Origin of the sequence: Rhodococcus sp. H29-C3 (assembly GCF_030063405.1) — a bacterium.
Taxonomy (GTDB): Bacteria; Actinomycetota; Actinomycetes; order Mycobacteriales; family Mycobacteriaceae; genus Rhodococcoides.
Genome location: NZ_JASITC010000002.1, coordinates 1 through 57671 on the forward strand (window position 1 = coordinate 1; position 57671 = coordinate 57671).

The window sequence follows — 57671 nt, forward strand, 5'->3', positions numbered from 1 at the left end:
TACTCACCGGAATGGTGCCTCTCGAACTCGCTGGATTGTTACCTTCGCAAGTTCAATCTTCCCAGTTCAGGGCACCATTCCTCTGAACTGACACTCGGTCGAGCTCAATTCGCGTGAAAGCCCGAGGCTAGATTGCGACGCGCCTGGCCTGCCTACTGGTCAGCCAGGCGCCTCGAATCAGCATGAGAACCACCAAAATATCCATTCCGGTAGTCGTAGTTCGCGGGAATAGATCGGCCGGGGTTCAGGGTGCTGCCCCCGCCCCCCATCGCTTCAACGGTCCACTCATACGATCAGATAGCTTCAGGGCGCCATTCAAGCGATCACGGGCGACCGCAGTGCCATCAGCCGGCCGCGCGAAGCCGGTCAGCTCTTCGGGTACTTGTACAGGCCCTCTCCGGTAGAGATGCCCAGCTTTCCCTTGTCGATGTAGTTCTCCTTCAGGAAAGCAGCCAACCGCCGCTGGTCTTCGTTGCCCTGAGAGGCGATGTTGTACGGCGTAGTGAGGCCGATGATGTCGTAGATCTGGCATGGGCCGAGTGGAGCGCCGGTCGCGATGCGCCACGTCTTGTCGATCATCTCCGGGTCGGCGATTCCGTCGACGAGGAGGAGTCCGGCTGCGTCGAGGAACGGTACGAGGAGTGAATTGAGTACGTAGCCGGGCTGTTCCTTCTTCAACTCGATCGGAACCATACCGATTGCGGATGCGAAGTCGACGACTGTCCGATACACAGCGGGGTCGGTCTTGGACGTGCCCATCACCTCGGCGGTGTTACGGACCCAGATCTGGTTGGCGAAGTGCAGGGCGAGGAACTTCTCCGGACGGCCGGTGGAGTCCATGAAGTCGCTGGGAAGCAGCGTCGAAGAGTTCGTCGCGAAGATCGTGTGCGCGGGGGCGAAACCGCCGATCTTGGTGTAAGTATCGCGCTTGATGTCGAGATTCTCGGGAACAGCCTCGATGACCAGGTCCGCAGCCTGTACAGCTTCCTTCAGGTTCGACGACAGAGTGATCCGCTCGAGCGCGGCCTCAGCCTTGCCGTCGGCCGCACCTTCGACTTGCTGCGTGTAAACCTTCACCAGCTTGCCGAACTGAACCTTCGCCTTGTCCAGCGCCGCATCGTCGATGTCGTATGCGACTACCGAAAAGCCATGATATGCAGCCTGATACGCGATCTGTGAACCGAGAACGCCTGTCCCCAATACCGTCACGTTGGTAATACCAGTCATTTTATGGTCCCCTCTGCAGCTTGTCGCCCCTCTCGAGGTACGCCGGATTCTCGATTCTCGGCCCAGCATCCACGGATCGAAACCCTCTTCGGAGAGGTAGGTATCGATGCAAAATCGTTGGCCGGCAACGTCATTGGCCGATCGTTGGACTGAGCGGCCAGAGAGTGGGGCCACTCGAGTGTCAGGACATGATCGGGGACACATCGCGACCGGGCCCCACGAGATGCCTCCCTGGGCGGTGGCCCGGTCCGAAAAACACGCAGTTGCGTTCTACAGAGTGGTAGCGAACCCGGGTGGTGCGGGGCGAAGGCACCGAAACGGTTCGTCACCACTGCATCGAAAACGACCTATCCACTTGCCCGAGAGAGACACGTCGGGTGTCGGTGCCCGCTGCCGCTGCCGGACGACGGATTGCAATCAGTGAGGACCGCGCCCGAGCGCAATCCTCTCGAACTGACTTGATAGTAGTCGGCAGGGGTTCAGCCAGGATGAAAACTGTCTCGATAGTCCTATTCGTGCTGAGTTCTGGTCGATGCAATGGCAGAATGTAGTGCGCGAAGTTCACGAGGGGTATTTCTGGCAGGGCGCCAAACGCTCTGAAGTGTCAGGGAGGCGGCTGGACATGAACACCATCGATTCGGAGCACGCCGGATACCGATTCGCGTCGTTGGCCTGGGACCTGGCGCAACAGCCCGGAGCAGGCCCGACGGCGCAACGCGTCGTCGACCTCGCGGTCACGACCATGGGTTGCGGCGGCGCCGCGGTCACCACCCTTCGCGACAACGGTCGGATACGGATCGTTGCGGCCAGCGATCAACGAACGATTGCCGCGGCCGCCAAGATCGCCGATCACACGGGCCAGTCCGCCACCAAAGCCGTACTCGCCACCAAAGGCACCATCGTGAACAACGATGTGGAGAACGATCCGCGGTGGGTGCACTATCGAAAGCTGATGACCGAGCAGACGTCGATCCGGTCGACGGCGAGCTTCTATCTGATCCTCGGCGGCGTCGAGCTGGGTGTCATGGGCTTCTACAGTGCCCATAAGGACTTCTTCACCGCCGAGACCCTCTACGACTGCTCCATCTACGCCGACCACGCCGCAGTGGCTCTGAAAAATGCCGGCGCCGACGACCGCAACGATCAACTGTCGATGGCGGTGGACACCAACCGCGAAATCGGCATCGCCGTCGGGATAGTCATGAGCCGGTACAAGCTCACCCGGGACGCCGCGTTCGACATGCTGGTCGTGGCCTCCTCTCACACCAACCGCAAGCTACGGGACGTCGCGGCCGAGATTGCCTCCACCGGGAACGTCCCGGCTTGGCGGTCGAAGGCCCCCGCCTGATAGATGCTGCTGCGCAGCAGCAGCTATGAAGCGAGGCGCGGCGCGGGGCTCCTGATGACGGCGGTATAGATTCCCACCGCCAATGCTGCGATCGCTGCAGTCCATCCGACGCTGGCATCGATGAGGTCGCCAGCGAGCCGGCCCTGTGCAATCCACATCAATCCCCAGACGATCCCGATTGCCGGTGCGACCGCGCCCGAAGAGTACGTGGCCAACCCGACTGCCACCAGGGCTGCAACGACCAGGACGGCGCAGGCCCAAAATGTCGCTCCGCCGGTGACGCCGAGGTCGACGAGCCAGGCCGTGATATTCGCGATGGTCGCCACGCACACCCAGCCGAGGTAGAGGCCCATCGTTCCGTCCGTGATCACCGCGTCCAGCCGGTTCTCGGGGCGCTGCTGTTGGAGGAGGACGAACACGCGGGCGAGGACCGCGAGCAGCGCTGCGATGACGAACACGCTCAGCCACAGCAATCCCATCTGAATGGTCAGGATCCATGCGGCGTTGAGCAGCATGGACACCGCAATCGGCAGTCGGAGGGGAAGGTGGCGCTCACTTCGTCCGGGCAGTGCCTGCCACACCGCGTATGCGAAGAATCCGAAGTAGATGACCGTCCAGATCGAAAATGCACTCCCGGCGGGTGCGACGAGCGTCGACGTGGCGCTCAGTGCACCGCCGGCGGCCTTCGCGATGGGAGTGCCGATCCACGCACCGGAGCCGATGAACGAGCCGATGACCGCCGCAATGGCGCTGACTATTACCCCGACCTTCATAACGGGTAGATGCCCGGATCGACCGTTCACAAACGGGAGGGTGGCCCGGAACGACATTTCTGCTGGTGATGACGCTTGCGCGGTCGGGGAGGTACCGCCCGGCCGCGCAAGTTTTCACATCACGCCAGTTGAACGGTGGCCGTCGCCCGGTGCCCGAAGATGCGCTTGCCCTCGAAGGTTGCGCCCAGCGAGATCACTGCTGTTCGACTGTCCGCGTCGAGCGATTTGATCTTGCCCGTGAACAGGATTTCGGCGGCGCGATGTGGATCGACGGGAATCGGTGCGGTGAAGCGGACCGTGTAATCCTTGACTGCGCCCGGATCGCCCAACCATGACGTGATGTAGCCGCCACCGAGCCCCATCGTCAACATCCCATGTGCCAGAACATTTTTCAGATCGACGAGCTTGGCGAACCCATCGCTCCAGTGGATCGGGTTGGCATCTCCCGCGACACCCGCGTAGTTCACGAGATCGCCACGAGTGAGGCGAAAGACCTTTTCCGGCAACACATCTCCGACGGTGACGTCCTCGAACTTCACCGAAGGTACAGAGCGATGGTCGACCAGCGCGAGCGGTGGATGCTCCACCTGCTCCTCTTCCTCATGCGTGGTGGCGTTCTCGCGAGCAGTCGACGGCGTAGCGCCGTGCATCACCAGATTTTCCGCTGCCTCGACGATTCCGGAGTCGATATCTCCGTCGCGGCCGATCAGTAGCGTCGTGTACGTGGTCTGTACCAGCTCGTTGCGCTGATTGGACACGATGTTCTTGGTGACCATCATGTCTTTGCCCATGACCTCCTTGTAGGAGTCGAGGGAGACGTCGCAGTACAGCTGATCGCCCGCGACGATCGGCTGGTGGAATTCGAGGACCTGATCGGTTTGCAGCATCTGCCCCAGGTCGAATCCGACCGCGATCTTCTCGAGCAACCGACGCTGCGCAAGGGTGCCGACCAGGGAGATGAAGGTCAGTGGCGCCGCCAAGCCGCTGTAGCCGAGAGCTTTGGCTGCGTCGGAGTCCCAGTGCACCTGGTTGAAATCCTGAACTGCGCGAGCGTACTCACGAACCTTCTCGCGTCCGACCTCGTAGAAGTCGTTCGTCCGGTAATGCAGGCCCACCATTGCACGGACGTGCTCCGCTGGATCGAAATTCTCAGAAGTTTTTCCAGTCATTTCTCGCAACATACCGGGCCGAGCGCCGCTAGTACACGTAGGACCGTGTCCTTGTGGCAGTTCACAGCCGGCTTCAGGCAGTGCGATGCCGGGGAACGACGTCGTATCTGTCCGGTTCGAACGGCGTGACCGGGGGGATCCGCGTCACTGCCGTCAGTGGACGTCGAGAGCGTGCCCGCGATGCGTCGGCGGCCAGCAACGCCGCCCCGTGTGCGGTCAGCGATTCGGGCATATCTGGCACGAGTACCGGCAAGCGCAGGTCACGCCTGAAGACGCGGCGAAGCGAGGGGATATGCGCGCAACCACCGACCATGACCAGTGCGTTGACCGATTTCGGTGCGTCGACGATGGCACTGGCGGTCCAGTCCTCGATCGATCTGACCGAGCGGTCGACGATGTCATCGAAAGAGCTGCGCCACAATCGAACCGGACCGCCGACGAACGGTCCGGTCACCTCCGCCACGCGCAGGCTCGACAACTGCTCGCGAGCGAACCGAATGGCGACGCCGAGGCTGTCCAGTGCCGAGGCGGACACCAGTTCGTCGGCACCGTAGGTGGCGAGTAGATAGTTGCGCACTGCCTCGTCGCACACCGATCCACCGAATCGAGTTGTGCGCTCCGAGCTGAAAACTTGACCGGTGGCAGGATCGGCGATCGACACGGTGGTCCCCGAAGCACCGACGTCGCAGAGTGCGACCGTGCGCAGGCCCTCGAGTTGTCCGCTGCCGCGCAGGAACCTCAGCTGAGCGCCGAGTTCGGAGACGACCATGAACCGATCTGCCTTGTGCATCGAGTACGCCGAGGTCAGGGGCCTGCTCGCTGGATCGTCCGGGACCGCGAGTACGGTATCCGCGGCGTCCACATCCTGCACCTTCGCCATGGAGTCCAACAGGCCGAGAGCAGCGGCGACGTGCTCGGACGCCTCGAACAACCTCGCAACGTTGACCGAGCGCACCGAATCGTCCGCTGTATCGAGAGCTGTAGCCCGGGCTGCCGACGAGCCCACTGACACCCCAAGCACCGTTTTCATGGCTTCCTCGACTCCACTATGACCGAACAGATGTAGAGACCATAGCTGTGAAATCAGTCCGTGGGTAGGCTTCGATACCTTAGAAGATTCTTAGAGTATGTTTCGGGCGACCTCGCTGCTACTCCGGAGTCGTTTCGGGCTCTTCCGTCGTCGTCGATGTGGGCGCGTCCGTGGTGGTCGTGGGCTCCGTGGTGGGCTCGACCGACGTCTCCACCGGCGGCTGTTCCACGTCCGTGGGTTCGACGCCACCCCCGGGCGATGTCGGCGTGATCGTAGGCGCGAGAGTGGGGGCGATCGTTGCGGCCGGCGGACGATACGGTTGCGGGCGCTCGGCCCCTGCGGCCGAGGGTCGTGAAACACCGACGGGCGGGACGAATTCGGGCCTGACATCGGAATTCACCACGGGATCCGGGTCTTCCAACGGCACCGCCGCCGGAGGAACCGAATCATCTGCCGCCGGAATCGACGTCGCGTACGGCGTATCGACCGAGTCTGCGGGGACGACCGTTCTGGTGTCCACCGCAGGATCCACCGTCATCGCCAACGCGCTGACTCCCCCGAGCGCCGCCAACACGAAGGCTCCGACCGCAGCGACCTGCCAGATCCCGCGACGAGGACCGAACGACGACACGGTGCGCCCGGCCGGACTCACCGGATCCACTACGCCGACCAGCAGTGCTGCAGCGACATCGGGTGGTAGCCCGTCGGCGAGGTGGGAATCGAAGATGTCGACGACGATCAACGGATGCGCCTCGGACGCAGCGACCGCGTCGATGACGACCTCGCACTGCATCGCGTTCTCGCAGACGACAGCAGCACCGGTGACCGTGAGACCGCTCTGCAGGGCTTGAATCCTGGTCGACTCCAGCGCTGTGGCTACGGCCTGGCCGATACCGTCGGGTACCGCTTCCACCGACACGACGCGGGTAACTACCGGGCCGAGCTCAGGAAGATCGGCGTCGACCAAGGAAGCCGTCACTTCGAAGGTACTGACATGCACGCCGAGAGCGATACGCACGACCGACTTCCCCCCTTCCCGTTTACGCCGAAATTTCTATTACTCGAAAGGTTTTGACGCTAAGAATACAGTCGCCTTCCGACTTTTCGTTAGTCGTTCACACGTTCAGTTTCGACACGTCGGCCCGAGCAGCCTCGGCCGCCGCGACCTCTTGGGCATAGAGCACACCGAAGGTGAAGCCGTTCTCCCCCGGAGTCACCCCGGCCTTCCGTCCGAGGTCGACCAGCTTCTGTGCAGCGACTACGGCGTCCTGATGCTCGCCGAGCACTTCCTGGACCGCCTTGTATCGCTCGATTCGAGCCGTCGCTTCCTTCTTCCCGACGATCGAAACGGTCAACTCGGCGGCATACCTGGCACGTTTTCCTGCCTTGCGGGCCCGGTGCAGTTCCGCGTCGTCGCCCCCGGCTACTGCTGCCGCGACGCGTCTACGGACCTTACGGCCGGCCTTGCGCGCAAGTCGATCGAGTTCATCGGCGTCGACGTCCTCGGCCCCGGCTGCTGCCGGGAATGCGCGCGAGAGGTTGCCGAGACTCGTCAGTAGGGCCCGGTAACGCTCTCCGTCCAGCTCCGCCGCGATGATGCCTCGGTGGCGAATCTGTTCGGCCAACAGATCGTTCTCGATGCGCGCGGCAACCGGGCCGAGTACCAGCTTCGGCGGCAGGTTGTGCACCGCGTCGGACAATCGGGCACGCAGCACTTGCCTGTCCCTGACCTCACCGAGAAGTCCTGCATACCAGGCCAACTCGAAATCCATAATCGAAGCCACGTCCTCGTCGAACAGGGCACCGAACACACGCAGTGTGCTCCGGTAGCGTCGGATCGCGACGCGCGTGGAATGGATCGGGTCGAGTCCCCGACGCAGGTATACATCGCCTGCGAAGATGGCCTGCGCCTGCTCGTCGAGGTATGCCGCCAGGACCCCGAGCTCCGGCATCTGAGTCTTCTCCAAGTTCACAGCCAACGCGCGATGCAGCTTCGACGGGTGCGCACCGCGCTGAGCTCCGGCGGTGAGCAGCGCTTTACCGAAACGCTTCAGCGTCGCTTCCGACCCCGCTGCACCCAACTCGACTTCCAGCTCGCGCCATCGGTGGTCGGGGACACCTTCTGCTTGGACGTCGACCGAATCGTCGGCGAGTTCGGCTAGCACGGATCCGTCCGAGGCAGTGAACACATGCCGTCGACGCTTCGAGGTCAGGGTAGCAACGGGAACCAACGGTTTTCCCAGGGCGACGCCGGCGAGCACGCTCGCGAGCTCTTCCGGGACCTGCGCGTCTTCACCGGTACCGAGCGGCAGCCGGATCTCGGTGCGTGCCTTGTCAGCGGGGACTTTCACGTGCCAGCCCGTGTCGGTGTCTCCGCGCCGCCGTCGCAACGTGATACCGCGCCGGAGCAGATCGAGATCGGGTGTGTCGAAGTAGCTACTGATCAGCTCCACCTCCGATACGTCGATCGCTCCGCCCTTCGGAATCAGTTCGGTGAGCGAGGGAAGTACGAAGTCCGAGGTCGCGTCGTATTTGTCCTCGCGCTCGGTCTGTATCGAAGCCATGTCCGCCAGTGTGCCGGACACGTCGGATCAGTCGACCGGTGACTGGACGAAGTTCAGGTACGCCTTCGACGGTGTCGGGCCTCGTTGCCCCTGGTACTTCGAACCGGTCGTCGCGCTGCCGTACGGATGCTCGGCCGGGCTGGACAACCGGAACAAACACAGCTGGCCGATTTTCATGCCGGGCCAGAGCGTGATCGGGAGGTTCGCCACGTTGGACAGCTCCAGGGTGATGTGGCCGCTGAAACCCGGGTCGATGAATCCGGCCGTCGAGTGCGTCAGCAAGCCGAGGCGACCGAGCGAGCTCTTGCCTTCGAGTCGCCCCGCCAGGTAGTCGGGAAAGGTCGTCAGCTCGAGTGTCGAGCCGAGGACGAATTCTCCGGGATGCAATACGAACGGCTCACCTTCGGCGGGTTCGACCAATGTGGTCAGCTCGTCCTGCTGCTTCGACGGATCGATATGGGTGTATCGAGTGTTGTTGAACACGCGGAAGAGCTTGTCGAGACGTACATCGACACTTGACGGCTGGACCATCGAGTCGTCGAACGGCTCGATCCCCAAGTTGCCGGTGGACACTTCGGTACGGATATCGCGGTCGGAGAGCAGCACACCCCGCAGGCTATCGCGGCCACCGCCGGGGTTCGGCGGTGGCCGTACGTCGAGCACCCCGCTTTGCGCTCTTTATCTTGCTGAACAACGGTAGTTACCCCCGATAATGAGCAAGATCAACTTCAGATGAGTTCAAACAAGACTTCGACACAAGGATGCGGATGGAATCGACTTTCGTTCTCGATCCTGAGATCAGCGAGCAGAAGCAACACTGCACACCCCTGACCACCGATTCGAGCTATTTCGACACCCAGCTGAACTGCACGGTGCTGGCAACGACGCCGCGAGCACGGCCAGAGCTGTGGCGCGCCTTCATCGAGGGAGCGCTGGCGAGCTACTCGCACTTCGGCGTCGAGAAGGCCCTCGAGTACGACGAGATCGTCGACGGCGCCTCGACCACCATGTTTCTTGCCGCCGTCGACGATTCCGGTCGTCTTCACGGCGGACTCCGTGTGCAAGGGCCGTACACCCAGCCCACTCACACGCACGCCGAACGAGAGTGGGCCGACTGCTCGACCGGCCGCACCGCGCTCCGCAGGATGGTCGCCGACCGCCTACCCCACGGAGTCGTCGAGATGAAAAGCGTGTGGACCGCCCAAGACGCTCCCCGTCAGGGCACCTCGGGATACCTCGGGGCGATCGGCGCAACACTGGCCGCAGTCGCTCTCGGGAGCCGCTTCACCTTGGCCACGAGTGCGGAACATGCAATGGGCCCCTACCTGGACTCTGGTGCGGTGATGGCGGCCCACATCGACGCCGTTCCCTACCCGGATGCCCGCTACCGGACACGAGTCCTCTGGTGGGACCAACACATGATTCCGCGGCACACGACCTCGAACCTCTATCAGCACATCGCGCGTGCAGTAGCGCAACTACTCCCCAGCCACCATATTTCGACGGAAGCAGCAACATCATGACCACATCCTGGCAAGCCGTCATTCTCGACGAGACTCGACACGAGGACCGCGCACTGTTGGACCGACTGCGGTCGGACCCGAGCATCGAGGTCCTCGATCGACTCACCGAACAACGCGCCGGGCTGGCACGGTTGACGCCGAGGCCGACGGCCGAGCTCGTCGAGGAACCGATGCGATGGATCTACTACCCGTGGCGCCGAACCGTCGTCGCCACGCTGGGGCCGGCCGGCTTCCGCCGACTTCGACTGGACCGCAACCGCAACAAGATCACCGCTGAAGAACAGGAACGATTGGCAACGCTGACGATCGGGATCGTGGGCCTGAGCGTCGGGCACGCCATCGCGTACTCGCTCGCGCTCGACGGGGTCTGCGGGGCACTGCGGCTGGCAGATTTCGACGAGCTCGAACTCTCCAACCTCAACCGAATCCCGGCCACGCTGCTCGACCTGGGCCTCGCCAAGCCGGTCGTCGCAGCCAGACGCATCGCCGAACTCGACCCGTATCTCCCGGTGAGCATCGACGATCGCGGCGTGACGGCAGAGTCGGCCGACAGCTTCCTCGACGGGCTGGACCTACTTATCGAGGAGTGCGATTCACTCGACGTGAAGGTCCTCGTTCGGGAGAAGGCGCGTGAGCATCGAGTCCCCGTCATCATGGAAACGAGCGACCGCGGACTGCTCGATGTCGAAAGATTCGATCTCGAGCCCGACCGGCCACTTTTCCACGGTCTTCTCGGCGACATCGATTCGAGATCCCTCGAGAACCTCTCCACGCACGACAAGGTGCCGTACGTCCTCGCCATTCTCGGCGCCGGGGACCTGTCGGCGCGGATGGCGGCGTCGATGATCGAGGTCGACCGCACGACGACTACCTGGCCGCAGTTGGGGAGCGAGGTTGCTCTCGGCGGAGCCACCGTCGCCGGGGCGGTACGTCGGTTCGGATTGGGTCAACGACTCGAATCCGGACGGGTGCGAATCCACATCGACGACCATCTCGATGCGCTCGTCACCCCCACCGGTGCCGCGCATTTCGGTGTCGCCACCTCGTCCAAGGAACTTCCCGATCTGCATGCGGCCGAGTTGCACACGCCCAGCGAGGCGATCGCGCACTCGGCCACCCGCGCCCCGTCCGGCGGAAATGTCCAGCCCTGGACCATCACCACCACGTCGGACTCCGTTCGGCTGACACTCGATCGGTCCCGCACGAGTGGGCTCGATGTTGCCTACCGGGGCAGCCATGTCGCCATCGGTGCAGCGTTGTACAACGCACGCGTCGCGGCCGCGCACTTCGGCGTACTGGGCGAGAGCACGGTTCTACCGACCGGAGACACCGTCGAGGTCGCTCTCGAATTAACTTCGAGCGCAACCGAAAACGAGCTGGCCGCGCACTATGACGCCATGTTGGCCCGAACCACCAACCGGCATCTGGGAATCCCCGCCGACGTCGACGCGGCCACCGTCGGAGCTCTCGATGCCGCCGCCGAAGCGGAAGGAGTTCGCTTGGAGGTGATCACCGACCGTGCCGCCATCACCGAGATCGCCGGGATCATCGCCGAATCCGATCGAATCCGATATCTCACCGCCGAACTCCACACCGAGATGATCTCCGAACTGCGGTGGCCGGGCCAGGATGATCCGGATACCGGAATCGACGTCGCCGCACTGGCTCTCGATGCAACCGACCTGGTGAAGCTCGATGTATCTCGAAGATCCGATGTCATGGCGCTGCTGGGTGATTGGGACAGCGGCGTCGCGCTGGGCGAGGACAGCCACGACCGCATCGAATCCAGTTCCGCACTCGCGGTCACCGTGGTGTCCGGCCACGCCCCCGCCGACTTCGTCCGTGGCGGCTCCGGCACCCAGAGCGTGTGGATCACGGCGCAGGCTCACGGACTGGCGGTACATCCGGCGTCACCGGTCTTCATCTACGCGCACACCGATGCGGAGTTCGACACTCTGTCCCCGCGCCACGCCGACGCACTGTCGCGGTTGCGAACGCGATTCCACCGGGTGGTCGGCATCGAAAACGGTGAATCGATTGCGTTGGTGCTGCGCCTGTCCCACACCGACGGGCACGCCGTTCCCAGTAGAAGGCGAACGTCGACCCCGGTGGTGCAGTAGGCGGTACAGTCCACTCTGGCCTGTCCAGGATGGATTTCGAGACCTGATTTCGAGGTCAGGGAGGGAATGGGAATGCGCGACATACGAAGTCTCGATGCGCTCGTCACCGACGTCGCCTCGGACCTCATCGGTGTCGATGCGTCTTCGGTATCGACCGCATACACCCGGGTGCTACGCACACTCGTCGAGTTCTTCGATCTCCACGCCGGTTACCTTCGCCACACCGACTACGGGGATCGATCGACGGTGATGGTCGCCGAATGGCCTCCGAGACCTGATGCGCCCGAGCCCGATCCACTCGGCATCGTCTATTTCGCCGACGCCGACCCGGTATTCGCCGCATGCGAGCATCTGGTGCACCCCAAGGTGTTCCGCCCTACGGTCGGCAACGAAGACTACCGCCAACGGATCGAGGCGGCTTCCGGATATCCCGTCACCTCCATGGCGGTAGTACCCCTTGTCCAGGAGAAGTCGATCGGATGGGTCGGCCTCATCAAAAGCGGCGACCGAGCGTGGTCCGAGGGCGAAACCAACGCCCTCGTTGCGATCGCGTCGATGTTCACGCAGGTTCACGCCCGCATCCTGGCCGAGGAATCGCTGCGTCTCGCCGCCGAAAGCGACGCGCTGACCGGACTGGCGAATCGCAGAGGGTTCACCGATGATCTACTCCGTCGCCTTTCCTCCGACGCTGGACCTGTCGCCGTACTGTTCCTCGATCTGGATCGGCTCAAAGCACTCAACGATTTCTACGGACACTCGGCAGGCGACGAGTATCTCCGCGCGCTGGCCGACACACTCCGAGCGGTCCTCCCGCCGGAAGCCACCATCGCCCGCTGGGGTGGAGACGAGTTCGTCGTCGTCATGCAACCCTCGGTGCTCGACGACGAACCGACGTCGCCGTACAACGTCGCGCGACGAGTCCTCGACGCAGTGGCCACTACGCGGGTAACGATCGCCGGTGACGACATCACCCGCACCGCCAGTATCGGCGTCACCACAGCAATGCCTGGAGTGGAACGCGTCGACGACATCATCGCCAACGCCGATCAGGCTGCGCTGGTAGCGAAGCACCGTGGCGGAAACAGTGTCGTACTGTTCGATTCGGCCATCCGCGCGCATACCGAACTGCGGAACGACGTCGAACTGCATCTCCGCGATGCCATTTCGAACGGCGATCTCGTGCTGCACTTCCAACCCGAGGTCGATCTCAGAACCGGGGACATCACCGCCGTCGAGGCGCTCGTGCGTTGGCAACACCCCACCAGAGGTCTCCTTCCCCCGAGCGACTTCATCGATATCGCGGAATCCTCGGAACTCGCAACCGAACTGGGCCGATGGGTGCTCGTGGATGCCATGCGCGCCCACTCCGACTGGGCATCTCGCATCCCCGGGCTCGACATCGTGATGCGCGTGAACGTCTCACCCGCGCAGCTCCTCGCCACCGAATTCGTCGACATCGTCGAGCAGGCACTCGACAACGATTCCGTTCCGCCGACCGTACTGTGCCTGGAGGTCACCGAAAACGCTGTCGTGCAAGATACTGGCCAGACTGCCAAGATTCTGACCATGCTCCGCGAGCTGGGTGTCGGTATCGCGATCGACGACTTCGGCACCGGATTCAGCTCCCTGGCACACCTGAAGGTACTGCCGCTGGATGCCCTCAAAATAGACGGCGAGTTCGTCAAAAATCTCGATTGCGACGCCAACGACCAGGTGATCGTCGGAGCCATAGCCACCCTTGCCGCAGCCTTCGGGCTCGAACTGCTCGCCGAGGGTGTCGAGACCGAGGCAGCGAAATCAGCGTTGATGGTCGTGGGGTGCGATCGGGCGCAGGGCTATCTGTTCTCGCGGCCGGTACCCGAAGCGAAAATGCTCGAGATGCTGGCACGCGGAGCCATCCACTGACCATTCCAGACTCGATCGACCACAGTGGGTTAAGGTCTCGTTAACCGGGGGGCCGGAGGCAGGAGAGGGCACTGAATCGACGTCGAGATCTCGATGTCGTCGTAACCGATGTCGCGACGACCCTCATGCGCGTGGATGCCGAATCGGCCCACAAGACATACCCCTCGATCCTCCGCGACTTGGCCTGCGAACTGGACCTCGACTTCGCGTTTCTACGCCTGACCGATATCGCTACCCGGACAAGCATTCTCGTCGCAGAATGGCCGCCGCGAGTCGGAATCACGTACCCGGACCCGTCGACGCTCGCGCACCGGGACGACCCCGACCCGATCCTCGCTCTCGCCGCAACGATGAACAACGTCACCGTAGTGTCCTCGACGGGGGACATTGCCGAACAACTCGACGGGAGTGCACCAGAGGGGGTTCCGCTTGTGGTGATCCCACTGATCGCCGGAGGCGTCGACGTGGGGGGCCTCGGATTCGCCAAGCCTGCCGGGCACACCTGGACCGACGACGAATTGAGCTCTCTGCGATCGGTTGCTGCGTTGATGACGCAACTGCAAGCACGTGTGGACGCGGAGAACCGTTCCCGCTTCGCAGCCACGCACGACGATCTCACCGGGATGTCGAATCGCAGAGCACTGTTGGACCACCTGAACGCGCGCCTGGAGGAACCCGGGTGCGGCCCGGTGGCAGTGCTGTTTCTCGACCTCGATCAGCTCAAGTCGTTGAACGACTTCCTCGGCCATCTGACCGGCGACGAATACATCCGCGACGTCGCCGATATCGTGCGTGAAGAACTCGGATCCGAGGACGTGATCGCCCGGTTGGGGGGCGACGAATTCGTCGTTGTACTCGCAGGCCCGACAGACGAATGCGCCGCCAGCGCGGCCGCCGAGACGATTCTGAAGGCAATCGACGTTATCGACATGCCCCTCGCCGATCTACGTCAGCGCGCCCGGATCGGCATCATGATGGCCCAACCCGGTCGCATCACGGCCGAACGTGCCCTACGGTGCGCGGACCAGGCTGCCCTCATCGCGAAGATCGGCAGTACCGACAACATCGAGCACTTCACCGAATCGGTGCGAGCACAGAGCGAGTTGCGAAGCGACGTCGAAGTGCATTTGCGTGACGCGATCGAAGGCGACGACCTCGTCCTGTACTACCAACCCGAGGTCGATCTCGGCAGCGGAAAGATCACCGCGGTAGAAGCTCTCGTCCGATGGCGACACCCGGTGCGCGGACTCCTACCACCGGGTGCTTTCATCCCCGTCGCAGAAGCAACCAACCTCGCACCGGAGTTGGGGAGGTGGGTACTGGACACAGCATGCCGCACCTTGTCCGAATGGCAGTCGACATTGCCGTCCCTCGAGATCTCCATGCGCGTCAACGTCTCCCCGGCCCAGCTCGTCGAACATGACTTCGCCGAAACCGTCGAGGCAGTCCTTCGGAGCTATGGGGTCGATGGCCCACAATTGTGCCTGGAGATTACCGAGGTCGCCGTCGTCAAGGACGTGGACCGCACTCGAAAGACGCTCCACGGCCTGCACCAACTCGGCGTTCGCATCGCCATCGACGACTTCGGTACCGGTTACAGCGCACTGTCACAGCTGAAGGAGCTCGAAGTCGATGCGCTGAAGATCGACCGCTCTTTCGTCACCGACCTCGGAGCAGGCGACGCCAACGACCTCGCCATCGTCGAATCCGTCGTCGGGCTCGCCGACGCCTTCGGACTCGATGTCATCGCAGAAGGCGTCGAGACCGCCGCGGCGGTCGATGTCCTCCTCGCGCTCGGATGCACACGGGCGCAGGGATACCTCATCTCCCGGCCCGTTCCCGCGGCCGAGACGCTCGAACTCCTCCGCGCCGGGACCATCGAGTTCTGACTGCCCACGGCGGCTGATAGAGTGTGTCCGCGTGGCCTCAGGGCTGCCAAGCCGGTGTAGTTCATTGGTAGAATGCGACCTTCCCAAGGTTGAGAGGCGGGTTCGATTCCCGTCACCGGCTCATATGCGACGACACCCAAACAGGATAAAACCTGATTTCGGTGCGATAAACATGATTTCCGTCCGAAAGATCTACGGACGATATCCCCTGAATCACGTATTTATTCTTTTTTCCCATTCACCTCGTTGATATCGAGTCCTTCGTGCTAAACCTTCTGACGTGCTTGTTGTTTCCCCCGACAATTGCCATGACAGGAATAGAGCATGAACTGGATTGCATTGTTGTTGTCCGCCCTGATGTGGACACCCGGGGCGCCCCCTGCCCCCACTCCCACCCCGACTCCCACCCCGACTGCACCGGTTCCGACCACGACCACTCCCCCTCCCGCACCACCCACACAAGGCGGCGTGCTGTGGGAAGACACATTCAACGGAACCGGAGCCGTGGACAGCAGCAAGTGGACGTTCCAAACCGGCAGGTGGGGTGCAAGTTCCGGCGAGCAGCAGTACTACACCAACTCGACGTCCAACGCGTCGATGAGCAACGGAGCTCTACAGATCACCGCTCGGCGCGAAAATCCACCGGACGGGGTGCGTGCACCCGACAACATCACGAGCGCACGCGTCGTGAGCTTCGGGAAACAATCCGTAACCCCGCCGGTCCGCATAGAAGCATCCATAAAGATGCCAAGGTCCGCTGGATTACTTCCGGCATTTTGGTTACTGGGGCTGGAACCGGGACATGAATACGATTGGCCGCGTCAGGGCGAAATCGACATAGTGGAAATTCCGGGTACCAATGGCCCGTCTTTCAACCTTCACGGTCCCTCGCGCAGCAATTCTTCGACGGATATCAAAGCCGGCGGCGACACCGCCCCGCTGTCCGACGCGTTTCACACCTACCGCGTCGACTGGCTGACCGACAGGATCACCTGGTTCATCGACGGGGCGGCCAAGTACTCGCTGACCAAGGCCCAATACGAAGCGAAGGGCGGCAACTGGACTCCGTTCTCGGGTGCATTCCCGCACTACGTGCTTCTCAACGTGGCAGTCGGCAACAACTGGGTCGGCAAGGTCCCGGCCTCGACACCGTTCCCACAGACGATGAGTGTGGACTGGATCAAAGCGAGCCGAATTTCCTGACCAAGGTTACGGTTGTGAATCATCCCACCAACTAACTCCTCCCATTGGGACATAACACGCAATTGGGCATAGCATCCAGGAGGGGAGTAACCAAAGTCGAGGTGTGGCATGAAATTTCGTCTCGCGCTGAGCTTCAGCGCTGCATGTGTTGCCTGCTCCGTAGTGGGAATGGGAGTCGCGTCGGCTGCGCCGGTGATCCCGATGACACCGGGACCAGGGCAATCCAATCACGCTGATGCGATCAGATACTCCGCGGAGAATCCCGAAGCTGCCCCACCGGGGGTCAACGATCCCGAATGTGTTCCTACGCAGGAACACTCGGAACCGGTAATCCTGGTCCACGGAACCGACGCCACGGTGTACGCCGACTGGGCCGGCCTCAGCCCGGTACTGAAAGCGGCGGGATACTGCGCGTACGCGTTGAACTACGGCGCCTCGCCGGACGGAACGAGCTACGGCTTCAGCGACATCGCCGCGAGCGCAGAACAATTGAAAGAGTTCACCGAGTCGGTACTCGCCTCGACAGGCGCAAGTTCGGTGAACCTCGTCGGCTACTCCCAGGGCGCCGCGGTCACCCGCTACTACACCAACCGCCTAGGCGGGGACGCCGTGGTGGACAAGTGGATCGGCATCGCCTCACCTACCTACGGCGGCACCGTGTACGGCACCTCCCCTGTACTGCAAGCAGTTCCGGGTGGAACGACACTCGTCGCCGGTGAGTTCGGGCCGGCACTCGTCGAGCTACTACAGGGCTCGGACTTTCTGAACCAACTCAATGCAGGCGGCGACACCGTCCCCGGCGTCGAATACACCAACATCGCCACCCGAGTCGACGAGACGATCCAGCCCTATACCAATGCGCTGCTTCGTGACCCCGATGCCACCAACATCGTGATCCAGGACGTCTGCCCGCAGGACAACGTCGCGCACTTCACCTTCACCTACGATCCGACCGCCATAGGGCTCGTCCTCGCCGCCCTCGACCCATCCGCCGGGATCGTCCCACCCTGCGGTCCGGTCCCACTCGGTGCCGGAATTCTCGACGTCGTCATCGCGAGCAACCAGCAACTCACGGAACACCGCTGAGATTCGCGGCCGACAACTGATAGGCACGCAGACCTACGTACAGTTCCGAGCACTGAATCGGGTCGAGAAAGTCCCGACCCGTCAGCTCGCCGATCCTCCGCAAGCGATACAGCACGGTGTTGCGGTGGTAATGCAACCGCGACGCAGCCTCGCTGGTCGACCCTTTCGAGCCGAACCACGCATCCAGGGTCGTCAGCAGGCTCTCCCGCTCCTCGTCGGGAAGTTCGAGCAAGCGTCCGAATATCTGCCGGGTCGCCGCCCGAGCACTGTCCGGATGCCGAGCCAGCAACAAGGGCAGCGGAACCGCATCGAACCGTGTCAACACGCTGCCGTCCACGCGCGCACAGGTCCGCGCCAACCTGGCCTGCTCGACGGCCAGCGGCATTCCCGCCGGTGACGAGAATCCGACACTGACCCCGATCGCCGCACTGCCCGCATCGCTGACACCGTTGTCGATACTGCCCAGAACCTCCTCGAGCAGAGCATCCGACGTCGCGAACAGCAGGCCGAGGGTGCCATCGACTTCGGAGTCCCACACCGCACCGATGCCCCGCGTCGACAATTCGACATCACGTGAGTCCGCGGAGACGACGACGAACGATCCGCGATCGGGAATTCGGAACGTCCGCACCGCGTCGGCCACGGCAGCCGGGTTCGAAACATGATCGCCGAACAGTGCCCGCACCAGCCGCCGTCGGGATTCCGCATCCTGCTCGGACAACGTGTCCACCGTCGAGCGGTACGCCTCCGCGGCAGCGTCGGAACAGACGTCGACGAGCGCCCAGACCTGAGCCGCCATCTCGAGCAGGGCTCGTGACGGTTCTCCATCGGACCGATTCATCAACTCTTCCCAGATGAGTCGACCGCCCAGCCGAAACGCGTGCAGCAACGCGGCGAGCGGGACACCCTGCTCGGCCTTCAACCGACCCGTCGCATGTGCCGAAGACAGGTCCGGTGCACCGTGACCGGCCAGGCATCCGATCATCGCGCGCAGATTCTCCCGGCAAGCACTGCGCAACTCGTCCTCGGTCAACAGCGAGGCCTCGAGATATCCGTGCTCGGCGTCGAGTATGCGGTGGACCAACGTCTCGGCCAGCACCTCCGTCGCGTCGAGCAGTGGCGCAGCGAGGTCGGTCGACGCGAGCACGGTGGTCGGAGGACTGGTTGCCATGATCGAAGCGTAGCTTCGCCCGTCCCCACGACGCCAGGCTTTGCTTGTGCCGTCGCACAACTAGGTGGCCAACTTGGAGAGCGCGGGCCTATAGCGCTCACGGTAGAATGAGACGACAATCACATCAGAAGTGGACGTACGCGCACCCCGAACAAAGAGAAGAGCCAACCCCTTGACCGATCGAATCGAACCCGACCTGCACATCGCGCTCACCCCCGAAGACGAGACGCACCGCCTGGTCGACGCCGCACTCGAGGAGTTGAGCGCAGGTGAGAAGAAGTGGGCGACCCTGACATTGGCAGCACGTCGGGCGCTCCTCGAACACGTACGAGACCTGACCGTCGCACACGGCGCCGAGTGGGTCACCGCAGCGTGCTCGATCAAGGGCCTCGACCCGTCGTCGTCACTCGTCGGTGAGGAATGGATCTCCGGCCCCTACGCATTCGTCAGCGGCGCAGCCACCCTCGCGCACACTCTGGCAGCCCTCGAATCCGGCACCAGCCCGCTCGCCCAGGCACACTTCGGATCCGCACCCGGCGGGCGCACCACTGTCCAGGTACTGCCGCTGAGCATCTTCGACTCGCTACTGCTCAACGGATTCAGCGCCGATGTGTGGCTGAAACCGGGAATCGACGCCGATACCGCCAAGCGCACCGCAGGCCTGGCCCAACGCGAACCCGCGCACACCAACGGCATCGGCGTCGTACTCGGCGCCGGCAACATCATGTCCATCGCGCCACTGGACACACTGTACGAACTCTTCGCCCACAATCGCGTCGTCGCACTCAAGCTCAACCCGATCACCGACCCGTTGCTGCCGGTGCTGAGAAAAGTCCTCCGGCCGCTGATCGACGTCGGTGCCGTCCGCTTGCTCACCGGTGGAGCCGAGGCGGGCACCTACCTGGTCAACCACGACCTGGTCGATCACGTACACATGACCGGTAGCTCGATCACCCACGACGCCATCGTCTTCGGGACCGGGCAGACCGGAGCCGAACGCAAAGCCGCCAACGACCCGGTGCTGACCAAACCGATGACGAGCGAGCTCGGTGGTGTCTCACCGACCATTGTCCTCCCCGGCGAGTGGAGCACAGCCGACATCGAATTTCAGGCGAAACACGTTGCCACGCAACGCCTGCACAACGGCGGCTACAACTGCGTCGCATCACAGGCGGTCGTACTGTCATCCAACTGGAGTCAGCGCGACCAGTTCCTCGCCGCACTCCGCAAGGCACTCGACTCTGCACCTTCCCGTCGCGCGTACTACCCCGGCAGCGACACTCGCGTAGCCGGCGCCCTGGAGAACTACCCGAAGGCCTCGCGACTCTCCGGCGGACGCGTCCTCATCGACGACATCGACCCCGGCAAAGAAGCATCACTGCTGGAGACCGAGTACTTCGCACCAGTGCTCGGCGTCATCGAACTCCCCTACGACGGAGATCAATTCGCTGCAAAAGCAGTGACCACCGTCAACGAGAAGTTCATCGGCACCCTGGGAGTCAACATCATCGCCCACCCCAAGACGATCGATCGGCTGGGCGAGAAGTTCGACTCGATGCTGGCCGAACTGAACTACGGCACGATCGCAGTGAACGCATGGACAGGAGTCGGATTCCTCACCGCAGCGGCGTCGTGGGGTGCATTCCCGGGCCACACGATCGACGACGTCCAGAGCGGAATCGGCATCGTCCACAACGCACTGCTGATCGACGGTGCCGAACGCACGGTAGTGCGCGGACCTTTCCGTCCGTCTCCTCGCTCGCTGATCAACGGGGAATGGTCGATTTCCCCCAAGCCACCGTGGTTCGTCGACAACCGAACGGCCGCGACCACCGGCCGACTGCTGACTGGATTCGCCGGAAAGCCCTCCTGGGCAAAGCTTCCTGCCATCTTCGCCTCCGCTCTGCGCGGCTAGAGACAAAGGTACCTTCTTTCATGTCACAACCAGCCATCGCCGATTACGTAGTAGTCGGCGCCGGATCCTCTGGGGCAGTACTCGCCAATCGGCTCAGCGCCGACCCGCGCCACACCGTCGTGGTGCTCGAAGCGGGCCCGGAAGACAAGAACAAGTTCGCCCACATCCCGGCGGCCTTCTCCAAACTGTTCCGCAGTGACGTGGATTGGAACTACGACACCGAACCTCAGCCAGAACTGGGGGACCGCAGCATCTACTGGCCCCGCGGCAAGATGCTCGGCGGGTCTTCGTCGATGAACGCGATGATGTGGGTCCGCGGGTTCGCCGCCGACTACGACGAGTGGGCCTCACTGTCGGACTCCTCGTGGTCGTTCGAGAACGTCGTACCCTACTTTCGCAAGATCGAAAGCATCGAAGCGACAAAGGAACTCGATGCGGGCACCGGCGGACCGTTGATCGTGTCGAACCAGCGCAGTCCCCGCGCCTTGACGGCCTCCTTCCTCGATGCCGTCCAGGAAGCCGGATACTCCGTCGAGGCCGCCAATCGTGCCGAGCCCAAGGGCTTCTCGCAAACCATGGTCAACCAGAAACGCGGCGCCCGCTGGAGCACTGCCGACGCGTACCTCACACCGATTCGCAAGCGGGCCAACCTGACCATCCTCACCGATGCTCACGCAACGCGCGTCGTCTTCGCAGGGTCCACCGCCGTCGGCGTCGAATACACCAAGGACGGGCTCACCCACACCATCCGGGCCGCCAAGGAAGTGATTCTCGCCGGGGGCGCGATCAATACGCCACAATTGCTGATGCTCTCGGGCATCGGCGACAGAGCACAACTGGCCGCACACGGGATTGCCGTCCAGCACCACGCCCCGGAGGTCGGTAAGAACCTGACCGATCACCTGTGTGCGCTCATCGGCTGGAAGACCGAATCCGATTCACTGTTCCACGCGGAAAGAATCCCGCAGCTCGTCAACTACCTGACGCGCCGACGCGGCATGCTCACCTCGAACGTCGCCGAAGCCTACGGATTCATCAAGAGTCGAGACGAAGTACCGTTCCCGGACGTCGAGCTCATCTACGCCCCCGCCCCGTTCTTCGACGAGGGACTCATCGCGCCGGATGCCCACGCCGCCGTCATCGGGGCAGTGCTGCTCAAACCGATGAGCCGCGGCGAGATCAGTCTTCGTTCCGCCGACCCACTGGCCAAAGCCATCATCGAACCCCGCTACCTCAGCGATCCCGACGGCGCCGATCGGCGCGCGATGATCGAGGGCTTGCGGGCATGCATGAACATCGCCTCGCAACCCTCCCTCGAGAAATTGCTCGGCGCCCTCGTCCGACCACGCGTGAAAGCAGACATCTCGACCGAGGACCTGCTGACCGAAGCCCTCGAGCAGAACGCACACACCCTCTACCACCCGGTGAGCACCTGCCGGATGGGCAACGACAGCTCGAGCGTCGTCACCCCGGATCTGCGGGTCCGTGGCGTCGACAACCTACGGGTCGCGGACGCGTCGATCATGCCGACGATCATCCGCGGTCACACGCACGCGCCGAGCGTGCTGATCGGCGAAAGGGCCGCGGACCTGGTACTGCGCTGAGGGGACGGGTCACATACCCGTCGCCACCGGCCGAGCCGGGTCATTGGACCATTGTGACCACGAACCCGGGTAGAGGGCTGAATCTATCCCGGCGATGGCCAGCGCGGCCACCTGATGAGCGGCCGTGATGCCGGAACCGCAGTACACCCCGACCTGCGGCTTCACCCCGCCGAACCGTTCGCGGAGCGCGTCCGCAGTCAAGAATCGCCCGTCCGCGTCGAGGTTGGCGCTGGTCGGAGCGCTGATGGCGCCGGGGATATGGCCGGCGCGCGGATCCACCGGCTCGGACTCGCCCGAGTACCGCTCGGCTGCCCGCGCGTCGAGCAGCGTTCCGGACGCGGCGAGTGCAGCGGCCTCCTCGGTCGTGAGCGTCGGCAGGTGTCCGGCGCTGAGCTGGACATCTCCGGGCGCCGACGCAAATTCCTCGCCCGCGGAGGTGCCGTTACCTGCGGCGATCCAGGCTGCCAGACCGCCGTCGAGCAGGGTTACGTCGTCGAAGCCGGCCCACTTCAGCAGCCACCACGCGCGCGCCGCGGCGAGGTTGCCGGTGTTGTCGTAGACGACAACCGGCACACCTTCGGTGACTCCCCAGCGTCGCGCGGCCGCCTGGAGCCTCTCGATGGAGGGCAGCGGATGCCTGCCCTGGTCGGGTGCACCGGGTTCGGCGAGTTCATTTTCGAGGTCGACGAACACCGCGCCCGGGATATGCGCGTCGCGATAATGCCGTCGACCGTCCGAATCTCCCAGCGCCCAGCGAACATCGACTATCACGAGCGGACTACGCAGTGCGGACTTCAGCTCGGCGACGTCGCGGACTTGGCTCTTGTGTGGCATACCGTGAATTTTGCTCCACTTTCGCTTGGAATCGACGGAATCCCGCCCAGTCGGAGCGAAAGTGGAGCAAAATTCACGGCACTGAAGGGCATTAGGTAACGGTGCGGCAACGGTCACGTATCGAACATGACTCGGGCCTACTACGAATGCTCGGATCGGACATTCTTCCCATATTCCCGTGTTTTTCCGTGAGAACATGTGCCTACCAAGGTGATTTGCCGCGCTGTTCGTGCCGGGTCGGGAGGCCCGCATACGAGATTTCAACGGTTCGGCATGCGGAACCACGTACCGGACTAAGATCGGACCCATCCGGAACGGGCCCTGCGGCGAATTACCTACAACGCTCAACACTTGAGCCAACGAAAGGTAGATCCTCACATGATCTCGATCCGTAAAGTTATGGCCGCCACTGCAATCGGCGCAATGACCCTCGTACCTCTCGCCGCATGCTCGAGTGACGACTCATCGAGCACCGAGTCCAGCACCACCTCGGCCGCTGCCGCCGAAACCACAGAGTCGATGCCGGAACCAGCTGCCGAGGTCAAGGACCTCAGCAAGGGCGTCAGTACCGCTGTCGCACTCGACGCCGGCTTCACCGGCGCCCTGACCACCTTGGGCCTCACGCCCGGAGTTGTCGGAACCGCCACTCTGGCAGACGGATCCATCGTCTTCCCGATCACCGGTGGAGACGTCAAGTACTGGGAGCCGGGCACAGTCGACCCCTACGTTCAGGGCGAGATCATGCACGATGGCAGCGGCTTGTCGCTGACCGCCGGTGAGACCGTCGTCGAGCTCACCGACTTCGACATCGATCCGGGCACCTCGGTTCTCACCGGAACCGTCACGGTCAACGGTGACGTTGCTGCCGAAGATGCAGTTCTCTTCGACCTCGACGGCCGCACCTTGAAGCCGTTGGCAACCGGCCCGAACAACACGGCCATCCTGCAGGGCACCGAGGTCAAGATCTCTGAGACCGCCGCCGGCCTGCTGAACGACACGTTCAAGACCGACGCTGTCACCCCCGGCCTGCTCGTGGGCGTTGCGACCATCACTGTCGCTACCGCGTAATGACCGACGAAACCGTCCGCGCGAGGTCACCGCATATGGCGGCCCCGCGCGGACGGTTTCGTAGTCCGCTCCGAGGCCCCTGGCTCACCTCGATCTTCGGCGCCGTATTGCTCGCCGGCCTGCCCATCGTCATCCTCACCGGGCTTGCCTCCTACATAGCGTATGGCCCACAATTCGGCCAAGCCCTACCGACAGATGTCGGCTGGCTGCGGCTCCCCTACTTCGACTGGCCCACCAACCCATCGTGGTTGTACCGCCTCACCCAGGGTCTACACGTCGGCCTCGGATTGATTCTGGTTCCGATCGTGTTGGCCAAACTGTGGTCGGTCATACCCAAGCTGTTCGTGACGCCTCCGATCCGCTCGGTTTCTCAAGCACTCGAACGGCTTTCCCTCCTCGCGCTCGTCGGCGGGATCCTGTTCGAGATCGTCACCGGAGTTCTCAACATCCAGTACGACTACATCTTCGGCTTCAGCTTCTACACCGCCCACTACTGGGGCGCATGGATCTTCATCGCCGGATTCGTCTCACACGCGATCATCAAGACACCGTTGATGTTTCGCACCCTCCGCTCCCGCTCATTCATCCAGGTACTGAAAGACAAGCAGACCGAGCAGGAAGTCGATCCCGACGGTTCCGACCTCATCGCCGAGAACCCCACCGATCCCACGATCAGCAGGCGCGGCGCCCTCGCGCTCGTCGGCGGCGGCGCACTGTTCGTCGCAGCCCTGACCGTGGGGCAGACCACCGGCGGGTTCCTCCGCAACACCGCCATACTTCTCCCCCGCGGCCGGTCGTACGGAGACGGACCCAACGATTTCCAGATCAACCGCACAGCCTCCGCAGCCCGGATCACCGAGGACAACACGGGCGCGAGCTGGACCCTCGAACTGACGGGAGGTGCGAGCGCGATGACATTCACCAGAGATGCCCTCCTACGGATGGAGCAACACACCGCCGATCTGCCCATCGCCTGCGTCGAGGGATGGTCGACGGTTCAGCGCTGGACCGGCGTCCGGTTACGTGACCTCGCTTCGGCAGCCGGCGTCGGCAACCTTCGGTCGGCGCAGGTTACCTCGATCGAAGAGAATGGGCCCTTCCGTCAGGCCACACTGCAATCCAACCAGGTCCTCGACGCCGATTCGCTACTCGCACTGCAGGTCAACGGCGTCGACCTCTCCCCCGACCACGGGTACCCCGCGCGGATCATCGTCCCGGCGATGCCAGGAGTGCACAACACCAAATGGGTGAAGGCAATCGAATTCAGAGGTGCGTGATGGCAGCGTTCGCCCGCGTCTACGGCGCCCGTCCCCTGCACCTACTTGCGGTGTGTTTCGCGTTGGCGCTGGTGGGGTACGTGGTCTACGTGGCAGGTATAGCGACGTTCTGGAATCGGAACGTCTGGTGGCAATCGATTGCAGTGTGGTTCGCCGGTGCCGTCGTCGTCCACGACCTTCTTCTCTTTCCCCTCTATTCTCTCGCCGACCGCTCGCTCACTGCCGGACTGGACGCGATGCGCGGACGGGCGCCCGCGCTCACCTGGCGTGTGTCCCCGCTCAACTACATCCGCATCCCGCTCATGGGAACGGCGCTGACGTTTGTCCTGTTCTTCCCAGGAATCATTCAGCAAGGATCCGAAACATTCACTACAGCAACCGGATTGACGCAGGAGCCCTATCTCGGTCGTTGGCTGGTACTGACAGCGGTGCTGTTCGGGGTCAGCGCACTGGCGTACGCGATCCGTATCGCACAGACCTCGACCAGGAGAGCGACGTGAGAGTAACGGCGGACGAACTGTTCAACAGAGCCTCCTGCGGGCTGCCCTGTTGGATGGGGCACTCGGATGGAACTCGTGAGCCCCTGCCGACTGCGCGTTGGATGGGTGGTCCGGCGTCGAGCAGCGAAGACCGAATCGCCGACGGCCGGATGATCGGCCACTGCAACGGCCCCACACTCGATCTCGGCTGTGGGCCCGGTCGACTCACCGAGGGCCTGGCACGACGCGGCATCTCCGCGCTCGGTGTCGACACCTCGAAGAAGGCCGTCGATCTGACTGTCGGGCGCGGCGGACGGGCGGTACTTCGCGACCTGTTCGAGCCTCTACCCAATGCCGGTGACTGGGCTTGCGTCCTGCTGGCCGACGGCAACATCGGCATCGGCGGCGACCCGGTCCGGTTGCTTCGCCGAGCAGCAGAGCTCATTCGACCGGACGGCGCCGTCATCGCCGAGGTCCACGCGCCCGGTGCCGCCGAAGTACAACCACAGACAGTTCGTTGGGAGACCGACACGATGGTGGGTGATTGGTTCGCATGGGCGAGCGTCAGCGCCAACGCAACTTATGCCATCGCCCACGCAGCCGGTCTCGCCGTCGTCGATATCGCGCCGATCCACGGACGGTTCTTCGCACGGCTGGAGCGTGCTTAACCGCCCGCGCAGCGCATCACCAGTTGGTGAAGAGCAAGTGGTTGATTGCAAGTGCCACGAGCACCTGCAATCCCAACCAGAACCGGTGTGTGCGTTGCGGAAGCACTGCGGGCGCCAGGAGCATCCACATGGCGAACGGCAGCCAGATCCGCTCGGTTTCGGCCTTGCTCAGCTGACTCAGGTCCGCCATCACCACGGCCGCCAGCCCGGCGATGACCAGAAGATTGATCGGCTGCACCCGAGTGAAGATGCGCGGAAACGCAGCAGGAACGGCAATCCCGAGCGCACAGAACAGCGCCGCGAAGTTGGCCCAACCCCAGTACTCGAACGGCCGGTCCGTCGCGATGCCCTGGTAGTAACGCTCCTGGACGAGCTCGTAGCCGTCGAACCACCAGAAACCGTAGGCGGTGAAGATCGCCGCCACGACGAGGGCGCCCGCGAGCGCACCGAGAAGCGACCACACGGCCGGCCACAACGCGCGCCTTGCGACCAGCACCGCCACGGCCGGCAGTGCCATCAACCCGAGGCCGTAGTTGAGATAGACACCGAAGCCCAGAAGTACACCCGCGGCAAGCGATACAGGCCATCGGTTCTTCTGCGTCGAAAGTGCAAGCAATGCAATACCCCACGCCACCACGCCGGCGTAGAACGCGTCGGCAGACACCGCGATCCAGACAGCCGCGGGAGCAAGCGCCACGAACGGGGCTGCACGACGCGCCATCGTCTCGTCACCGAGGGCACGGACGGTCACGATGAGCGCCATAGCGGCGCTGGTGCCGACGAGAACGCACAACCACGCCGCCCACGCACCGCCACTGAGCCCGACCCGGTCCAGCCACACGAACGTCAGCAGCGCACCCGGCGGATGGCCGGACACATGCGTCGTCCACGAGTCGGCCTGGTAATCGAGGATGCGCTCGGAAAAGCCCTGCAGCGTCGCCGGTATATCGGTGATGTCGGGAACTTCGTGGAGATACTCGTCGGTGGAGGACAACCGCGTCGAGAATCCGCGTCGCCAACCGTCGACCATGGCCAGCGCCATCGTCCACGCCAGCGACACACCCCAAGTGAGCGGCAGCAACATCCGCCACGACAGTCTGCGCGCGAGCTCAGGCCCCCACAGGACGCCCCCGATCGCGATGAGAATCGCGAACGGCGTGCCCCACCCGAAGTGCAGCTCACGGAACCCGAAAAGCGGTGCGGCATCGGCGAAATCACGAACCTGCTGCGGGGTGCGGTTGATGATCGGCGTAATCAGCTCGTTGCCCAGATACGGGACCACGAAGGCCACTGCCACGAGCGCTACGGCGAGGACAGCCGCGATAGATTCTCTCCAATACCGGATAGCGTTCACCTAACGTTGCGATCCACGTGGAAATCTCGAACATCGATGGGCCCAGCATACCGAGGACGGAAATGAATCAATGACATCAACGCCGACAACAACTTCGCACCGAGCCGACATCGCGGTCATCGGTGGTAGCGGCTTCTACTCGTTTTTCGGGGAAGATGCACACTCGGTCACACTCGACACGCCGCACGGTTCGACGAGCGGGCCCATCACCATCGGCGACATAAACGGCCGCACCGTCGCATTCCTTCCTCGACACGGGGCTCAGCACGAGTACTCCCCACACACGGTGCCGTATCGCGCCAACATGTGGGCCCTGCGCATGCTCGGAGTGCAGCGCATCTTCGCCCCGTGTGCCGTCGGCAGCCTTCTCCCCGAATACGGGCCTGGAACAGTGGTGATTCCCGACCAACTCGTCGATCGAACGAGCGGGCGTACGCAGAGCTACTTCGACAACGGCGGAATTCACGTCGAATTCGCCGATCCGTACTGCGCCGACCTACGCACCGCGGCAGTGCAACCCGGGACCGTCGACGGCGGCACGATGGTTGTCGTCGAGGGCCCTCGATTCTCCACCCGCGCCGAGAGCCAGTGGTATGCCCGTCAGGGGTGGACACTGGTCAACATGACCGGACATCCCGAGGCGGTACTGGCCCGTGAACTCGAATTATGTTATGCCCCGATCGCTCTCGTGACCGACCTCGATGCGGGGATCGAGGCAGGGCAGGGTGTTCGAGCAGTCGACGTGTTCGCCGAATTCCAGAAGAACATCGAACCACTGAAGGCCTTGGTTCGATCGGCTATCAGCTCTGCACTGATGGGTCCTTGCGAATCGTGCCGCGTGCACGAGGGCATCGAGCTTCCGATCGAGCTGCCATGACTCGCGTCTTGCTCACCGGGGCAGCCGGATTCATCGGTGGACACATCCTCGGCGCACTCCGCCCCAGTTACGACGTCGTCGCGATCGACGCATTTCTTCCCTCCGCGCACGGAAGCGATCGACCGACACCGGGTATCGAGAGGGTCGACGTCCGCGACCACGACTCGCTCGTGGACGTGCTGGCCGGAGTCGACGCCGTGTGCCACCAGGCTGCCGTCGTCGGCGCAGGCGTCGACGCCGCGGACGCACCCGCCTACGCAAGCCACAACGATTTCGGCACCGCCGTGCTGCTCTCGGCAATGGCCGAAGCGGGCTGCACCCGGTTGGTGTTGGCGTCCTCGATGGTCGTCTACGGCGAGGGGCGATACACCAATGCTGCGGGCAAGACGGTAGTGCCCGGTCCGCGCACGCGCGCCGATCTCGACGAAGGCCGCTTCGACAACACCGACCCGAACACCGGAGATATTCTGGATTGGGCTCTGGTGAAAGAGGATTCGGCGTTGCAGCCACGAAGCACCTACGCCGCGAGCAAGCTTGCGCAGGAAAACTACGCACTTGCTTGGTCCCTCGCCACCGGCGGCTCGGTGACCGCACTTCGCTACCACAACGTCTACGGACCGAACATGCCACGCAACACTCCGTACTCCGGCGTCGCAGCGATGTTCCGCTCCTCGCTCGAAGCCGGACGTTCACCGCAGGTGTACGAGGACGGATTGCAGGCGCGTGATTTCGTGCACGTCTCCGACGTTGCAGCGGCGAACGTACTGTCCATCGCGGCCGCCCTACCCGGATTCACTGCGCTCAATGTGTCCTCGGGTCATCCGATCACCATCGGCGAAGTCGCAACCGCGCTATCCCAGGCCTGCGCAGGGCCGGCACCCGAAGTGACCGGACAGTACCGCTCCGGTGACGTCCGGCACGTGGTGGCCAGCCCCGAATCGGCCCGCACCGCAATCGGATTCGACGCCGCGATCTCGCCGTTCGACGGTCTGCGCGAGTTCGCAACCGCACCTCTTCGTGACGCCGAAGGCACCGGTGCCCCCCGTGTTTGAGCCGACCGATGTCACCGTGGTGATTCCGTGCATGAACGAAGAAGGCTCGCTCCCCGGCGTTCTCGCCGACATGCCCGCGGGCTACCGCGTCATCGTCGTCGACAACAATTCCGTGGACGACACTGCAGCGGTTGCTCGAACGCACGGCGCCGCCGTCGTGCAGGAACCCGTGCCAGGTTACGGATCGGCCGTTCACGCCGGAGTTCTCGCCGCGACAACCGAAGTCGTGTGCGTTCTCGACGGCGACGGCTCGATGGATCCGCGTGAGCTCCCCCTGCTGGTCACCGCCCTCGAAGACGCGGACCTCGCCGTAGGTCGACGCAAGACCGTCCGCGGAAACTCACCGATCCACGCGCGAATCGGCAATGCCGTCCTGGCCCTTCGGCTTCGGACCAAATACAACCTGCCCGTCCATGACCTCGGCGCCATCCGTGCGGTACGACGGCAAGCACTTCTCGATCTCGACGTGACCGACCGACGGTCCGGCTACCCGCTACAACTGCTCGTCCTCGCCTCGAAAGCCGGCTGGACGGTCGTCGAACATGAGGTCTCCTACAGTCCACGGACAGCAGGCACCTCGAAGGTGTCCGGCTCGGTCAAGGGAACCGTCGTCGCAGTGCGGGACTTCTGGAAGGTGCTCTCGTGAAGGTAACCGCCCTCGTCGTCGCCAAAGCTCCCGTACCCGGGCTCGCGAAAACCCGCCTCGCGAAAACCCTAGGCGACGACATCGCCGCCGACATCGCCGCCGCCGCACTGCTCGACACCCTCGACGCCGTATCCGCCGCCGACTTCGACGAGCGCATCGTCGCCATGACCGGCGACCTCGCCCAGGCGAGCCGAGGAGATGAAATAACTGCCGCACTGGCGTCGTACATCGTGATCGGGCAGCGGGGCGACGGTTTCGCCGAGCGGCTTCGCTACGCGCACGAGGACGCTGCGGCGTCGGGCAATCCGGTCTTTCAGATCGGGATGGACACCCCCCAAGTGACGGTGATCCTGCTGAACGACGCCGCAACGCAGCTCACCGAGCCGGGGCGATCGGTGCTCGGCATGGCTGAGGACGGCGGTTGGTGGGGATTGGGCATCGCAGATCCCGCGCTCGCTCGCGGGCTCCTCGAGGTGACCATGTCGAGTCCCACGACGGGCATCGATACTTACAGGGCTCTCGAAGCACTGGGCGCGGACATCGCGTCACTGCCAATTCTGCGTGACGTCGACCACGCCTCGGACCTGACTACCGTCGCGGCTCTGTGTCTGGGGGGCAGTCGCTTCGGAAAGGCGGTCGAGCAGGTCGTTCGACACGTGCAGAGGTAACCGCTACCCCTCCGTAACCAATCCGTGACCACTGTCGATCGCATTGCAACAATCGAAAAGCTTAGTTTCTCCGCACATTCTCAGATAACGGTGCTAGAAAGACCATGTGCTTGGAATACTCATCGGTATAGCCGTCTGGTTGGTGGTGGCCCTCATGGTCGCCATCGTGCTGGGCCGCGTCGCGCGTCGTGCCGATTCCGAGGAACTCGGATCGACTTTGGACTGGGATACCGCAGACGTCGACGAGTCCGTCCCGCACGACTGATCCTCACCTCGACAGTAACGGACTTCACGCCCGTTTTGCCCGCGCAGACCAGTCCGTTCACTTTGTCGAAAGAACAAAAAAGCCTGTCCGGCAGGTTAGTCCTCGAGCTATGCTTCCCGCGGTCTGTTTAGAACTCGAAGGAAAGCCGGGGGGCTAGTGAAACGTTTTACGTCGGTCGCTGTTGCTGTTGTGGTCACATCTCTTGTGATTGCCGGTCCTGCAGCGGCCAATCCGAACATCGTCAATCCGATTCCCGGACTGAACGGCGTCTTCGGCCTCCCACAGCTCACCGGACGCACCGTGGCCGTCGCACAGGCAACCGGAATGTCCAGCACGAACGAGACCCAGCACGTCAACATGCTGGGCACCGACCTCGGAATCATGTGGGACAACGGCAACGGCGAGATTTTGACCGCCTTCGGCGATACAGCAGGCCTCGGGCTGCCGAACCTACTACAGGGGAGCCTGTGGTCTTGGCGCAGCAACTCGCTCGTGCGAAGTCACGACGGCAACCTGGCCGATGGCATGAGCTTCGACAGCATCGTCAAGGACCCGCTCGGACAGGCCAAGGAACTCGTACCGAGCCCCAAGATCCCCTTCGTCGAGATCAGCCGCATCCCCACTGCCGGTGTCGCACTCGGTCAGAATCAGTTCATGAGCCTGATGTCGGTCAAGGACTGGGGTCAGCCCGGGCATTGGGAAACCAACTACTCCTCGATTGCAGTATCGGGTGACAACGGCGAGAACTGGACCGTCCACCCGGAGACTCAGCGTCCGAGCGACGGTGGAAGCCGCAACTTCCAGCAGAACGCCTTCCTGAAGGACGGCGGGTTCGTCTACGAATACGGCACGCCTCCCGGACGCGGCAACCTCGGCCACGTCTCGCGCGTACTCGAAAAAGACATCCTGAACCTCGCCGCGTACGAATACTGGACCGGCGCCGAATGGAAGAAGGGCGACCCCGCGCTCGCGGCTCCCATTGTCGACAACGTCGGCGAGCTGTCCGTCGCATACAACCAATACCTCGGTCAATACTTGATGCTCACCACGGACCCCTCCGATTCGATCGTCATGCGCCGCTCCCCCTCGCCCGTCGGCCCGTGGAGTCCGCCCGAGGTGCTCGTCGACACCAATCAGCTTCGCAGTGCTTATGCGCCCTATATTCACCCGTGGTCCTCGGGTCCTGACCTCTACTTCCTTGCCACGGTGCACCAGAACTACAACGTTCTGCTTCTGCGCACCACGTTGTGACGCGTCGGCGACATATGGTCGTCGGAATGGATGCAACAGCGTGGGACACCAAGTATGCGGCCGCCGACCTGGTCTACGGATCGCCTCCTAACGAGGCACTGGTCGAATACGCTACGACGCTTCCGCGTGGGCGGGCGTTGGACCTTGCCGCCGGTGAGGGCAGAAATGCCCTGTGGCTGGCCACCCGCGGATGGGAGGTCACCGCCGTCGACTTCTCGGCAGTCGGGCTCGAGAAGGGGCGTCGGATCGCCGCGAAATCACCTAAATCGGTGCGAGATCGACTCACCTGGGTCCATGCCGATGTGACCAAGCTCTCGCCGGAGCCGAACTATGACCTGGTCCTCGTTCTCTACCTTCATCTACCCCCGGAACAACGTAAACGGGTGATTCGCAGCGCAATCGGCGCTCTGAAACCTGACGGAATCCTCATGATTCTCGGTCACCACTCGCTCAACATCACCGACGGCGTCGGCGGGCCGCAGGATCCCGAAATACTTTATACGCCAGAGGATTTGGCTTCCGATGTCGACGGCTTGGACGTGGCAACCAGGGGCGAGAAGCGCCTGCGGCACACCGATCACGGCATGGCGATCGACGCGTTACTACTCGCGAGTAGGTCCCCTCTTGGCAGCGGGAATGAACGGGGGTAATATCCAGTTATGTTACCGACGAGTAGCTAACTTGGGCGGTACTTACCCGAGACCGCACCATCAAATTTGGAGAGAACGAGCATGGGACATTACAAGAGCAACCTCCGGGATCTCGAGTTCAACCTCTTCGAGCTGTTCGGGCTCGACGAATCCCTCGCAGGAAACAACTTCGGCGACCTCGACGGCGAGGCAGCCCGCGACATGCTTCGCGAGGTCGTACGCCTGGCAGAAGGACCGGTAGCCGAGTCCTTCGCCGAATCCGACCGAAACCCGCCCGTGTTCGACCCCGACACTCACACCGTCAAGCTGCCAGAGGCTTTCAAGAAGTCGTTCAAGGCGCTGTACGACGGCGAGTGGTGGCGTGTCGGCCTCGACGAAGAAGTCGGTGGCATCCCCGCGCCTCGCACTCTCGGCTGGGCACTCAACGAGCTGCTGCTCGGCGCCAACCCGGCTGCGTTCATGTACTCCGCAGGACCAGGATTCGCCAACGTGCTCTACAACAACGGCACCGAAGAGCAGAAGGAATGGGCGAAGGTCATCGTCGAGCGCAAGTGGGGCGCCACGATGGTGCTCACCGAGCCCGACGCCGGATCCGACGTCGGCGCAGGCCGCACCAAAGCCATCAAGCAGGAAGACGGCTCCTGGCACATCGAAGGCGTCAAGCGGTTCATCACCTCGGCCGTTTCCGACGATCTCTTCGAGAACACCATGCACCTGGTTCTCGCTCGTCCGGAAGGTGCCGGACCCGGCACCAAGGGCTTGAGTCTTTTCTACGTGCCGAACACGCACTTCGACTTCGAGACCGGCGAACTCGGCGAGCGCAACGGAGTCTTCGTCACCGGCGTCGAGCACAAGATGGGCCTCAAGGTCTCCACCACCTGTGAGCTCACCTTCGGTGGCCACGACGTCCCGGCCAAGGGCTGGCTTGTCGGCGAGGTCCACAAGGGCATCGCGCAGATGTTCGACGTCATCGAGCACGCTCGAATGATGGTCGGCACCAAGGCGATCGCCACCCTCTCCACCGGATACCTCAACGCACTGGCCTACGCCAAAGAGCGTGTCCAGGGCGCCGATCTGACGAAGATGACGGACAAGGCAGCACCCCGCGTCACCATCACGCACCACCCCGACGTTCGTCGCAGCCTGATCACCCAGAAGGCATACGCCGAAGGCCTGCGCGCGGTGTACCTCTTCACCGCGGCACACCAGGACCCGGTCACCGCGAAGCAGGTATCCGACGCGGACGAGGACATCGCCTACCGCGTCAACGATCTGCTGCTCCCGATCGTCAAGGGTGTCGGATCCGAAATCGCCTACAGCCAGCTGGCGGAGAGTCTCCAGACGCTGGGCGGATCCGGGTTCTTGCAGGACTACCCGATCGAGCAGTACATCCGCGACTCGAAGATCGACTCGCTGTACGAGGGCACGACGGCCATCCAGGCGCAGGACTTCTTCTTCCGCAAGATCGCCCGTGACCGTGGTGTCGCGCTGGCTCACATCGCCGGCCAGATCAAGTCGTTCATCGACAGCGAAGCTGGCAACGGTCGACTCAAGGCCGAGCGCGCGCTTCTCGCCACCGCACTCGAAGACGTGCAGGCCATCGTCACCACGATGACCCAGCAGCTCATGGGAGCTCAGGAGCAGCCGACCGAGCTGTACAAGGTCGGCCTCGCATCCGTCCGTTTCCTCATGGGCTTCGGCGACCTGCTCATCGGCTGGCTGCTGCTGCGTCAGTCCGAAATTGCCATCACAGCACTCGACAACGGTGCGGAGGGCAAGGAAAAGTCGTTCTACGAGGGCAAGGTCGCAGTCGCGTCCTTCTTCGCCAAGAACATCCTGCCCCAGCTGACCGCTACCCGTGGCATCCTCGCCAACACGGACCTCGACGTCATGGAGCTCGACGAAGCTGCATTCTGATTCGACCCCGTACACAAACGGCCGCATCCCCTTCCTTGGGGTGCGGCCGTTTGGTCTCTGCCTGCTCTGTTTCCTGCCCGCTCGCTAACCTTCTTCGGCCGCGAGGCGGCGGAACTTACTGCTGTGGAACACGATGGGCGCTACATCTCTGATCTCTAGTTCATTGATCCGCATCAGCACGATCGCATGATCGCCTGCGGGTACTTGTTCGGTGACGGTGGCGTCGAGCCACATACTCGCTCCGCCGATGAAGACGGCGCCGTCCTCGGTCGTCGTCACTTCCAGACCCTCGAACCGGTTACCCGTCTTGGCGGCCAATGTCCGCGCAGCGCCGTCGTGCGCTTCGCCCAACACACTGATGCCGATGCGCTTCGAGACAGTGAACCTAGGCCACGTCGTCGACGTGTTCTGCACGCAGAACGCCACGAGCGGCGGGTCCATCGACACAGCGACGAAGCTGCTCGCAGCCATGCCGACGGGAGAGCCGTCGATTTCGGCGCACAGCGCGACGACACCGCTGGGGAACTGACCGAAAGCGGCGCGAAGGACACCGCTATCGAGTTCGGTGGTGGCGAGAGGCATGAGATATCCGTTCTGGTCTGAGCAGCGTGATCAGGTGGTGACATCTGACCTTACGTTCGGTCATCCTGCCAGCACACCTCGTAGTCCACGATACGAGTTTCGGTAGACGAGAGTCCTGCGCCCTGATCGTCGGGAATGAAATTCGCCGCGACGGTGTCGTACTGTCGAGTAACTAGTCAGCAGTACTCACGGAGGTTGATGTTGTGCCGAGAATCGACAGCTACGTAGCGCTCGGGGACTCGTTCACCGAGGGCGTCGGCGATGCCGATTTCGCCAGCGCAAACGGGGTCAAGGGCTGGGCCGACCGCGTCGCGGAACAACTCGCCGCCACGAACCCGGAATTCCGCTATGCCAACCTCGCGGTGCGCGGCAAATTGGTCGACCAGGTGATCGAAAACCAAGTCGGCATCGCCGTCGACGCCGCACCCGACCTCGTCACCATCTACGCAGGCGGCAACGACCTGATGCGGCCCAAAGTCGACATCGACGGCGTCGTCGCCAGATACGACTCGGCACTGGCAGACCTCGTCGCCACCGGCGCGAGGGTCGTCGCCTTCACCGGATACGACGCGGGCTGGGCACCGCTGTTCCGCACACTGCGTGGACGCACTGCGATCTACAACGAACTCCTGCGGGAAGTAGCCGACCGTCGGGGAGTCGAACTCGTCGACTTCTGGCGCCTCGACGGCTACGACGACACTCGGATGTGGGACACGGATCGTCTCCATATGTCCACGCACGGACACATCAGGATGGCATCCGAGGTTCTGAATCACCTCGGTGTCCCGCATTCGATCGAACTCGAACCATTGGAGCAACGCGCACCCATCGCGGCTGCCGCGAAGCGGCGTGAGAATGCCGAATGGGTGAAGTCCTTCGCGGCGCCGTGGGTGTCACGACGCCTCCGCGGCGCATCCTCCGGCGACGACGTTGCGCCGAAACACACCATGCTTCTTCGTTCCCAGCTGCAACAGCACTAGCGGCGAAAGCGACTAGTTCTCACTGCTCTCCGGCGGAGCGGCCGGCTGCTCCGCCGGCTCGGCTGCCGGCGGATCGGCAGGAGGGACCACGGCAGGTTCGGCGGCAGGTCCAGCCGCTGGGGGCGCAGCCGGCTCTGCTGCCGGAGGTGCGGGTGCCGGCGGCGGAGCGTCCGCAGCCTTCGGATCAGGTTCGCGTGACTGGCATTTTACAATCGGAATCGGATCGTACTTGACCGTTCGAGTCTCCCGCGAGATCTCTTTGCCCGACGCAATATCGGTGATCACCCTGGTATTGCTCGCCATGAATCCCGGTCCACCACCAGACGGAACGCACTGATCACCGGCAGGGAGCGTGACCGTGTTGGGAGAGGTCGGGTTGGTCCGCGGCCCGGTACTGGACTCGACCTCCACCGTCTTCGTTCCCCAAAGTCGAACCGTCACATTCGAACCCGTACCGAACGACTCGATGACGATGCCAGTCTTGCTCTGGTTGGTGAACTTCAGGTCGATGGCGCCCTCGAACACCGTCGCCTCGCGGGCCTCGGGATACCTACTGATGTAGTAACTGTGCTCGGTGTGCCCAGCATCTTCCATTCCGCCGAAGTACGCCGCGTTGTACAGCGTCGTCGCGAACTGACTGATGCCGCCGCCGACTGCCCGGTCCGGCCTCCCGTTGTCGATGATCCCCGACTCGACGAAACCCTGCGCCGTTCCGCGTGGTCCGGTGTACCCGTTGAGCGAGAACGTAGCTCCTGGCTTCACCAATGCGCCGTTGACGATATCGGCGGTGAGTCCGATGTTGACTCCGGACGCGTACTCGAATCCGCCTGTGGTGTATTCGGCGACAACTTCCTTGATGCCGAGTGCTTGCGCGCCTTCGGTTGTCAGTGCCGGTGGCGCGGGTGCGTACACGGCACCGGTGGTTCGGGCGTCCGAGGAGGCCAGCAAAGTCGGCAACTGCTCGAGCGTCACCGGCCACTGCACCATGTCGCCGACGACACCAGGCACGATGGTCGGCGCGCCTGAGCCCAGAACGAACGACGCGTCCTTTGCGACTGTCTCGGTAGCGGCCAACTGTGGCGCGAGAATACGAATCGCTGCGTCGTTGTCGTACCGCGCCGCGAGTGACCCGTCCTCTCCCGGTTCGAAGGATACGACCTGGCCGACTGCCTCCGGGGTCAGCACCGCGGCTGCAGCGTTCTTGCCGGTGAACACCACCGGCGCGGACACCGCAGGCTCGGCGATCTCGGTGAGCACACGATCGACCTCGTCCTGGTGCACCGTTACGTCAGCGGTCTCGACGGGTACCGCGACATCCCCGAAAGCCCATCGCTTCTGCATTGCCTCGCGCGCGCCGGCGACGTCGAGCGCCAGGCCGGGAGCGGGTACCACACCCACTGCGGTCGCACCCTCGAAGACGATGTCGCCTTCCACCGGAGCGCGGTCGGTCTGCGCACGAATCGACTCGACGGTCGCATCGAGCGCGGCAACATCGACCGTCGACTGCACGCCGATCTCGCGATGACCGAAGAACGAACTCACCCGAGTGAAAGGATTGATCGGCTGCGACCCCGCGCGATCGAGCGTCGCATTCCAATCGACACCGAGCCCTGCGGCGGCCGGCACGAACTCGAGGTCCAGATCTCCGGCCTCGACAACAACGGGCTGTTCGACGCGTGCGCCGAGCTCCGAACGTAGCTTCGCCTCGGCGTCCTCGTGCGAGAGACTTCCGACGTCGACTCCGGCAACGGTGACCCCGCGCGGAACTGCGCCGCTGGAGGACAACCAGTCCGCGGTGTAGAACACAACCAAGATCGCCACCGCAGCGCCCGCCAAGACTGCAGCCTTCACCCACGGAGGCTTCTCATCCGAGCCGACCGGTCCACCGCCTGCAGGGTCGGGCGCTGCCGAGCTTACGGCGGCAGAGGCGATAGGCGGTTCGGGCGGATCAGGTGGTCCCGGGGCGAGAGCAGGTTCCGCAGGCCTCGGAGGGACGGGAGGGACCGCTGAATACGCGTCCGTCGCCGGCTCTTCATCCTGCGAAGGCCGGCTCGAAGAAGTCTGCTCGGGAGGTACAGCGTTCCCTGGAGGTACGACGGTCTCGGGAGGTACAACGTGCTCGGGAGGTACAACGGTGATGGCCTCGGTGACCGCGTCGTACGGCAGTACCTCTTCGGGCTGCGTGTCCTCTACCGAATCTTCAGGGACCGGACCTTCAGGGACCGGAGGCTCCTGACCCTTGCGCGGTTCTGTGCCGTCTCCACCGATGCTCACGTTCAAGCCCTCCCACAACCCCCACCGATTTCGATCGAATGTCGTGCCCGAGCTTACGCATCCGCTATCGACGCAGAGATGTCGAGCCACCTCGATCGAGATGTAGGCGGCTCCGCACCGCTGCCGGGTCGGGGGTCGGGCAGCAGTACGGAGCCACTACGACTATCGGCAATCTTTGTGAAGCGTTACAACGGAGCTTGGAAAAGCTTGCTGTTCATTCAGTTGAATGAACGCGGAGTTCTCACCTGTGCCCGGGGTCCACTGCCCGCGCCCAGTGCCCGGTCTTCACCAATGCCAACGTCAACAGCAGCCGGTTCTGAGGATCGGAGAGAACACGACCGGTCAGCTCCTCGATCTGCCGTATTCGATAGATCACGGTGTTCCGATGGCAGAAGAGCACCTTCGCGGCGTTCGTCGGTGACCCGTCACTGGCGAGAACGTGCGCGAGAGTGCCGAGCAGCGTGTCACGCTGCGGCTCCGGGTGTGTCGACAACGACCCGAGCGCGTGACGCACGAGCAGTTCCGAGCATTGGTCGTCGGCCGCCATGATCACGCGTGGGAGCCGATCGGTAGCCAGCGCGACTCCCACCTCCCCGTCCTCGACGGTCTCGGCTGTCAGTGTTGCAAGCCGATACGCAGCCGCGAACGACGACAACCCGTCGGGCGAGTGCGCGACCCCCACCTTCCCTGCCACCCGCGGCACCAACGCCTCGACGACGCCGGACAGCGACCCCCGCGTCAACGCGACCAACGCGAACTGATGACCGTCGCGGATGTTCCAGTGCGACACCGCACCGATTTGGTCGAGCGCGTCCTCGGGCGCCGGCAACGGCGACTCGCCTTGATCGTCGAGCACTCCGACGACGCATGCGATTGTTTGCGAAGCGGACAATCCGAGAGTTGCCCTGGCTTCGAGGACGAATGCCGGATCGCCTCCACGACCACTGCGGAGGCCGTCGAGAATTGCGAGCACATTGGCGATGTCGCGCTGCTGCATCCGCGCGCTTTCGCGTCGATACGCCTGGACGAGTGTTTCGTACTGCCCATCGAGGGCCCGCCAGAGCTGTTGCCCGGCAAGGAGAAGCAGCCTTTCGTCGATCACCAACCGATACTGTTCCCGCTCGATCATCAACTCTTCCCACAATGTCCTACTGCCGAGCGTGTACGCCTTGAGGACCAGTTCCATCGGTATCCCCTGACGCGCCCGTTCTCGGCCGGTCCGACGCCACACTTCACGGGTCGTGTCCGAGACCTCGCGGGGTCTCGACATCGTGAGCAGACCCTGCCGGACGTGTTCGCGGGTGCTGCGTCGAATCTCGGCGGCAATGTCCGGTGCACTGGACGCCAGGTAGGCGGGCTCCTGCTCTATCAATGCCAGCGTGATCGAATCCGCGATCGAATCCGCCCGACGCAGCAACGTCGACCATGCTTGCTGGATCGCCGCCTGATCCGAGGCACTGAGTTTGCGGCGCGCGGACTGGCCCGAACTGGTCCTCACCGCCGGTCCGCTCACAGGCACAGCTTTGCGCACATCGCCTAGACATGTGGGCGAATTGACCGGTGATCGTGTCCTCGGACCCAAACATTTTGTGCGCTGCGTCCATATCGCGCGTTGTGCAGAGCGTCCATAGTGAACCCACAACCGATTGTGAGGTACATCACTTGACGGCAGGTTCAGCACCCCCACCAGTGTTCGACATGAAATCCATCGATGTCACATTCGGTGGCATCGTGGCTCTGTCCGACGTCAGCCTCGACGTCAGGCCAGGAGAGGTCCTCGGGGTGATCGGCCCGAACGGAGCAGGAAAGACGACCCTGTTCAACGTCGCGTGCGGACTTGTCCGACCACAGGCCGGCACCATCACCCGCAACGGGGAGCCGCTCACGCGCCTCACCCCCCACCAACTGCCCGGATTGGGGATGAGCCGGACCCTCCAAGGGCTCGGGCTCTTCGACCGAATGACGGTTCTCGACAACGTCATGATCGGCGCCGACAAGACCGCCCGCGCCGGATTTCTCTCCGGCATCCTCGGACTACCCCGTAGCTCGCGCGACGATGCCGCTGTGCGCGCCACCGCCATGTCCACGCTGGAAGAACTGCGTATCGACTCCTACGCTCACCGATTTCCCCCGAGCCTGCCCTACGCGGTGCGCAAACGGGTCGCCCTGGCCCGCGCTCTGGTCAGCACACCGTCCCTTCTCCTCCTCGACGAGCCCGCATCGGGCCTGTCCTCGGACGAAATGGACGAACTCGCAACACTCATCCGCTCACTTGCAGGCGGAGAATTCTCGAGCACTTCGATCATGCTCGTCGAACATCATATGGATCTCGTCATGAGCGTCTGTGACCGAATCTTCGTACTCGACTTCGGCAAGGTCATCGCGCAGGGCACCCCCGAAGACGTACGCGAAGACCCGGCCGTCCTCGCCGCATATCTGGGAAACGAAGTGACACATGGCAACTGACACACTCCAGTTGGAAATCACCGATCTCACCGTGCACTACGGTCCGGTCAAGGCCCTCGATTCGGTATCGATGTCCATCCGCGCAGGCGCCGTCACCGCCGTCCTCGGCGCGAACGGTGCAGGCAAGACGACTCTGCTCAGAGCCATCTCAGGTCTGCTGCATCCCACCTCGGGAAGTATCACGATGGCGGGCGCAGAACTCGTCGGGGTCGCACCGGATCGCATGTCACGCAAGGGACTCGCCCACGTTCCCGAGGGTCGCGGGGTCATCGCCGAGCTGACCGTGGAGGAGAACCTCCGTCTCGGCGCAATGGGCCGCAACAAAAGCCACGACGCGGTCACCCTGGATCGGATCTACACGATGTTCCCGCCGCTCGACACGAGGCGATCTTTGTCCGCACACACGTTGTCCGGCGGTGAACGTCAGATGCTCGTCATCGGCCGAGCACTCATGGCGACCCCGACGGTTCTACTACTCGACGAACCCTCGCTGGGTCTCGCACCGAAAGTGATCGCCCAAATTTTCGAGACACTGCGAATGCTAGTCGAAACCGAGTCCATGACAGTGGTTCTCGTAGAACAGAACGCACGCAGCGCCCTCTCGATCGCCGAGCATGCCGTCGTACTCGACCTCGGCACGGTCGCCGTCGAAGGGCCCGCCGACACCCTGGCCGACGACGACGCTCTCCGCCACGCCTACCTCGGATTCTGACGAGCCGAAAGGAACCCCACCGACGTGCAGCAACTGCTCACCATCCTCCTGAACGGGGTGACGACCGGCATGATCTATGCCGCGTTCGCTCTTGCCCTGGTTCTCATCTGGCGCTCGACGCGCATCGTGAACTTCGCGCAGGCTCCCATGGCCATGATCACCACCTACGTCGCTCTCGTCGTCATCGACGCCGGCTACTCCTACTGGATCGGATTCGGCATCGCGCTTCTCAGCGGGCTGATACTGGGCGCGTTGATCGAACGCCTGGTCATTCGGTTCGTCGACACGTCTTCGCACATCAATCCGATCATCCTCACCCTCGGATTGTTCATCATCATCCACGCGACAGCAGCCATCGTGTTCGGCAACCAATTCCGTTCTTTTCCAGCACCTTTCGGACTCTCGGGTCGAATGATCGGTGACGTCAACATCGCACTCACCGGATACGACATCTTCAAGATCGTCGCCGTGTTGGTAGTGCTCGGACTACTCGTACTACTGTTCCGCTTCACCGACCTCGGCCTGAAAATGCGTGCGAGCGCCTTCGAACAGGAAGTGGCCAAACTACTCGGCGTCCGCGTCAGCAGAATGCTCACCCTCGGCTGGGCGCTCGCCGCCGTCGTAGGTTCACTGGCCGGCCTGCTCATCGCAGGTGGATCACTGGTCCACCCCGGTTACATGGATTCCATCGTCGTATTCGGCTTCGTTGCAGCCGTTCTCGGCGGACTCGACTCCCCCGGTGGGGCCGTCGTCGGCGGCCTCATGATGGGAGTCGGCCTCAGCCTCGTCAGCGGCTACCTCGGCCAAGACCTCGTATCCACTGCAGCGCTGGTGATACTGATCGTCGTCCTGCTGCTGAAGCCGAGCGGACTGTTCGCTCACGCCACGGCAAGAAGGGTTTGACATGAGCGCACCAGTGAAAGATCGAGCCAACCCTGCGCCGACGCCGACACCACCACTGTGGACCCGAGTGATATCGACCCCGGTCCGTCGTCACATACTCTGTGCCGTACTCGCTCTCGTGGTGATCGTGCTCGTGATGGAAAGCATCAGCACCTTCCGTCAGAGCCAACTGACCTCGGTGGCATACCTCGCCATCGCTGCAGGCGGCCTCACCATCCTGACCGGCATCAACGGCCAACTCTCCCTGGGCCATGGCGCATTCATGGCCGTCGGCGCGTACACGGCCGCGCTGATGTTGCGGGCCCAGGACTCCGGATGGAGCGTCCCGCTGGTCTTGCTCGCCGCAACGGTAGTGACCTCCATCGTCGGCGTAATCGTCGGCATCGCGGCCGCACGCCTGCACGGCCCCTATCTGGCGGGAGCGACACTTGCGCTCGCCGTCGCAGTTCCCGGCCTCGCCCTGTACTTCTCCGAATACCTCGGCGGCGAACAAGGTCTCGTGGTGCCGGTGCCGAAGGTACCCGCGCTGCTCGACAACGCGATGTTCTTCCTCACCGGAAACGAGCTCAGCGGAACGAAATTCGTGTCCTACGTCAGCTGGGTACTGCTCGTGGCCGTCTTCGTACTGTTGGCCAATGTCGCTTCGAGCCGCACCGGGCGACGCTGGCGGGCCGTACGTGACGACGAAGTCGCCGCCGAACTCGCAGGCATAAACCTGGGCCGCGCCCGAATCCTCGCCTTCGTCGTCAGCGCAGCCTGCGCAGGCGCCGCCGGAGCCGTGCTGGCAATGGCGTCGAGAATCGCAGCACCGAGCGGGTTCACGCTGACGCTGTCCTTGACACTGCTCTCCGCCGTCGTGATCGGCGGGCTCGGATCGCTGTCCGGCGCCCTCATCGGCGCCCTACTCCTGACCTACATACCACCGGTGGTCACCAACCTCGGTCTCGATGCCGGCCTCAGCAGCCTGCAGTCTGCAGAACTCGCACCGCTCGTGACCGGAGTCTTCACCGTCCTGGTCATCCTGTTCGCGCCATCCGGGCTGATGGGCATCATCCGCAACCGGCGTCTGAAAAGAAAAGGGGAGAAATGAAAAGATCCACAACGCTGGCGGTGCGCGTCACCGCCGTCGCGGCCGTCGTATCCTTGGCTGCATCGTGTGGCGCAGGCGGACGAGACGAAGCCACCGAGACCACCGAGGGATCGACGGTCGGAATCTCCGACACTTCGGTGAAGATCGGTGCCCACTTTCCGTTGACCGGCGTCGCAGCCCCGGGATACAGCGAAATCCCCACCGGTGCAAAGGCTTACTTCGACTACGTCAACGCCGCCGGCGGCGTGAACGGACGCCAGATCGAGTACGTCGTGCGCGACGACTCGTACGATCCGACCACCACCACACAAGTAGTCAACGAACTGGTACTCCAAGACGAAGTGTTCGCCGTCGTCGGTGGACTGGGCACCGCAACGCACAGCGCGGTCATCGACTTCCTCAACGAGGAGGGCGTACCCGACCTCTTCGTATCCTCGGGCGCCATCATGTGGGGCAACGATCCCGAGAAATACCCGAACACTTTCGGCTGGCAGCCCGACTACCAGGTCGAAGGCAAGATCATCGGCGACTGGGTCGCAAAAAACCGCCCCGACGCCAAGATCGGCCTGTTCCTGCAGGACGACGACCTCGGCCGAGACAGCGAAGAGGCCGTCCGCCAATACCTGGACGATCAGATAGTCGAGGTCGTTCGCTACACCTCCGGCAACACCGACGTCGCCCCACAGATCGCGGCATTGCAAGGCGCAGGCGCCGATCTGATTCTCGGCTTCAACGTGCCGTCGTACACCGCGTTGAGCCAGCTCACCTCGATGCGGCTCAACTACACACCCGAGTGGTTCTACAGCTCCATCGGCTCCGACGTCGATCTCGTCGGATCACTGCTCGGACGTTTCTCGCAAGGCGCCGTCACCGACGGCAGCCAGTCCCTCGAAGGCATACTCTCACTCGAATACATCCCCGGCATCGACTCGAAGGACAACGAGTGGACGAAGCTGTGGAATAAAGTGTGGGCCGAGAACGGAACCGGCGAACCACTGACCAACTATCGGGTCTACGGCCTGAGCCAGGCCTACGCCTTCGTCACGGCATTGCAGGCAGCGGGAGACAACCCGACACGCGAAGGCATCGTCGACGCAATCCAATCCGGCGGAATGGATTTCGAAGGACCACAACTCGCACCGTTCCGCTACTCAGAGGACAGTCATCTCGGAATCTCGGGCGCAAGCATCTATCAGATAAAGAACGGTGTTCCCGACTACCTGACACCGGTCATGCAGACGGACATCGGTGACTCACCCGTCGTCGAGTACGAGGGCGAAGAGTCCACACCACCGGAAAGTGGAATTCCGGAGTAGTACTTTTTCACGCCTTGCTATAACAATCGGCAGATCCGTCAACCCCTCGTGTGACGGATCTGCCGATCGTTCCCCCGATGATCGAGTGCTTGTTCAGCGCTCGATGATTGCGGTGACGCCCTGGCCACCGGCCGCACAGATGGAGATCAAGCCACGGCCCGAACCCTTCTCCGCGAGCATCTTGGCCAGCGAGGCGACGATACGACCACCGGTAGCAGCGAATGGGTGACCCGCCGCGAGCGAGGAACCGTTGACGTTGAGCTTGCTACGGTCGATCGAACCGAGCGCACCGTCCAAGCCGAGACGCTCCTTGCAATACTCCTCGCTCTCGAACGCCTGCAGCGTCGCGAGCACGACGGATGCGAACGCCTCGTGAATCTCGTAGTAATCGAAGTCCTGAAGTGTAAGCCCATTACGGGCCAGTAGGCGCGGAATTGCGTACGTCGGTGCCATCAACAGGCCATCGGTGTACGAACCGTTGCCGTGGATGTAGTCCACAGCGGCAGTTTCCGAATCCACCAGGTGCGCGAGAACCGGCAAGTTACGCTCGGCGGCCCACTCGTCCGTCGACAGCAAAGCCGCGGAAGCCCCATCGGTGAGAGGCGTCGAGTTGCCGGCCGTCATGGTCGCGTCGCCCAGCTTGGTCCCGAAGACCGGCTTCAGCGTCGAGAGCTTCTCCACGGTCGATCCCGGCCGCAGGTTGTCATCGCGGGTGAGGCCGAGGAACGGCGTCACCAGGTCGTCGAAGAAGCCACGGTCGTAGGCGGCAGCCATGTTCTGGTGGCTCGCGGCAGCCAGTTCGTCCTGGTCCTCGCGGCGGACGCCGAACTCTTTCGCCGTGATTGCCGCATGGTCGCCCATGGACATGCCGGTACGCGGCTCTCCGTTGCGTGGGATCTCGATCCCCAGCATGGACGGTCGAACATTGCCGAGCAGTTTGAGTCGATCGGTGGCCGACTTCGCGCGGTTGAGCGAAAGCAAGAACTCGCGCAGGTCGTCGCCGACTGCGATGGGTGCATCAGAAGTGGTGTCGACACCGCCGCCGATACCGGAATCGATGCGCCCGGCCGCGATGGCATCACCGACGGCCACGACGGTCTGCAGACCCGTCCCGCATGCCTGCTGCAGGTCGTAGGCGGGGGTATACGGACTCAACGCGCTACCGAGAACGGTTTCACGGGTGAGATTGAAATCCCGGCTGTGCTTGAGTACCGCACCCGCAGCGACGAGACCGAGACGCTCTCCTTGCAGATTGAACCTGCTGACCAGGCCGTCGATAGTTGCGGTGAGCATGTCCTGGTTGGACGCGCGCGCATACTTCTTGTCCGAGCGAGCGAACGGAATGCGGTTACCACCCACGATTGCGACCGGTCGTAGTTGCTTGCTTGTCACTTGGGGTCTCCCAACATCCGGTAAGAAAAAGGCCTTGGTGGAGTTTCATCTTACTGGCGAGTAAGTTGGTTGTCGACACCCGGTCGTGCGCTTCGCGCCCGTGCGTGCGCCCATCATCGAGCGTGCACGCGGGACTACGAAGGCGCCAAGTGAAAGGTAGGACAAGTGGCAGCCACCAAGGGAGCCCCAGACCTCTACTCAACGTTCTTGGCGTCCGCGCCTGGAGCATTCATCGCCAAGCAGGCAGGTCTGCCGCAGCCCGAGAAGCTGCGTCGGTACAAGGCAGGCGAACCGCCCCTGGCAGGACCCGTCCTCATCGGCGGCAACGGCCGACTCGTCGAGCCACTGCGCGAACTCCTCTCCGACTACCCGCAGTCACAGGTGAACGACGCCAAGTACGGCGCGCTGGTCTTCGACGCCACCGGCATCGGTAACGTCGCCGAGCTCGAGCAGCTCTTCCAGTTCTTCCAGCCCGTCATCCGCGACCTCGCGCCTTCGGCGCGCGTCGTAGTCATCGGTACGACACCGGAGAAGACGGCAAGCGTCGACGAGCACATCGCCCAGCGCGCCCTCGAAGGCTTCACCCGCAGCGTCGGCAAAGAGGTCAAGCGCGGCGCGACGGCTCAGCTGGTCTACATCTCACCCGACGCATCGACCGGGCTTTCCGGACTCGAATCCACCCTGCGTTTCCTGCTGTCCGCCAAGTCGGCTTTCGTCGACGGGCAGGTCATCGTCGTCGGCGACGCCGATTCCACCGCACCCGCATCCTGGGACAAGCCGCTGGCCGGCAAGGTCGCAGTAGTCACCGGCGCAGCCCGCGGCATCGGTGCCACCATCGCCGAGGTACTGGCGCGCGACGGTGCACACGTCATCGCAGCAGACATCCCCGCCGCAGGTGAGGCATTGTCCGAGACCGCCAACAAGGTCGGCGGCACCTCGCTGGCACTCGACGTCACCACACCCGACGCCGCCGAGGTGCTCGCCAAGCATCTCCTCGAGCGTCACGGCGGCGCCGACATCATCGTTCACAACGCCGGCATCACCCGCGACAAGACGCTCGCCAACATGGACGAGAGTCGCTGGAACTCTGTCATCGGCGTGAACCTGGCTGCGCCACAGCGCATCACCGACCATCTGGTGAAGGTCGGCGCACTCAAGGAAGGCGGACGCGTCGTCGACGTCTCCTCCATCGCAGGCATCGCCGGCAACCGCGGCCAGACCAACTACGGCACGTCCAAGGCAGGCGTCATCGGCCTCGTCCAGGCTTCCGCCCCCGTTCTCGCCGCCAAGTCGATCACCATCAATGCCGTCGCACCCGGATTCATCGAGACCGCGATGACCGCCGCCATTCCCTTCGCCACCCGCGAGGCCGGGCGACGGATGAGCTCGCTTCTCCAGGGTGGGCAGACCGTCGACGTCGCAGAACTGGTGTCGTACTTCGCTTCTCCCGCGTCAAACGCCGTCACCGGGCAGATCGTCCGCGTCTGCGGTCAGAGCCTCCTCGGCGCATGAGCGTCGTCAAGCTCTCGGAGCAGCCCAAGATTTCGGAAATCTACACCGCGGCCGCACGTGGTGCGCTGCCGTTCCTCGGGTCGAAGTCGTCTTCGGTGCCGTCCACCCAGTTCGAGCTCCGTGGACTGAGGGTCGATCCCGACAATCTCGCCGGTTACTGCAAGGCCACCGGTATACGCTTTGGTGACATCCTGCCCATCACGTATCCGTTCACGCTCGTCTTCCCGACGGTCATGAAATTGATGGTGTCCAAGGGCTTTCCGTTCGCGGCGATCGGTTCTGTGCATGCGGAGAACGTGATCGAGTCGTTCCGGCCGATCTCCGTCTCGGAGCCACTGGACGTTCGAGTGCACGCGGAGAACCTGCGCGAGCACCGCAAGGGTCTGCTGGTCGATCTGATCAGCGAAGTAAGCGTCGGTCGCGAACTCGTCTGGAGGCAGACCTCGAGCTTCCTGAGCTTGCAGAAGACCTCGCTGTCCGGCGAACTCCGCGAAGCCCCGCCTGCCGACGAGGTACCACCGCCCCCGACGCGGACCCTTCGAGTCGATCAGAAGACGATCAGCAAGTATGCGTCGATATCGGGTGATCGCAATCCGATCCACGTATCCACGCTCGGCGCAAAGGCATTCGGCTTTCCGAAGACCATCGCGCATGGAATGTGGAGCGCGGCTGCAGCATTGCAGATCATCGAGGGCCGAATTCCCGAGAACGTCACCTACAGCGTGCGGTTCGGCAAGCCGATCGTGCTGCCCGCAACCTTGAACCTGTATGCCGAGTCCGTCGGTACAGGCTGGGATCTGTCGTTACTGAACCCCAAGAAGGGGTACCCGCACCTCACCGCGACGCTGCGGTAACCGAATCAGCCCCTACGTGAGCGCACGTAGGGGCTGATTCATGTGCAAGCTTTCATACACACAGCGCAGGTCCTATGCGTTGGTAGCGGACTTCTTACCTGCCAGACCTCGCCATGCGAGGTTCTCGAGCAGATCGGCAGCCGCGTCGACCTCGATCTCACCGCCGGCGACACGATCGGCCACAGCCTCACCCGCGCCCACCAACGCAACTGCCATCAACGTGTAGTTCTGGCCCTCGTCCGGATCCTTCGTACTCATCTCCAGCAGACCCGCCGTCAGCTCGATCAGTCGATCTCGACTGGTCTGCACCTGCGAAGCGAAGGCAGTCTGACCGATCGCCTGCCGATAAAGCACCATCCAGGACTTCCGGTGATCGCCGACGAAACCGAGAAACCCGAGCAATGCGCGACGCAGTTGCTCGCGCGGTGTCAGCGTCGGATCTGCGGCCGGAGTCATCGCCTCGACGAATTTGACGCCTTCGCGATGGATACACGCGGCGAACAGTTCGTCTTTCGACCCGTAGTAGAGGTAGAGCATGGGCTTCGAAATCGATGCCCTCTTTGCAATCGCATCCATCGATGTTTCATGGAAGCCGTTTTCGGAGAACACATCCACTGCCGCATCGAGCATCTGCTGCTCACGGACGGCGCGGGGCAATCGCTTGGTGCCGCCAGCCATGTGTCCTCCAAACCAAGGTCGAAGCAGGGTCGAACAAACAAAGGTAGAACCACTGATCTTACTCCACAGTAAGAATGGCTGCGTCGCTTCTGTCGTCAAGCTAGCAGGCGCCCTTGAACCGTGCGACCGTGGCTGCAGACGCGTCGACCTGCGGTGCAGGCAATCTTCCCGTGGCAACCGCATTCTCCAGATTGTCCAGAACCTGAGGCACGTCGTCAGTGGTCAGCCACAGCGCGATATCTGCGCCCGCGACCAGTGCCGCCTCGACGGCCGCCACGATACCGAGCCTGTCGGTGATCGCAGCCATGCCGGAAAGATCGTCGGTGAAAATCGGCCCGGTGAACGAGCTCGCGCCGTAACCGACACCGTCGCGTAGCAGTGCCATCGCTGCAGGGCTGATACTTGCAGGCACACCAGGATCGGTCAGCCCCGGCACATCCAGATGGCCGACCATGATGCCGACGCCGGTCTGCGAGAGTGCCGTGTACGGAAGGAGATCGGACTGCCGCAGCTGATCGAGCGGAGGCGTCGTCACTTCGCCGGTGTGCGAATCGCCGGAACCGGACCCATGCCCGGGAAAGTGCTTGAGGACAGGCGAAACTCCGGCATCACGGAGGCCCTGAGCGTAAGCGCCCGCATACGCGATCACCTCGTTCGGATCGGAAGAATACGACCGATCTCCGATCACCGAGTCGTCCGGCTGATTACTGACATCGACCACCGGTGCGTAATCGACGGTGACGCCGAGGTCCTTCAGACCACGCCCCCGTTCGAGCGCCATGCGATAGGTCTCGTCCACCGACATCGTGCGGGCAGTCTCGCGTGCGGACGGATCGCTTCCCAACAGATCCTCGACCCGTGAGACTCGACCTCCTTCTTCGTCGATGGTCACCATCGGCGGGACGGCAGCGGCAGAAGCGATCCGGGGCACCTCACGGTTCGCCAGCGTCTGCGAATCCGTCCAGCTTCCGATGAAGATGCCGCCGACCTGCTCCGTCGCCACGATGTTCACCGCGTCGTCGGTGCCGGTGACCCCGACTGTCAGTAGTTGCGCGAGGCGCTGCCGCTCGGTCAAGGACCCGACGAACGCCGCACAGGGATCAGGCGGCGGCGCAGGCGTCGTGGCCTCCGGCGACACCGATGTGCCGGACGGTGCAGCTGTGACGGACGGTGCCGCTACAGGCTCCGGTTCCGCGGCGGTTCCGCAACCAGCGGTGAAACCGACCCCCAATACCAACATAGCGATGGGCACGGGCGAGCGGAACTTCATCATGGTTCTTTACGGTAGCCGAGGTGGCCGTAGCGCCGCGATCAGCGACCTCGACGCGATAGCCTTCGTACACGAGCTCACCAGGAGGAGAAGGATGCCTGCAGATCTGATACTCATCGCGTACGACGGCTCGGACAACGCCAAACGAGCCATCGATTACGCCGGCCGCTTTCTCATGACGAAGCGAGCCATCGTCGTCACCGCGTGGGAGCCGATGGTTCGCCAAGCGGCACGCATGTCCGGCCTTTCCGGCGTCATGCAACCCGAATGGGTAGCCGACGACGAAACCGAGGACGTGGCACTGACCGACGCAAAAGCCATCAACGACGAGGGCGTTCGACTAGCCGGTGAAGCCGGGCTCGAAGTGGAGGGGCACTGCGCCGAATGCACGACGGCCATCTGGAGCGCCATCGTGGAGAAAGCCGACGATCTCGACGTGGACATCATCGTCACCGGAACCCGCGGCACCACGGGCCTTCGTTCGTTGCTCCAGAGTTCGGTGGCAGATCATGTGCTGCGCCACAGTCATCGGCCGGTCCTGATAGTTCCACCCGGTAAGTAACCACGTGTGCGTCCCAGCACCGTGGCCATCGGGTGATACCTTTAGCGGCGCACGGGGGAAAGTCGCCGTCATTGATGCCTGCCGACGAAAGTGGAGACCGAGATGAAGTTTGCTGTCCCGGGAATTGTTGCTGCAGTAGTCGGCGCTGTATTGGGCGCCGGTGTCGTGTTCGGGGTGACTGCGGCAGCATCGGACAACACTCGTCCCGAGATCGACCGCACCGGCAACGCCGACTCGTCGCTGCTCAATCAGGTTGAGTACGGCAGCCGCTGACACTGCTGGAACGATCTCGTCCGAGCGATTCGGACGTAAGTGGCTGCTCGGGGTCTCCGCTCTAGCGTTTCTCGTTTCGTTCCTGCAGATCCCCGGCTACACGGTCGCGGATACTAAGTACGATCTCTCCCAGAATCCGCTGGGATTTCTTGCGCGCGCCTCACACCAGTGGACGAGCCAAGCGTCCCTCGGTCAGGTGCAGAACCAGGCCTACGGATACTTCTTCCCACATGGCGCCTTCTTTGCGCTCGGTGACATTCTCGCGATTCCGCCGTGGATAACCCAGCGCATCTGGTGGGCGCTGCTGTTGATCGCCGGATTCTGGGGAATCATTCGATTGGCCGAAGCACTGGGAATCGGCTCTCGTAGCTCACGGCTCATCGCCGCATTCGCATTCGCTCTGTCCCCACGCGTCATCACCACTCTCGCCTCGATCTCGTCCGAGACGATGCCGATGATGCTGGCGCCGTGGGTATTGATTCCCGTGGTGCGCGCTTTCAGCCGAAGCGGCTCCGACGCAACAAGATCGAACGGCCCGTGGGGCGGACCCCGAAGCCTTGTGGCGCAATCCGCATGTGCCGTCGCATTGATGGGTGCCGTCAACGCCGTCGCGACGGCCGCCGCCTGCCTCGTCGCGGTGATCTGGTTACTGTGCCACCGACCGAACCGGGCGTGGGCCGTATTCGCCGCCTGGTGGGTGAGCTTCGGTGTCCTCGCCACCCTCTGGTGGATCGTTCCGCTACTCCTTCTCGGGCGCGTGAGCCCACCGTTCCTCGACTACATCGAATCCTCCGGAACCACGACGCAGTGGGCCTCGCTCGCCGAGATCCTCCGCGGTACCAGCAGTTGGACACCGTTCGTCTCCCCGGAGCGCGTGGCGGGCGCCATCCTGGTCACCCAACCGGCCGCCGTCATCGCGACCGGCGTCATCGCGGCTGCCGGAATGGCCGGCCTCGCGATGCGCACGATGCCGGCCCGTGGGCGCCTGACAGTGGTACTGCTGGTCGGCATAGTAGGGCTCACAGCCGGCTACGTCGGCGATCTGAGTTCCCCCTTCGCCGATAACGTGCGCCTGTTCCTCGACACCGCAGGCGCCCCACTGCGCAACGTGCACAAGCTCGAGCCCCTCATCCGAATACCGTTGGTGCTCGGGCTCGCTCATCTCCTCTCCAGGGTGCCCCTCCCCGGATCGGTACCTGCCGCCCGATGGCGACAGGCAATAGCCCATCCCGAACGCGACAAGATGGTGGCCGTCGCCGGGCTGGTGCTGGTCGGTTTGACCTTCTCCACCTCACTCGCCTGGACCGGCAAACTCGCGCCCCGCGGCGCCTACGAAGCCATCCCCGAATACTGGCACGACGCGGCCGACTGGCTCACCGAACACGCGTCGGGCTCCTCCCCCGACGGTTCGGACGCTCAGCGCGCCCTCGTCGTCCCCGGTGCACCGTTCGCCCTCCAGACGTGGGGCCTGACTCGCGACGAACCACTCCAAGCCCTTGCCACGACGCCATGGGCTGTGCGCGACGCAGTCCCGCTGACTCCGCCCGGAGCTATCCGCGCACTCGATTCCGTGCAGCGACTCATCGCGGACGGCCGTCCATCCGCCGGGCTTGCCGATACCCTTCTGGGCCAGGGGATCAGCTACGTGGTGGTGCGAAACGATCTCGATCCGGAGACGTCGCGCTCCACGCGGCCGGTGCAGGTCCACAGCGCTCTCGACGGCTCACCGGGCCTGACTCGTGTCGCCCAGTTCGGTGAGGACATCGCCCCGGGCACCGTGGACGGCATCACCATCGACGGTGATCTGCGGCCGCCGTACCCTGCCGTCGAAATTTACGAGGTCGAAAACCCAACCGCCATAACGGCATCCGGGCCGTACATGGTCGACTTGGATCGCGTTCCCTTCGTTCAGGGCGGGCCGGAGTCGATAGCGCGTCTGAACGAGCAGCGCCGAAACGGTGTGTCGGACCCAGTGCCCGCGGGACCTCTCATCCTGGCCTCGGACGCGGTGGCGGCTGGGATACCGGTGGACAAGGTCACCGTGACCGACACTCCGATGAATCGGGAGACCGACTACGGTCAGGTCGATTACCACAGCTCCGCGCTGCGTTCGAGCGAGGAACCACGAAGATCACTCAATGCCGTGCCCGACTATCCGGTGTACGGCGCCGCTACGGTCGACGGCGAGTGGGAGGGCGCTCGCATCACCGCATCGAGTTCGGCATCGGATTCGACGCAAATCGGCGGAACGGCCCCAGGCAGTGGCGTCGCAGCAGTCGTCGACGGCGATCTGGCGACGAGCTGGGTATCCAACGGCATCGAAAACGCACTGGGACAATGGCTTCAACTCGACTTCGACGCTTCGGTCAACCAAGGATTGCTGCATCTGCGTACCAGTCCGGGGACGATCGGGGATCCGGTCAAGTGGCTCGAGATCACCACTCCCAACGGCAGTACCGCGGCGCGAATAGACAAGCCCGGAGAGCCGCTGACGGTGTCACTGCCCGGTGGTTCGGCGCCGTGGGTGCGCATCACCGCCAAGTCGACGGTGGACGGCACCAGCGGAAGCCAGTTCGGGATCAGCGAACTCTCCGTCGATGACTACTCCAATCGTGATGCGCCGCAGCAGATATCGATCGTGCACAGTGCGGTACTTCCACCCGTCACTGCTGACGCCGACGTGCAGGGTTGGGAACTGGGCCAGGAATTCCCCGGCCGCACCGGGTGCATCGACACCACGGATCGAATCCGCTGCAGCAGCGGATTGTCCCTCCCGCCTGAGGAACTCGGACGCTTCTCCCGCACCCTGTCGGTACCGATGGGCACTGCGGTACTGCCCGAGCTGACGCTGCGAACCAGGCAGAGCCCCGAACTCGAATCTCTCCTCTCGCAGCCCGGTCGCCCGGTGGCCACCGCAGCCTCGGACGTCGGCGATCTCCGCGGCTCGGCATTCGCCGTCACCGACGGTGACGACAGAACCTCGTGGACCGCGCCCACCAAGAGCATCGAGAAGCAAGCGGGCACGCAGCCCACCCTGACGGTGAATCTTCCCGAACCCACGCTGGTCGACGGTCTCACCCTGTCCCCCAGCCTGGGTGATCTACCTGCGCACCCGACGAGGGTCGCGGTGAACCTGGGTGATGGACCGATGGTCCGTGACATCGACGGCACCACCACGGTCGAGCTGACCCCGCGTGTGACAGACCGGATCGTCATCTCGATTGTCGACTGGGATGACGTGCTGGACAAGAACTCTCTCGGCTTCGTGCTGCCGGCGCCTCCCGGTCTGGCCGAGGTGAACGTACTGTCCGGTGGCACGGTGCTGGGCGGCGCACTCGACGAAAACCGGATAGTCACTGTCGGCTGCGACCGTGGCCCGATCCTCTCGATCGCCGGACAGACCGTGCGTGCATCGGTGACCGCAACCGTCGATACCTTCCGATCGGGCGAACCACTGAAGGCGACGCTGTGTGAGGGGATATTCCCGGTGGAGACCGATGCCCTCAACCCGATTGCCCTTCCGTCGGGTAGGCAGGATGTCGTCGTGGATCCGGGCGCCGCATTCTTCGTCGACGGAATGCGATTGCGTACCATGCCCGTTCCCGCTATGAGCGCGACGAGTTCTTCACCCGTCAGCGCCGACACGACCGCCTGGACGTCGGACCATCGCGAAATCGAGGTATCGGGCCGCGACACCGATCAACTTCTCGTCGTACCGGAGAGCAACAATTCCGGTTGGCACGCAACATCTCCCGATGGCACTGCGCTGACACCGATCACCGTGAACGGTTGGCAGCAGGGATGGGTGATCCCGGCAGGTGTCGACGGGACCGTCGTACTCGATTATCCGAGCAACACGTGGTATCGACTCGGCATCTTCGGCGGACTACTCCTGCTGATCCCGTTGGCATTGCTCGCCTTCCGCTCCGGCCCACGCCGGACTGGTCCGCCGCCGCGGCCCTGGAACCGGTCGATCGTAGGCGTGATCGCGCTCATAGCCGCCGCGATCGTCATCGCCGGCATCACCGGAGCCGTCGTGGCCGTCGCCCTCTGGATCGGCACCGTGGTACTCCAACGGCGGTACGGCACCACCGTCGCAGCTCGGGTGCTGGTGTCCACCGCGGGCATCGGTACGTCGATCGCCATGGCATTGCTCTCACGCGGGCCGTGGCGATCACCGGAGGGCTATATCGGCCACGCCTACCTGGTGCAGTTCGCCGCACTCGTCGCGGTACTGGCGCTCGCCGTGGCCGTCACTGCCGAGAACGACTGAACCGTTTCCGCATCGGATCCTCTACCAGCGCATAACTCGCGGCCGCGACAGGAATCGACAGTGCCACCGTCATACACAGGACGAGCCAGAAATGGCCCTGGAACGGCGCGACGCCGAAGACCGGGAACACCATGGCGAGCACCGCCAGATGCCAGATGAAGATGCCGTACGACCATCGGCCCAACGCCAGCATCACCGGATGCTCCAGAACTCGGTGATGCCGATGGTCGTCGGCGAGCACGAGTGGGGCCAACAGCGCGAAGGCGAGTACCGCGCCGAGCACGATTTTCACTTCGTACTGCCACGGCTCGGGCCGAACGAGTCCCTGGGGTCCGGCGAGCGGCGTCGCGGACAATGCGAAGGCGAGCACAGCAATAGCACCGACGATGCGCCGGTGCGAGCACAGTCGGTGCACCCAGGTGATGGGTCCGACGGAAATCTCGGCGAGCACCATGCCCGCCGCGAACCACGGGATGTAGCCGGGAAGCCAGTTGTCGTGATGGGTGTTCGGGGCTGTTGCGATCGGCAGGAAAGCCCAACTCAGACTGATCGCCGAGACCACGGCAAGCACCGGAATGCGAAGACGTGCCGCCGAACCCCTGAGTTTCACCATCACGAAGGCAGCAAGCGGTAGCAGCAGATAGAACGCCACTTCCACGGACAGACTCCACATCTGCGTCATGCCCTCGGTCAACGTGAGGGGCACGAATACCTGCGTCAGCGACAGGTTGGCCATCCAGACTCGGTAGTCACCGCCTGCACCGGGGAGAAAGAGCAGCACGAGCACCACCACCACCCAGTACGCGGGCACGATGCGAAGGACACGAGAGTAGAAGTACCGTCCCGCAGACTGTGCACGACCGATCCCACGTGCCTGCGCGGCATGTGGACGCCACAGCAGAAATCCCGACAGGGCGAAGAATATGGCGACCGTGAGATCGAACCGGCCCCAGATCCGTCCCATGACGGGCGAACTCGCAGCACCGGTTTGGAACGCGACG

General features: G+C 63.4%; 49 protein-coding genes and 1 tRNA gene (1 of these 50 running past the window's edge). 33 read left to right on the forward strand and 17 right to left on the reverse strand.

What is annotated here, in order from left to right; genetic code table 11:
- Positions 1-366: 366 nt before the first annotated feature.
- Complete coding sequence (locus QMK32_RS04090; RefSeq protein ID WP_283473189.1) at positions 367-1227, reverse strand: 3-hydroxyacyl-CoA dehydrogenase; 861 nt, start codon at positions 1225-1227, stop codon at positions 367-369.
- Between the two features lie 622 nt (positions 1228-1849).
- Between QMK32_RS04090 and QMK32_RS04095 the strand changes: the two genes are divergently transcribed.
- Entirely contained in the window at positions 1850-2575 is a 726-nt protein-coding gene (locus QMK32_RS04095) for a GAF and ANTAR domain-containing protein (protein ID WP_283473190.1), read from the forward strand.
- 23 nt (positions 2576-2598) lie between these two features.
- Here the strand turns inward: QMK32_RS04095 and QMK32_RS04100 are convergent, their stop codons facing one another.
- From QMK32_RS04100 to dcd, 6 genes are all read right to left on the reverse strand, one after another.
- Positions 2599-3378 carry a TspO/MBR family protein gene (locus tag QMK32_RS04100; protein WP_283473191.1) on the reverse strand — a complete coding sequence of 260 codons (780 nt, stop codon included), beginning with the start codon at positions 3376-3378 and terminating at the stop codon, positions 2599-2601.
- An 89-nt stretch (positions 3379-3467) separates the two neighbouring features.
- Positions 3468-4517, reverse strand: a complete 1050-nt coding sequence (locus QMK32_RS04105) for a fused (3R)-hydroxyacyl-ACP dehydratase subunits HadA/HadB (RefSeq protein WP_283473192.1) — start codon at positions 4515-4517, stop codon at positions 3468-3470.
- 73 nt (positions 4518-4590) lie between these two features.
- Entirely contained in the window at positions 4591-5547 is a 957-nt protein-coding gene (locus tag QMK32_RS04110; RefSeq protein ID WP_283473194.1) for an Hsp70 family protein, read from the reverse strand.
- A gap of 118 nt (positions 5548-5665) precedes the next feature.
- Positions 5666-6565 carry a hypothetical protein gene (locus QMK32_RS04115; protein ID WP_283473195.1) on the reverse strand — a complete coding sequence of 300 codons (900 nt, stop codon included), beginning with the start codon at positions 6563-6565 and terminating at the stop codon, positions 5666-5668.
- A 97-nt stretch (positions 6566-6662) separates the two neighbouring features.
- Positions 6663-8111, reverse strand: a complete 1449-nt coding sequence (locus QMK32_RS04120) for a CYTH and CHAD domain-containing protein (RefSeq protein WP_283473196.1) — start codon at positions 8109-8111, stop codon at positions 6663-6665.
- Between the two features lie 27 nt (positions 8112-8138).
- Positions 8139-8717, reverse strand: coding sequence for a dCTP deaminase (dcd, locus tag QMK32_RS04125; protein ID WP_088945046.1), 579 nt, complete (start codon positions 8715-8717; stop codon positions 8139-8141).
- A 161-nt stretch (positions 8718-8878) separates the two neighbouring features.
- Between dcd and QMK32_RS04130 the strand changes: the two genes are divergently transcribed.
- From QMK32_RS04130 to QMK32_RS04160, 7 genes are all read left to right on the forward strand, one after another.
- The gene (locus QMK32_RS04130; protein ID WP_283473199.1) at positions 8879-9634 is read left to right on the forward strand and encodes a hypothetical protein; all 756 of its coding nucleotides are present in this window, start codon (positions 8879-8881) and stop codon (positions 9632-9634) included.
- Positions 9631-11754 (forward strand): Rv1355c family protein, encoded by a 2124-nt coding sequence (locus QMK32_RS04135; RefSeq protein ID WP_283473201.1) that lies wholly within the window; start codon positions 9631-9633, stop codon positions 11752-11754. Before QMK32_RS04130 ends, QMK32_RS04135 begins: the two co-directional genes overlap by 4 nt.
- A gap of 72 nt (positions 11755-11826) precedes the next feature.
- On the forward strand, positions 11827-13659 hold the full coding sequence (locus QMK32_RS04140; RefSeq protein ID WP_283473203.1) for a putative bifunctional diguanylate cyclase/phosphodiesterase: 1833 nt from the start codon (positions 11827-11829) through the stop codon (positions 13657-13659).
- Positions 13660-13784: 125 nt separating this feature from the next.
- On the forward strand, positions 13785-15548 hold the full coding sequence (locus QMK32_RS04145; protein ID WP_283473205.1) for a putative bifunctional diguanylate cyclase/phosphodiesterase: 1764 nt from the start codon (positions 13785-13787) through the stop codon (positions 15546-15548).
- A gap of 50 nt (positions 15549-15598) precedes the next feature.
- Positions 15599-15669 (forward strand) — tRNA-Gly (locus tag QMK32_RS04150).
- Positions 15670-15872: 203 nt separating this feature from the next.
- Positions 15873-16751, forward strand: coding sequence for a glycoside hydrolase family 16 protein (locus QMK32_RS04155; RefSeq protein ID WP_283473207.1), 879 nt, complete (start codon positions 15873-15875; stop codon positions 16749-16751).
- A 108-nt stretch (positions 16752-16859) separates the two neighbouring features.
- The gene (locus QMK32_RS04160) at positions 16860-17837 is read left to right on the forward strand and encodes an esterase/lipase family protein (RefSeq protein ID WP_283473209.1); all 978 of its coding nucleotides are present in this window, start codon (positions 16860-16862) and stop codon (positions 17835-17837) included.
- Here QMK32_RS04160 and QMK32_RS04165 read toward each other — a convergent pair.
- Entirely contained in the window at positions 17821-19008 is a 1188-nt protein-coding gene (locus QMK32_RS04165; protein WP_283473211.1) for a PucR family transcriptional regulator, read from the reverse strand. The two genes, QMK32_RS04160 and QMK32_RS04165, sit on opposite strands and share 17 nt — an antisense overlap.
- Before the next feature lie 202 nt (positions 19009-19210).
- Between QMK32_RS04165 and QMK32_RS04170 the strand changes: the two genes are divergently transcribed.
- Positions 19211-20923 (forward strand): aldehyde dehydrogenase family protein, encoded by a 1713-nt coding sequence (locus QMK32_RS04170; RefSeq protein WP_283473957.1) that lies wholly within the window; start codon positions 19211-19213, stop codon positions 20921-20923.
- Positions 20924-20943: 20 nt separating this feature from the next.
- Positions 20944-22527: a GMC family oxidoreductase gene (locus QMK32_RS04175; protein ID WP_283473213.1), complete on the forward strand. Its 1584-nt coding sequence runs from the start codon at positions 20944-20946 to the stop codon at positions 22525-22527.
- A 9-nt stretch (positions 22528-22536) separates the two neighbouring features.
- Here the strand turns inward: QMK32_RS04175 and QMK32_RS04180 are convergent, their stop codons facing one another.
- Positions 22537-23361: a sulfurtransferase gene (locus QMK32_RS04180; protein ID WP_283473215.1), complete on the reverse strand. Its 825-nt coding sequence runs from the start codon at positions 23359-23361 to the stop codon at positions 22537-22539.
- 378 nt (positions 23362-23739) lie between these two features.
- On the opposite strand from QMK32_RS04180, the gene QMK32_RS04185 reads away from it, so the two are divergent.
- Genes QMK32_RS04185 through QMK32_RS04200 form a run of 4 tightly spaced genes read left to right on the forward strand, consistent with a single transcriptional unit; the run spans position 23740 to position 26853 of the window.
- A complete protein-coding gene (locus QMK32_RS04185; protein WP_283473216.1) occupies positions 23740-24429 on the forward strand; it encodes a hypothetical protein in 690 nt (229 codons plus the stop codon).
- Positions 24429-25706, forward strand: a complete 1278-nt coding sequence (locus tag QMK32_RS04190; RefSeq protein ID WP_283473218.1) for a molybdopterin-dependent oxidoreductase — start codon at positions 24429-24431, stop codon at positions 25704-25706. The genes QMK32_RS04185 and QMK32_RS04190 overlap by 1 nt, the downstream gene beginning before the upstream one ends.
- Complete coding sequence (locus tag QMK32_RS04195; RefSeq protein ID WP_283473220.1) at positions 25706-26206, forward strand: hypothetical protein; 501 nt, start codon at positions 25706-25708, stop codon at positions 26204-26206. Before QMK32_RS04190 ends, QMK32_RS04195 begins: the two co-directional genes overlap by 1 nt.
- The gene (locus QMK32_RS04200; RefSeq protein ID WP_283473222.1) at positions 26203-26853 is read left to right on the forward strand and encodes a methyltransferase domain-containing protein; all 651 of its coding nucleotides are present in this window, start codon (positions 26203-26205) and stop codon (positions 26851-26853) included. Before QMK32_RS04195 ends, QMK32_RS04200 begins: the two co-directional genes overlap by 4 nt.
- 16 nt (positions 26854-26869) lie before the next feature.
- Here QMK32_RS04200 and QMK32_RS04205 read toward each other — a convergent pair whose 3' ends face one another.
- Positions 26870-28207 carry a hypothetical protein gene (locus tag QMK32_RS04205; protein WP_283473224.1) on the reverse strand — a complete coding sequence of 446 codons (1338 nt, stop codon included), beginning with the start codon at positions 28205-28207 and terminating at the stop codon, positions 26870-26872.
- Between the two features lie 70 nt (positions 28208-28277).
- Between QMK32_RS04205 and QMK32_RS04210 the strand changes: the two genes are divergently transcribed.
- From QMK32_RS04210 to QMK32_RS04245, 8 genes are all read left to right on the forward strand, one after another.
- Positions 28278-29084 (forward strand): S-methyl-5'-thioadenosine phosphorylase, encoded by an 807-nt coding sequence (locus QMK32_RS04210; protein ID WP_283473226.1) that lies wholly within the window; start codon positions 28278-28280, stop codon positions 29082-29084.
- A complete protein-coding gene (locus QMK32_RS04215) occupies positions 29081-30136 on the forward strand; it encodes an NAD-dependent epimerase/dehydratase family protein (RefSeq protein WP_283473227.1) in 1056 nt (351 codons plus the stop codon). Before QMK32_RS04210 ends, QMK32_RS04215 begins: the two co-directional genes overlap by 4 nt.
- Positions 30129-30782, forward strand: coding sequence for a glycosyltransferase family 2 protein (locus QMK32_RS04220; protein WP_283473228.1), 654 nt, complete (start codon positions 30129-30131; stop codon positions 30780-30782). Before QMK32_RS04215 ends, QMK32_RS04220 begins: the two co-directional genes overlap by 8 nt.
- Positions 30779-31450, forward strand: coding sequence for a TIGR04282 family arsenosugar biosynthesis glycosyltransferase (locus QMK32_RS04225; RefSeq protein ID WP_283473229.1), 672 nt, complete (start codon positions 30779-30781; stop codon positions 31448-31450). Before QMK32_RS04220 ends, QMK32_RS04225 begins: the two co-directional genes overlap by 4 nt.
- A 106-nt stretch (positions 31451-31556) precedes the next feature.
- Positions 31557-31715, forward strand: coding sequence for a hypothetical protein (locus QMK32_RS04230; RefSeq protein ID WP_269301550.1), 159 nt, complete (start codon positions 31557-31559; stop codon positions 31713-31715).
- A gap of 156 nt (positions 31716-31871) precedes the next feature.
- Complete coding sequence (locus QMK32_RS04235) at positions 31872-32966, forward strand: glycoside hydrolase family 183 protein (protein WP_283473233.1); 1095 nt, start codon at positions 31872-31874, stop codon at positions 32964-32966.
- Positions 32967-32992: 26 nt separating this feature from the next.
- Entirely contained in the window at positions 32993-33616 is a 624-nt protein-coding gene (locus tag QMK32_RS04240; RefSeq protein WP_269301552.1) for a class I SAM-dependent methyltransferase, read from the forward strand.
- A gap of 81 nt (positions 33617-33697) precedes the next feature.
- A complete protein-coding gene (locus QMK32_RS04245) occupies positions 33698-35533 on the forward strand; it encodes an acyl-CoA dehydrogenase (protein ID WP_269301553.1) in 1836 nt (611 codons plus the stop codon).
- An 84-nt stretch (positions 35534-35617) separates the two neighbouring features.
- Here the strand turns inward: QMK32_RS04245 and QMK32_RS04250 are convergent, their stop codons facing one another.
- A complete protein-coding gene (locus QMK32_RS04250; protein WP_283473237.1) occupies positions 35618-36115 on the reverse strand; it encodes a flavin reductase family protein in 498 nt (165 codons plus the stop codon).
- A 203-nt stretch (positions 36116-36318) separates the two neighbouring features.
- On the opposite strand from QMK32_RS04250, the gene QMK32_RS04255 reads away from it, so the two are divergent.
- Entirely contained in the window at positions 36319-37095 is a 777-nt protein-coding gene (locus QMK32_RS04255; protein WP_283473239.1) for an SGNH/GDSL hydrolase family protein, read from the forward strand.
- Positions 37096-37107: 12 nt separating this feature from the next.
- Here QMK32_RS04255 and QMK32_RS04260 read toward each other — a convergent pair whose 3' ends face one another.
- Positions 37108-39369, reverse strand: a complete 2262-nt coding sequence (locus QMK32_RS04260) for a VanW family protein (RefSeq protein WP_283473241.1) — start codon at positions 39367-39369, stop codon at positions 37108-37110.
- A 241-nt stretch (positions 39370-39610) separates the two neighbouring features.
- The gene (locus QMK32_RS04265) at positions 39611-40882 is read right to left on the reverse strand and encodes a PucR family transcriptional regulator (RefSeq protein WP_283473243.1); all 1272 of its coding nucleotides are present in this window, start codon (positions 40880-40882) and stop codon (positions 39611-39613) included.
- Positions 40883-41067: 185 nt separating this feature from the next.
- On the opposite strand from QMK32_RS04265, the gene QMK32_RS04270 reads away from it, so the two are divergent.
- From QMK32_RS04270 to QMK32_RS04290, 5 genes are read left to right on the forward strand one after another with little or no spacing between them, the layout of a single operon-like run.
- Entirely contained in the window at positions 41068-41835 is a 768-nt protein-coding gene (locus tag QMK32_RS04270; protein ID WP_283473245.1) for an ABC transporter ATP-binding protein, read from the forward strand.
- The gene (locus QMK32_RS04275) at positions 41825-42547 is read left to right on the forward strand and encodes an ABC transporter ATP-binding protein (protein ID WP_269301559.1); all 723 of its coding nucleotides are present in this window, start codon (positions 41825-41827) and stop codon (positions 42545-42547) included. The genes QMK32_RS04270 and QMK32_RS04275 overlap by 11 nt, the downstream gene beginning before the upstream one ends.
- A 24-nt stretch (positions 42548-42571) precedes the next feature.
- Positions 42572-43450 (forward strand): branched-chain amino acid ABC transporter permease, encoded by an 879-nt coding sequence (locus tag QMK32_RS04280; RefSeq protein WP_283473250.1) that lies wholly within the window; start codon positions 42572-42574, stop codon positions 43448-43450.
- A 1-nt stretch (position 43451) separates the two neighbouring features.
- Entirely contained in the window at positions 43452-44540 is a 1089-nt protein-coding gene (locus QMK32_RS04285; RefSeq protein WP_283473251.1) for a branched-chain amino acid ABC transporter permease, read from the forward strand.
- Positions 44537-45856, forward strand: coding sequence for an ABC transporter substrate-binding protein (locus tag QMK32_RS04290; protein ID WP_283473252.1), 1320 nt, complete (start codon positions 44537-44539; stop codon positions 45854-45856). The genes QMK32_RS04285 and QMK32_RS04290 overlap by 4 nt, the downstream gene beginning before the upstream one ends.
- A 93-nt stretch (positions 45857-45949) precedes the next feature.
- On the opposite strand, the gene QMK32_RS04295 is transcribed toward QMK32_RS04290, so the two are convergent.
- Positions 45950-47248: an acetyl-CoA C-acetyltransferase gene (locus QMK32_RS04295; protein WP_283473253.1), complete on the reverse strand. Its 1299-nt coding sequence runs from the start codon at positions 47246-47248 to the stop codon at positions 45950-45952.
- 165 nt (positions 47249-47413) lie between these two features.
- On the opposite strand from QMK32_RS04295, the gene QMK32_RS04300 reads away from it, so the two are divergent.
- Positions 47414-48760 (forward strand): 3-oxoacyl-ACP reductase, encoded by a 1347-nt coding sequence (locus QMK32_RS04300; RefSeq protein ID WP_283473255.1) that lies wholly within the window; start codon positions 47414-47416, stop codon positions 48758-48760.
- The gene (locus QMK32_RS04305) at positions 48757-49614 is read left to right on the forward strand and encodes a MaoC/PaaZ C-terminal domain-containing protein (RefSeq protein WP_283473256.1); all 858 of its coding nucleotides are present in this window, start codon (positions 48757-48759) and stop codon (positions 49612-49614) included. The genes QMK32_RS04300 and QMK32_RS04305 overlap by 4 nt, the downstream gene beginning before the upstream one ends.
- Before the next feature lie 72 nt (positions 49615-49686).
- Here the strand turns inward: QMK32_RS04305 and QMK32_RS04310 are convergent, their stop codons facing one another.
- Positions 49687-50292, reverse strand: coding sequence for a TetR/AcrR family transcriptional regulator (locus QMK32_RS04310; protein ID WP_269301566.1), 606 nt, complete (start codon positions 50290-50292; stop codon positions 49687-49689).
- A gap of 100 nt (positions 50293-50392) precedes the next feature.
- Complete coding sequence (locus QMK32_RS04315; protein ID WP_502943541.1) at positions 50393-51562, reverse strand: glycoside hydrolase family 3 N-terminal domain-containing protein; 1170 nt, start codon at positions 51560-51562, stop codon at positions 50393-50395.
- Positions 51563-51656: 94 nt separating this feature from the next.
- Here QMK32_RS04315 and QMK32_RS04320 point away from each other — a divergent pair, with 94 nt between their 5' ends.
- The 3 genes from QMK32_RS04320 to QMK32_RS04330 all read left to right on the forward strand — a co-directional run bounded on the left by QMK32_RS04320 (position 51657) and on the right by QMK32_RS04330 (position 56670).
- Positions 51657-52124 carry a universal stress protein gene (locus QMK32_RS04320; RefSeq protein WP_283473959.1) on the forward strand — a complete coding sequence of 156 codons (468 nt, stop codon included), beginning with the start codon at positions 51657-51659 and terminating at the stop codon, positions 52122-52124.
- 102 nt (positions 52125-52226) lie between these two features.
- Positions 52227-52397 carry a DUF2613 domain-containing protein gene (locus tag QMK32_RS04325; RefSeq protein WP_084347479.1) on the forward strand — a complete coding sequence of 57 codons (171 nt, stop codon included), beginning with the start codon at positions 52227-52229 and terminating at the stop codon, positions 52395-52397.
- Positions 52378-56670: a DUF3367 domain-containing protein gene (locus QMK32_RS04330; RefSeq protein WP_283473262.1), complete on the forward strand. Its 4293-nt coding sequence runs from the start codon at positions 52378-52380 to the stop codon at positions 56668-56670. The genes QMK32_RS04325 and QMK32_RS04330 overlap by 20 nt, the downstream gene beginning before the upstream one ends.
- Here QMK32_RS04330 and QMK32_RS04335 read toward each other — a convergent pair.
- Positions 56651-57671, reverse strand: partial view of an acyltransferase family protein gene (locus QMK32_RS04335; RefSeq protein ID WP_283473264.1) — the 3' portion only. It continues 110 nt past the right edge of the window; only the last 1021 of its 1131 coding nucleotides appear in the window; its start codon lies beyond the right edge, outside the window; the stop codon is at positions 56651-56653. The two genes, QMK32_RS04330 and QMK32_RS04335, sit on opposite strands and share 20 nt — an antisense overlap.

Bases quoted from the DNA above. Each gene is read 5' to 3' on its own strand.
- QMK32_RS04090 (WP_283473189.1), bottom strand. From the start codon at position 1,227: ATGACTGGTATTACCAACGTGACGGTATTGGGGACAGGCGTTCTCGGT.
- QMK32_RS04095 (WP_283473190.1), top strand. From the start codon at position 1,850: ATGAACACCATCGATTCGGAGCACGCCGGATACCGATTCGCGTCGTTG.
- QMK32_RS04105 (WP_283473192.1), bottom strand. From the start codon at position 4,517: ATGACTGGAAAAACTTCTGAGAATTTCGATCCAGCGGAGCACGTCCGT.
- QMK32_RS04110 (WP_283473194.1), bottom strand. From the start codon at position 5,547: ATGAAAACGGTGCTTGGGGTGTCAGTGGGCTCGTCGGCAGCCCGGGCT.
- QMK32_RS04120 (WP_283473196.1), bottom strand. From the start codon at position 8,111: ATGGCTTCGATACAGACCGAGCGCGAGGACAAATACGACGCGACCTCG.
- QMK32_RS04130 (WP_283473199.1), top strand. From the start codon at position 8,879: ATGGAATCGACTTTCGTTCTCGATCCTGAGATCAGCGAGCAGAAGCAA.
- QMK32_RS04135 (WP_283473201.1), top strand. From the start codon at position 9,631: ATGACCACATCCTGGCAAGCCGTCATTCTCGACGAGACTCGACACGAG.
- QMK32_RS04140 (WP_283473203.1), top strand. From the start codon at position 11,827: ATGCGCGACATACGAAGTCTCGATGCGCTCGTCACCGACGTCGCCTCG.
- QMK32_RS04145 (WP_283473205.1), top strand. From the start codon at position 13,785: ATGCGCGTGGATGCCGAATCGGCCCACAAGACATACCCCTCGATCCTC.
- QMK32_RS04155 (WP_283473207.1), top strand. From the start codon at position 15,873: ATGAACTGGATTGCATTGTTGTTGTCCGCCCTGATGTGGACACCCGGG.
- QMK32_RS04160 (WP_283473209.1), top strand. From the start codon at position 16,860: ATGAAATTTCGTCTCGCGCTGAGCTTCAGCGCTGCATGTGTTGCCTGC.
- QMK32_RS04165 (WP_283473211.1), bottom strand. From the start codon at position 19,008: ATGGCAACCAGTCCTCCGACCACCGTGCTCGCGTCGACCGACCTCGCT.
- QMK32_RS04175 (WP_283473213.1), top strand. From the start codon at position 20,944: ATGTCACAACCAGCCATCGCCGATTACGTAGTAGTCGGCGCCGGATCC.
- QMK32_RS04180 (WP_283473215.1), bottom strand. From the start codon at position 23,361: ATGCCACACAAGAGCCAAGTCCGCGACGTCGCCGAGCTGAAGTCCGCA.
- QMK32_RS04185 (WP_283473216.1), top strand. From the start codon at position 23,740: ATGATCTCGATCCGTAAAGTTATGGCCGCCACTGCAATCGGCGCAATG.
- QMK32_RS04190 (WP_283473218.1), top strand. From the start codon at position 24,429: ATGACCGACGAAACCGTCCGCGCGAGGTCACCGCATATGGCGGCCCCG.
- QMK32_RS04195 (WP_283473220.1), top strand. From the start codon at position 25,706: ATGGCAGCGTTCGCCCGCGTCTACGGCGCCCGTCCCCTGCACCTACTT.
- QMK32_RS04210 (WP_283473226.1), top strand. From the start codon at position 28,278: ATGACATCAACGCCGACAACAACTTCGCACCGAGCCGACATCGCGGTC.
- QMK32_RS04215 (WP_283473227.1), top strand. From the start codon at position 29,081: ATGACTCGCGTCTTGCTCACCGGGGCAGCCGGATTCATCGGTGGACAC.
- QMK32_RS04240 (WP_269301552.1), top strand. From the start codon at position 32,993: ATGGATGCAACAGCGTGGGACACCAAGTATGCGGCCGCCGACCTGGTC.
- QMK32_RS04245 (WP_269301553.1), top strand. From the start codon at position 33,698: ATGGGACATTACAAGAGCAACCTCCGGGATCTCGAGTTCAACCTCTTC.
- QMK32_RS04250 (WP_283473237.1), bottom strand. From the start codon at position 36,115: ATGCCTCTCGCCACCACCGAACTCGATAGCGGTGTCCTTCGCGCCGCT.
- QMK32_RS04270 (WP_283473245.1), top strand. From the start codon at position 41,068: ATGAAATCCATCGATGTCACATTCGGTGGCATCGTGGCTCTGTCCGAC.
- QMK32_RS04275 (WP_269301559.1), top strand. From the start codon at position 41,825: ATGGCAACTGACACACTCCAGTTGGAAATCACCGATCTCACCGTGCAC.
- QMK32_RS04285 (WP_283473251.1), top strand. From the start codon at position 43,452: ATGAGCGCACCAGTGAAAGATCGAGCCAACCCTGCGCCGACGCCGACA.
- QMK32_RS04290 (WP_283473252.1), top strand. From the start codon at position 44,537: ATGAAAAGATCCACAACGCTGGCGGTGCGCGTCACCGCCGTCGCGGCC.
- QMK32_RS04305 (WP_283473256.1), top strand. From the start codon at position 48,757: ATGAGCGTCGTCAAGCTCTCGGAGCAGCCCAAGATTTCGGAAATCTAC.
- QMK32_RS04310 (WP_269301566.1), bottom strand. From the start codon at position 50,292: ATGGCTGGCGGCACCAAGCGATTGCCCCGCGCCGTCCGTGAGCAGCAG.
- QMK32_RS04315 (WP_502943541.1), bottom strand. From the start codon at position 51,562: ATGAAGTTCCGCTCGCCCGTGCCCATCGCTATGTTGGTATTGGGGGTC.
- QMK32_RS04320 (WP_283473959.1), top strand. From the start codon at position 51,657: ATGCCTGCAGATCTGATACTCATCGCGTACGACGGCTCGGACAACGCC.
- QMK32_RS04325 (WP_084347479.1), top strand. From the start codon at position 52,227: ATGAAGTTTGCTGTCCCGGGAATTGTTGCTGCAGTAGTCGGCGCTGTA.